The organism is Paenibacillus cineris, assembly GCF_018333335.1.
Lineage (GTDB): Bacteria > Bacillota > Bacilli > Paenibacillales > Paenibacillaceae > Paenibacillus_AQ > Paenibacillus_AQ favisporus.
Window position 1 is genome coordinate 1 of record NZ_BORU01000005.1, and the last position, 57,671, is coordinate 57,671.

The 57,671-nt window shown below is 54.6% G+C and carries 47 protein-coding genes, 14 tRNA genes, 1 rRNA gene and 1 pseudogene (1 of these 63 running past the window's edge); 48 read left to right on the forward strand and 15 right to left on the reverse strand.

Annotation, left to right across the window (positions count from 1 at the left end):
- Window positions 1–9: 9 nt before the first annotated feature.
- From rrf to KI379_RS29375, 18 genes are all read left to right on the forward strand, one after another.
- Window positions 10–126 (forward strand): 5S ribosomal RNA (gene rrf / locus KI379_RS29290).
- Window positions 127–204: 78 nt separating this feature from the next.
- Window positions 205–280 (forward strand) — tRNA-Asn (locus tag KI379_RS29295).
- Window positions 281–339: 59 nt separating this feature from the next.
- Window positions 340–411, forward strand: a tRNA-Glu gene (locus KI379_RS29300).
- A gap of 163 nt (window positions 412–574) precedes the next feature.
- Window positions 575–650: transfer RNA gene (locus KI379_RS29305), tRNA-Val, on the forward strand.
- A 66-nt stretch (window positions 651–716) separates the two neighbouring features.
- Window positions 717–790 (forward strand) — tRNA-Met (locus KI379_RS29310).
- A gap of 33 nt (window positions 791–823) precedes the next feature.
- Window positions 824–900 (forward strand) — tRNA-Asp (locus tag KI379_RS29315).
- Between the two features lie 198 nt (window positions 901–1,098).
- Window positions 1,099–1,171 (forward strand) — tRNA-Thr (locus tag KI379_RS29320).
- Window positions 1,172–1,179: 8 nt separating this feature from the next.
- Window positions 1,180–1,255: transfer RNA gene (locus KI379_RS29325), tRNA-His, on the forward strand.
- A gap of 8 nt (window positions 1,256–1,263) precedes the next feature.
- Window positions 1,264–1,338 (forward strand) — tRNA-Gln (locus tag KI379_RS29330).
- 4 nt (window positions 1,339–1,342) lie between these two features.
- A tRNA-Lys gene (locus KI379_RS29335) sits at window positions 1,343–1,418 on the forward strand.
- Between the two features lie 18 nt (window positions 1,419–1,436).
- A tRNA-Leu gene (locus tag KI379_RS29340) sits at window positions 1,437–1,520 on the forward strand.
- A gap of 11 nt (window positions 1,521–1,531) precedes the next feature.
- Window positions 1,532–1,606: transfer RNA gene (locus KI379_RS29345), tRNA-Gly, on the forward strand.
- Between the two features lie 3 nt (window positions 1,607–1,609).
- Window positions 1,610–1,686, forward strand: a tRNA-Arg gene (locus KI379_RS29350).
- Window positions 1,687–1,709: 23 nt separating this feature from the next.
- Window positions 1,710–1,783: transfer RNA gene (locus KI379_RS29355), tRNA-Pro, on the forward strand.
- 63 nt (window positions 1,784–1,846) lie between these two features.
- Window positions 1,847–1,920, forward strand: a tRNA-Gly gene (locus KI379_RS29360).
- Between the two features lie 756 nt (window positions 1,921–2,676).
- The gene (locus KI379_RS29365; protein WP_212985789.1) at window positions 2,677–3,339 is read left to right on the forward strand and encodes an S-layer homology domain-containing protein; all 663 of its coding nucleotides are present in this window, start codon (window positions 2,677–2,679) and stop codon (window positions 3,337–3,339) included.
- Between the two features lie 384 nt (window positions 3,340–3,723).
- On the forward strand, window positions 3,724–4,167 hold the full coding sequence (locus KI379_RS29370) for a MarR family winged helix-turn-helix transcriptional regulator (protein ID WP_076177067.1): 444 nt from the start codon (window positions 3,724–3,726) through the stop codon (window positions 4,165–4,167).
- Window positions 4,168–4,182: 15 nt separating this feature from the next.
- Window positions 4,183–5,811 (forward strand): MDR family MFS transporter, encoded by a 1,629-nt coding sequence (locus KI379_RS29375; protein WP_076177065.1) that lies wholly within the window; start codon window positions 4,183–4,185, stop codon window positions 5,809–5,811.
- Window positions 5,812–5,920: 109 nt separating this feature from the next.
- Here KI379_RS29375 and KI379_RS29380 read toward each other — a convergent pair whose 3' ends face one another.
- Window positions 5,921–7,072 carry a phosphodiester glycosidase family protein gene (locus tag KI379_RS29380; RefSeq protein ID WP_076177064.1) on the reverse strand — a complete coding sequence of 384 codons (1,152 nt, stop codon included), beginning with the start codon at window positions 7,070–7,072 and terminating at the stop codon, window positions 5,921–5,923.
- Window positions 7,073–7,301: 229 nt separating this feature from the next.
- Window positions 7,302–8,078 (reverse strand): ABC transporter ATP-binding protein, encoded by a 777-nt coding sequence (locus KI379_RS29385; RefSeq protein WP_076177063.1) that lies wholly within the window; start codon window positions 8,076–8,078, stop codon window positions 7,302–7,304.
- A 342-nt stretch (window positions 8,079–8,420) separates the two neighbouring features.
- On the opposite strand from KI379_RS29385, the gene KI379_RS29390 reads away from it, so the two are divergent.
- The gene (locus tag KI379_RS29390; RefSeq protein ID WP_076177062.1) at window positions 8,421–8,885 is read left to right on the forward strand and encodes an acyl-CoA thioesterase; all 465 of its coding nucleotides are present in this window, start codon (window positions 8,421–8,423) and stop codon (window positions 8,883–8,885) included.
- Window positions 8,886–8,956: 71 nt separating this feature from the next.
- Entirely contained in the window at window positions 8,957–9,625 is a 669-nt protein-coding gene (rnhA, locus tag KI379_RS29395; RefSeq protein WP_105445107.1) for a ribonuclease H, read from the forward strand.
- Window positions 9,626–9,914: 289 nt separating this feature from the next.
- Here the strand turns inward: rnhA and KI379_RS29400 are convergent, their stop codons facing one another.
- On the reverse strand, window positions 9,915–11,900 hold the full coding sequence (locus KI379_RS29400) for an alpha-amylase family protein (RefSeq protein ID WP_212985790.1): 1,986 nt from the start codon (window positions 11,898–11,900) through the stop codon (window positions 9,915–9,917).
- A gap of 221 nt (window positions 11,901–12,121) precedes the next feature.
- Here KI379_RS29400 and KI379_RS29405 point away from each other — a divergent pair, with 221 nt between their 5' ends.
- The 3 genes from KI379_RS29405 (at window position 12,122) to KI379_RS29415 (ending at window position 14,913) form a co-directional block, all read left to right on the forward strand.
- Entirely contained in the window at window positions 12,122–12,991 is an 870-nt protein-coding gene (locus KI379_RS29405) for an AraC family transcriptional regulator (protein ID WP_212985791.1), read from the forward strand.
- A gap of 136 nt (window positions 12,992–13,127) precedes the next feature.
- On the forward strand, window positions 13,128–13,838 hold the full coding sequence (thyX, locus tag KI379_RS29410) for an FAD-dependent thymidylate synthase (protein WP_212985792.1): 711 nt from the start codon (window positions 13,128–13,130) through the stop codon (window positions 13,836–13,838).
- A 94-nt stretch (window positions 13,839–13,932) separates the two neighbouring features.
- Entirely contained in the window at window positions 13,933–14,913 is a 981-nt protein-coding gene (locus tag KI379_RS29415) for a Gfo/Idh/MocA family protein (RefSeq protein WP_076177057.1), read from the forward strand.
- Between the two features lie 69 nt (window positions 14,914–14,982).
- On the opposite strand, the gene KI379_RS29420 is transcribed toward KI379_RS29415, so the two are convergent.
- Window positions 14,983–15,375, reverse strand: a complete 393-nt coding sequence (locus KI379_RS29420) for a hypothetical protein (RefSeq protein ID WP_212985793.1) — start codon at window positions 15,373–15,375, stop codon at window positions 14,983–14,985.
- A 199-nt stretch (window positions 15,376–15,574) separates the two neighbouring features.
- Between KI379_RS29420 and KI379_RS29425 the strand changes: the two genes are divergently transcribed.
- Together KI379_RS29425 and KI379_RS29430 are read left to right on the forward strand one after the other, a co-directional pair.
- Complete coding sequence (locus KI379_RS29425) at window positions 15,575–16,588, forward strand: helix-turn-helix transcriptional regulator (RefSeq protein ID WP_212985794.1); 1,014 nt, start codon at window positions 15,575–15,577, stop codon at window positions 16,586–16,588.
- A 184-nt stretch (window positions 16,589–16,772) separates the two neighbouring features.
- The gene (locus KI379_RS29430; protein WP_089548604.1) at window positions 16,773–17,567 is read left to right on the forward strand and encodes an SDR family NAD(P)-dependent oxidoreductase; all 795 of its coding nucleotides are present in this window, start codon (window positions 16,773–16,775) and stop codon (window positions 17,565–17,567) included.
- A gap of 114 nt (window positions 17,568–17,681) precedes the next feature.
- On the opposite strand, the gene KI379_RS29435 is transcribed toward KI379_RS29430, so the two are convergent.
- Window positions 17,682–18,347, reverse strand: a complete 666-nt coding sequence (locus tag KI379_RS29435; RefSeq protein WP_212985795.1) for a nitroreductase family protein — start codon at window positions 18,345–18,347, stop codon at window positions 17,682–17,684.
- A gap of 170 nt (window positions 18,348–18,517) precedes the next feature.
- Here KI379_RS29435 and KI379_RS29440 point away from each other — a divergent pair, with 170 nt between their 5' ends.
- Window positions 18,518–19,867 (forward strand): aminotransferase-like domain-containing protein, encoded by a 1,350-nt coding sequence (locus KI379_RS29440; protein ID WP_212985796.1) that lies wholly within the window; start codon window positions 18,518–18,520, stop codon window positions 19,865–19,867.
- A 96-nt stretch (window positions 19,868–19,963) separates the two neighbouring features.
- Here KI379_RS29440 and KI379_RS29445 read toward each other — a convergent pair whose 3' ends face one another.
- Entirely contained in the window at window positions 19,964–20,710 is a 747-nt protein-coding gene (locus KI379_RS29445; RefSeq protein WP_212985797.1) for a YqcI/YcgG family protein, read from the reverse strand.
- 192 nt (window positions 20,711–20,902) lie between these two features.
- On the opposite strand from KI379_RS29445, the gene KI379_RS29450 reads away from it, so the two are divergent.
- Window positions 20,903–21,718: an AraC family transcriptional regulator gene (locus tag KI379_RS29450; protein ID WP_200634931.1), complete on the forward strand. Its 816-nt coding sequence runs from the start codon at window positions 20,903–20,905 to the stop codon at window positions 21,716–21,718.
- A 105-nt stretch (window positions 21,719–21,823) separates the two neighbouring features.
- Here KI379_RS29450 and KI379_RS29455 read toward each other — a convergent pair whose 3' ends face one another.
- The 3 genes from KI379_RS29455 to KI379_RS29465 form a co-directional block, all read right to left on the reverse strand.
- A complete protein-coding gene (locus KI379_RS29455) occupies window positions 21,824–22,411 on the reverse strand; it encodes a histidine phosphatase family protein (protein WP_212985798.1) in 588 nt (195 codons plus the stop codon).
- Between the two features lie 62 nt (window positions 22,412–22,473).
- Window positions 22,474–23,886, reverse strand: a complete 1,413-nt coding sequence (locus KI379_RS29460; protein ID WP_212985799.1) for a hypothetical protein — start codon at window positions 23,884–23,886, stop codon at window positions 22,474–22,476.
- A 39-nt stretch (window positions 23,887–23,925) separates the two neighbouring features.
- The gene (locus KI379_RS29465; protein WP_212985800.1) at window positions 23,926–25,338 is read right to left on the reverse strand and encodes an FAD-dependent oxidoreductase; all 1,413 of its coding nucleotides are present in this window, start codon (window positions 25,336–25,338) and stop codon (window positions 23,926–23,928) included.
- A 361-nt stretch (window positions 25,339–25,699) separates the two neighbouring features.
- Between KI379_RS29465 and KI379_RS29470 the strand changes: the two genes are divergently transcribed.
- The 3 genes from KI379_RS29470 (at window position 25,700) to KI379_RS29480 (ending at window position 29,279) form a co-directional block, all read left to right on the forward strand.
- Entirely contained in the window at window positions 25,700–27,304 is a 1,605-nt protein-coding gene (locus KI379_RS29470; RefSeq protein WP_244879511.1) for an extracellular solute-binding protein, read from the forward strand.
- Between the two features lie 70 nt (window positions 27,305–27,374).
- On the forward strand, window positions 27,375–28,340 hold the full coding sequence (locus KI379_RS29475) for an ABC transporter permease (protein WP_212985801.1): 966 nt from the start codon (window positions 27,375–27,377) through the stop codon (window positions 28,338–28,340).
- Window positions 28,341–28,352: 12 nt separating this feature from the next.
- Window positions 28,353–29,279 carry a carbohydrate ABC transporter permease gene (locus tag KI379_RS29480; protein WP_212985802.1) on the forward strand — a complete coding sequence of 309 codons (927 nt, stop codon included), beginning with the start codon at window positions 28,353–28,355 and terminating at the stop codon, window positions 29,277–29,279.
- 133 nt (window positions 29,280–29,412) lie between these two features.
- Here KI379_RS29480 and KI379_RS29485 read toward each other — a convergent pair whose 3' ends face one another.
- On the reverse strand, window positions 29,413–30,333 hold the full coding sequence (locus tag KI379_RS29485) for a LysR family transcriptional regulator (RefSeq protein WP_212985803.1): 921 nt from the start codon (window positions 30,331–30,333) through the stop codon (window positions 29,413–29,415).
- A 174-nt stretch (window positions 30,334–30,507) separates the two neighbouring features.
- On the opposite strand from KI379_RS29485, the gene KI379_RS29490 reads away from it, so the two are divergent.
- Together KI379_RS29490 and KI379_RS29495 are read left to right on the forward strand one after the other, a co-directional pair.
- Window positions 30,508–31,146: an HD domain-containing protein gene (locus tag KI379_RS29490; protein WP_089548594.1), complete on the forward strand. Its 639-nt coding sequence runs from the start codon at window positions 30,508–30,510 to the stop codon at window positions 31,144–31,146.
- Window positions 31,147–31,302: 156 nt separating this feature from the next.
- Window positions 31,303–31,695: a hypothetical protein gene (locus KI379_RS29495; RefSeq protein WP_212985804.1), complete on the forward strand. Its 393-nt coding sequence runs from the start codon at window positions 31,303–31,305 to the stop codon at window positions 31,693–31,695.
- A gap of 47 nt (window positions 31,696–31,742) precedes the next feature.
- Here the strand turns inward: KI379_RS29495 and KI379_RS29500 are convergent, their stop codons facing one another.
- Window positions 31,743–32,879, reverse strand: a complete 1,137-nt coding sequence (locus KI379_RS29500; protein ID WP_212985805.1) for a S1C family serine protease — start codon at window positions 32,877–32,879, stop codon at window positions 31,743–31,745.
- Window positions 32,880–32,891: 12 nt separating this feature from the next.
- Window positions 32,892–34,070 carry an FxLYD domain-containing protein gene (locus KI379_RS29505; protein WP_212985806.1) on the reverse strand — a complete coding sequence of 393 codons (1,179 nt, stop codon included), beginning with the start codon at window positions 34,068–34,070 and terminating at the stop codon, window positions 32,892–32,894.
- Between the two features lie 404 nt (window positions 34,071–34,474).
- Here KI379_RS29505 and KI379_RS29510 point away from each other — a divergent pair, with 404 nt between their 5' ends.
- The 5 genes from KI379_RS29510 to KI379_RS29530 all read left to right on the forward strand — a co-directional run bounded on the left by KI379_RS29510 (window position 34,475) and on the right by KI379_RS29530 (window position 38,588).
- Window positions 34,475–34,957 carry an SRPBCC family protein gene (locus KI379_RS29510; protein ID WP_212985807.1) on the forward strand — a complete coding sequence of 161 codons (483 nt, stop codon included), beginning with the start codon at window positions 34,475–34,477 and terminating at the stop codon, window positions 34,955–34,957.
- Window positions 34,958–35,101: 144 nt separating this feature from the next.
- Complete coding sequence (locus KI379_RS29515) at window positions 35,102–35,899, forward strand: alpha/beta fold hydrolase (RefSeq protein ID WP_076173524.1); 798 nt, start codon at window positions 35,102–35,104, stop codon at window positions 35,897–35,899.
- A 23-nt stretch (window positions 35,900–35,922) separates the two neighbouring features.
- Window positions 35,923–36,378: a YdeI/OmpD-associated family protein gene (locus tag KI379_RS29520; protein WP_076173525.1), complete on the forward strand. Its 456-nt coding sequence runs from the start codon at window positions 35,923–35,925 to the stop codon at window positions 36,376–36,378.
- 27 nt (window positions 36,379–36,405) lie between these two features.
- Window positions 36,406–37,209, forward strand: a complete 804-nt coding sequence (locus tag KI379_RS29525; RefSeq protein ID WP_212985808.1) for a class I SAM-dependent methyltransferase — start codon at window positions 36,406–36,408, stop codon at window positions 37,207–37,209.
- Between the two features lie 362 nt (window positions 37,210–37,571).
- Window positions 37,572–38,588, forward strand: a complete 1,017-nt coding sequence (locus tag KI379_RS29530; RefSeq protein ID WP_212985809.1) for a phosphotransferase — start codon at window positions 37,572–37,574, stop codon at window positions 38,586–38,588.
- A 160-nt stretch (window positions 38,589–38,748) separates the two neighbouring features.
- On the opposite strand, the gene KI379_RS29535 is transcribed toward KI379_RS29530, so the two are convergent.
- Complete coding sequence (locus tag KI379_RS29535) at window positions 38,749–39,390, reverse strand: NADPH-dependent F420 reductase (RefSeq protein ID WP_076173528.1); 642 nt, start codon at window positions 39,388–39,390, stop codon at window positions 38,749–38,751.
- Between the two features lie 129 nt (window positions 39,391–39,519).
- Here KI379_RS29535 and KI379_RS29540 point away from each other — a divergent pair, with 129 nt between their 5' ends.
- The gene (locus tag KI379_RS29540) at window positions 39,520–39,861 is read left to right on the forward strand and encodes a winged helix-turn-helix transcriptional regulator (RefSeq protein WP_076173529.1); all 342 of its coding nucleotides are present in this window, start codon (window positions 39,520–39,522) and stop codon (window positions 39,859–39,861) included.
- 123 nt (window positions 39,862–39,984) lie between these two features.
- Here the strand turns inward: KI379_RS29540 and KI379_RS34190 are convergent, their stop codons facing one another.
- Window positions 39,985–40,425 (reverse strand): hypothetical protein, encoded by a 441-nt coding sequence (locus tag KI379_RS34190; protein ID WP_244879490.1) that lies wholly within the window; start codon window positions 40,423–40,425, stop codon window positions 39,985–39,987.
- A 652-nt stretch (window positions 40,426–41,077) separates the two neighbouring features.
- Here KI379_RS34190 and KI379_RS29550 point away from each other — a divergent pair.
- The 5 genes from KI379_RS29550 to KI379_RS29570 all read left to right on the forward strand — a co-directional run bounded on the left by KI379_RS29550 (window position 41,078) and on the right by KI379_RS29570 (window position 45,931).
- Window positions 41,078–41,557 (forward strand): DUF3995 domain-containing protein, encoded by a 480-nt coding sequence (locus KI379_RS29550; protein WP_244169366.1) that lies wholly within the window; start codon window positions 41,078–41,080, stop codon window positions 41,555–41,557.
- 164 nt (window positions 41,558–41,721) lie between these two features.
- Window positions 41,722–42,072 carry a DUF805 domain-containing protein gene (locus KI379_RS29555; RefSeq protein ID WP_280518789.1) on the forward strand — a complete coding sequence of 117 codons (351 nt, stop codon included), beginning with the start codon at window positions 41,722–41,724 and terminating at the stop codon, window positions 42,070–42,072.
- Window positions 42,073–42,380: 308 nt separating this feature from the next.
- The gene (locus tag KI379_RS29560) at window positions 42,381–43,349 is read left to right on the forward strand and encodes an ABC transporter permease (RefSeq protein WP_105444953.1); all 969 of its coding nucleotides are present in this window, start codon (window positions 42,381–42,383) and stop codon (window positions 43,347–43,349) included.
- Between the two features lie 15 nt (window positions 43,350–43,364).
- Complete coding sequence (locus KI379_RS29565) at window positions 43,365–44,273, forward strand: carbohydrate ABC transporter permease (protein ID WP_076173532.1); 909 nt, start codon at window positions 43,365–43,367, stop codon at window positions 44,271–44,273.
- Window positions 44,274–44,323: 50 nt separating this feature from the next.
- A complete protein-coding gene (locus KI379_RS29570; RefSeq protein ID WP_089548583.1) occupies window positions 44,324–45,931 on the forward strand; it encodes an ABC transporter substrate-binding protein in 1,608 nt (535 codons plus the stop codon).
- A gap of 126 nt (window positions 45,932–46,057) precedes the next feature.
- Here KI379_RS29570 and KI379_RS29575 read toward each other — a convergent pair whose 3' ends face one another.
- A complete protein-coding gene (locus KI379_RS29575; RefSeq protein WP_212985810.1) occupies window positions 46,058–48,358 on the reverse strand; it encodes a helix-turn-helix domain-containing protein in 2,301 nt (766 codons plus the stop codon).
- A gap of 186 nt (window positions 48,359–48,544) precedes the next feature.
- Between KI379_RS29575 and KI379_RS29580 the strand changes: the two genes are divergently transcribed.
- The 5 genes and pseudogenes from KI379_RS29580 to KI379_RS29600 all read left to right on the forward strand — a co-directional run.
- A complete protein-coding gene (locus KI379_RS29580) occupies window positions 48,545–49,933 on the forward strand; it encodes an alpha-L-fucosidase (protein ID WP_212985811.1) in 1,389 nt (462 codons plus the stop codon).
- An 83-nt stretch (window positions 49,934–50,016) separates the two neighbouring features.
- Window positions 50,017–51,303 carry an alpha-L-fucosidase gene (locus tag KI379_RS29585; protein ID WP_212985812.1) on the forward strand — a complete coding sequence of 429 codons (1,287 nt, stop codon included), beginning with the start codon at window positions 50,017–50,019 and terminating at the stop codon, window positions 51,301–51,303.
- A 183-nt stretch (window positions 51,304–51,486) separates the two neighbouring features.
- Complete coding sequence (locus KI379_RS29590; RefSeq protein ID WP_145163527.1) at window positions 51,487–52,806, forward strand: glycoside hydrolase family 125 protein; 1,320 nt, start codon at window positions 51,487–51,489, stop codon at window positions 52,804–52,806.
- Window positions 52,803–55,935: pseudogene (locus tag KI379_RS29595) on the forward strand (beta-galactosidase). Before KI379_RS29590 ends, KI379_RS29595 begins: the two are co-directional and overlap by 4 nt.
- 12 nt (window positions 55,936–55,947) lie before the next feature.
- Window positions 55,948–57,671 carry the 5' portion of an alpha-mannosidase gene (locus KI379_RS29600; protein WP_212985813.1) on the forward strand. The gene runs 1,033 nt beyond the window's last position, so the window shows 1,724 of its 2,757 coding nt (coding positions 1–1,724); the start codon lies at window positions 55,948–55,950; its stop codon lies beyond the right edge, outside the window.

The following is a 57,671-nucleotide window of genomic DNA, read 5'->3' on the forward strand; positions in this document are numbered from 1 at the left end:
AATGCTCCGTTTGGTGGCGATAGCGGAGGGGTTCCACGCGTACCCATCCCGAACACGACCGTTAAGCCCTCCAGCGCCGATGGTACTTGGACCGAAGGGTCCTGGGAGAGTAGGACGTTGCCAAGCGGAAAACCACTTTTGTGGTATTTTTTTTGGCCTTGATGGTCACCTACATATGACAAAACTGGTTAGTTGTAACAACGTTCCCTGATAGCTCAGTTGGTAGAGCACTCGACTGTTAATCGAGTTGTCACAGGTTCGAGTCCTGTTCGGGGAGCCACTTTAAAAAACGTCTAAGGATGTTTTGTTGCAGAAAACAGAATTAGACTTTATATATATGGCCCGTTGGTCAAGGGGTTAAGACACCTCCCTTTCACGGAGGTAACATGGGTTCGAATCCCATACGGGTCACTTTCTTATTAACATCAGGGATGAGAATCCCAAAAAGGGTTCGTCGGAGCGTGACTTCGGTAGCATCTGCATCGCAGTCTCGAACGAAGTGAGAGTATCCCATACGGGTCACTTTCTTATTAGCATCTGGGATGAGAATCCCCTATAAGTTTCAAAAGAATATGGAGGCTTAGCTCAGCTGGGAGAGCATCTGCCTTACAAGCAGAGGGTCGGGGGTTCGATCCCCTCAGCCTCCACCACTATACCTCAAAAAAGTTTATACCGATTACTTTTCGAGGGCCCAATATCAAATTACTTTTTAATGACGCGGGGTGGAGCAGTCCGGTAGCTCGTCGGGCTCATAACCCGAAGGTCGCAGGTTCAAATCCTGCCCCCGCAATTATCTCCTTAAGATGGAGATCCCAAAGGCCGTGGAACCGTGGTGTAGAGGCCTAACATGCCTGCCTGTCACGCAGGAGATCGCGGGTTCGAATCCCGTCGGTTCCGCCATTTTAAATTGCTTCAGGGATGAGAATCCGGATACGGGTTCGTCGAAGCATCTGTTTCGTTAGCGCTGCATCGCAGTCTCGAACGAAGAGAGAGTATCCCGTCGGTTCCGTCATTTTAAATTGCTTCAGACGGAATCCAAATGGTTATTTGCTTTCGCGATAGATGGTTATCGCTTTGAAATTATTCAAATATTTATGCGCCGGTGTAGCTCAATTGGTAGAGCAACTGACTTGTAATCAGTAGGTTGGGGGTTCAAGTCCTCTCGCCGGCATGTTTATGGCGGTCGTGGCGAAGGGGTTAACGCACCGGATTGTGGCTCCGGCATTCGTGGGTTCAAGTCCCATCGATCGCCCCATTAATTGTTGGGGATTAGCCAAGCGGTAAGGCAACGGACTTTGACTCCGTCATGCATAGGTTCGAATCCTATATCCCCAGCCAGTGAGAGCCATTAGCTCAGTTGGTAGAGCACCTGACTTTTAATCAGGGTGTCGAAGGTTCGAGTCCTTCATGGCTCACCAGTTTTATTTACAGGTTTTGCGCGTGTGGCGGAATTGGCAGACGCACTAGACTTAGGATCTAGCGTCTTTGACGTGGGGGTTCAAGTCCCTCCACGCGCACCACTTTGTTTGATGCGGACGTGGCTCAGCGGTAGAGCATCGCCTTGCCAAGGCGAGGGTCGCGGGTTCGATTCCCGTCGTCCGCTCCAAATGCGCCCTTAGCTCAGCTGGATAGAGCGTTTGACTACGAATCAAAAGGTCAGGAGTTCGAATCTCTTAGGGCGCGCCATTTAACTGTTTTACAATAGATATCGGGATGTAGCTCAGCTTGGTAGAGCACCTGGTTTGGGACCAGGGGGTCGCATGTTCGAATCGTGTCATCCCGATACGCATGCACGGCTTCGTGTAAGTCTTGATCTTTCTGCGCTCAAGGCTTGCACGGAGAATCTGCGGGTGTAGTTCAATGGTAGAACTTCAGCCTTCCAAGCTGATAGCGTGGGTTCGATTCCCATCACCCGCTCCATACATAAAACATAACGCCGAAAGGCGTTTTTTTGTTTAGAGCGGTTGTGTGGGAGAGAACCTACGCAGCGTGGGTACGACCGTCCGTGCAGGCTTCGCTGAAGGAACCCGCTCAGGACGCGCGTCAACATCCACCTCTGTGGCTGGCCAAAGGTCCGCTTTTTCATCGAGATGTTGAGTATTCCCATCACCCGCTCCATACATAAAACATAACGCCGAAAGGCGTTTTTTTGTTTAGAGCGGTTGTGTGGGAGAGAACCTACGCAGCGTGGGTACGACCGTCCGTGTCGGCGTCAATGAAGGAACCCGCTCAGGACGCGCGTCAACATCTACCTCTGCGGTGGGCCGAAGGTCCGCTTATTTAATCGAGATGTTGAGTATTCCCATCACCCGCTCCATACATAAAACATAACGCCGAAAGGCGTTTTTTTGTTTAGAGCGGTTGTGTGGGAGAGAACCTACGCAGCGTGGGTACGACCGTTCGTGCAGGCTTCGCTGAAGGAACCCGCTCAGGACGCGCGTCAACATCTACCTCTGTGGCTGGCCGAAGGTCCGCTTTTTCATCGAGATGTTGAGTATTCCCATTACCCGCTCCATACATAAAACATAACGCCGAAAGGCGTTTTTTGTTTAGAGCGGTAGTCTGATTTAAGCGGTTATAACTAATCCGAAGATTTTCCCATGGTGCAACCTTCCATATTTTCTTTGCGTCTGTAGGAAAGACAAGACCAAATTTTCCCGAAGAAGGTGTGGCTAGATGAAGAAGAAGCATGTTGTATCAGGAAGTGTTGCAGCCCTGGCGTTATCCCTGGCGATCGGCGGGTCCGTGTTCGCGGCAGGAGAGGGCTTTACGGATTTGGCGGGAGTCGCCGGTGCCGATAAAATCGCTGCGCTCCAGCAGCAGAAGCTGCTGAAGGGAGACAGTGATTCGGCCTTCCGGCCGCAGGCACAGCTGACAAACGCGGAAGGCGTTCAGCTGCTGGCAAACTTGCTTGCTGACGTGCCGGTCACGAAGGCAGCCGAGGGAAGCGAAACCGCAGCCCTGACAAACGTGAAGGCAGGCGCTTGGTTTGCTCCAGCTTTTCTTACGGTTACGAACCATGGCATCGCCCTTCCGGCTGATATTCAGCCAAGTGAAGGCATGACTCGTGAAGCTTTCACGCAATATTTGATCGAGACGGTGGAAAAGAAGGGCAACCTGCCGATGATCAATTTGGTACCTAAAGACATCGCGGATGACAGCAAAATGACGCCTGAGTATCAAGGGGCTATTCAGCGGGCGCTCGCCTGGGGGATTGCCGACCTGGACAGCAGCGGCAACTTCCGTCCCCAAGATCAAGTGACCCGGTCTGAAGCAGCGGTAATGGTGTACAACGCGCTTGAATTTTTAAAAACGCACAATTACCCTAAGCCGGAATAAAAGCGTCGAAAACGGTCACTGTTGTCAAACGGAAACGAGATCCGTCGATGAAGCACAGCCGAAAGGCACAACGAATATCGACAAAAAAGTCACCCTCGCAAAGGGTGGCTTTTTTTGTTGAGAAGACGCTTTTTAGAAAAATAGGAGGCGATCGAGAAAGGGGGAAACCTCTTTTTTCTGCTATAAAAAAAGGACAAGTCTCCCTAAAACCGCCTCTTGACTATCCGGCTGCGGAGGCGTAATATTACTTAAGTATTTAATGATTAAGTTACTAATTGATTAAAAATTTATCTATTAACAAATAATTAATTAGTGTCCTAATGCAACTGCGGCAATACGACGCGGATGGTCACAGATCCATACCACGCCAAGGAGGTCAACCGTTTGTCCAGAAATGAACAATTGTTTGAAGTGGCGGCGATGTTCCGGTCGCTGCTGAAAAGTATGTCCCATGAATGGAACAAAAACAGTGCCAAGCAGTATAATCTGACTTTTCCCCAGTTCCAGGTACTGTATGCATTGAAGCTCCGGGGCCCACAGAAGGTATCCGAACTGGCCGAATTGCTTGGCCTGACGTCTCCCGCCATAACGAGTTTGACGGATAAGCTCCTTGCTTCGGGTTATGTAAACCGGGAAAGGGCCGAGAACGACCGGAGGGTCGTGTATACCTCCATTACAGAGCAAGGGATGTCCACGATCGGGCAAATCGTTGAGGACCAGCAAGAAATCATTACGGTGTTCTTTGAAATGTTGTCCGAAGAGGATGTACAGCATTTGAGAAGGATCTTCTCATTAATGCTTTTGAATATAGATCATCATGAAGCATAGAGGTGAAAGAGGTACATGGAGCATTTAACGCTGAAGCGTAAAGTAACCATCATGATCGCGATTATGGCGGCGATGTTTTTTGCGGCCATTAACCAGACGATCACAAGCACGGCGATGCCGCGCATTATCGCGATCCTGGATGGTATGGATTACTATACATGGACGATTAATATTTATTTGTTAACTTCGACGATTGCGACGATTCTGGTCGGTAAATTGTCGGATATGTTTGGACGCAAGCCGTTTATCCTGATCGGCATCCTATTTTTCATGTTAGGCGCGTTCTTAACCGGTACTTCGGATAATGTGTACCAGTTCATCATTTATCGCGGGATTCAGGGGATTGGCGCCGGTATCATCCAATCGACGGCCTTTACGGCGGTAGGGGATTTGTTCCCTCCGCGCGAACGCGGCAAATGGATGGGCCTCATGACGGCGGTGTTCGGTTTCTCCAGTGTCCTGGGACCGACGCTTGGCGGTTATCTGGTGGATCATATCGACTGGCACTGGCTGTTCTGGATCTTCCTGCCGCTTGGCGTTGTCGCTTTTATTATGATTCTGACGCTTTTTCCAAAAGTGGACCGCAAGCACGGACAGAGCGTCGATTACGTAGGTTCTTTGTTCCTGACGACGACGATCGTTCCGCTGCTTCTTGCCTTTTCCTGGGCAGGTACCGAGTACGAGTGGGGCTCTTGGCAGATTCTTAGTCTCCTTGGAGCAACCGTTGTATCTGCACTCATTTTTATTTATGTGGAAACCTTGGTGAAGGAACCGATTCTCCCGCTGCATTTGTTTAAAAACGGCGTGGTGACGGTCTCGAACTTGATCGGCTTTATTATGAACTTTGGCCTGATGGGAGCCATGATTTATATTTCCTTCTACGTGCAGGGCGTGCTGGCTATTTCTCCGACTTATGCGGGTTACGTCACGATTCCGATGTCGCTGTGTATGGTCATCACGAGTGCCATTACCGGTCAATTGATTGCCAAAATCGGGAAATACAAGCGCTTTGCCCTGATCGGGATGCCGGTTATGATTATTGGCATGGGCCTGATGATCTTTATGGATAACATCGCGATGACGATCGTCAGCACGATCATTTTCGGTATTGGCCTGGGCCTCGGGATGCCAGTCTTCTCGCTGGCAACGCAAAATGCGGTGTCGCATAAGGAGCTCGGTGTCGTTACCGCATCGACGCAGCTGTTCCGTAACCTTGGCGGTACGATCGGTATCGCTGTGATGGGTACGGTTATGTCGAACAGTTTGACGAAACATTTGAAAGAAGCGCTGCAGTCGCCGAGCGCGCCGGACTTCAGTTCCCTGGATCCGAAGACGGCACAAGGCCTGCTCGCCTTCGCCAATCCGCAGACACTCATGAACAAGCCACTGGTCGAAAAGACGGAAGCGAGCCTGCCGGAGCAAGCCAGAGCACTGTTCGTGCAAATGATCGACAGCATCCGGCACGCGCTGGGTGATACGCTGTCCACCGTATTCCTTACAGGTACGCTGGTGCTTGTCGTGGCTCTGGTGCTCGTGTTCTTCTTGAAAGAACTGCCGCTTCGTTCCACCAACCAGACACCGGAAGCGAACGCCTCGTCGGGGAATGCGAACGTGAAGCCGGGCAAGGCAGTAACGGCCGAATAATTCCGTTATTGACGGTATCATAGATCGATAACACTGATGAATATGAAAAGCCTGGGCGAAAGGAATTCGCTCCAGGCTTTTTTCGATAGGCGGGGCAGGGGGCCCCGTCTTATTGAAATTTCACGACAAGCGCATTGCTGATTTTCCGGCCGGGAGTGGTCAGGTACTTGCCGTTATAGTACAAACCGCTGGAAGCCCCGCCATCCAGGTTCATGGCCTGGTAGGCTCCGGCCTTCTTCATGATTTCCGCCAGCTGGGGAATGGTAGCTCCCCCGGTGGTCAGCAGGATCAGCCGGTGATCCCGGGTCAGGCCGAGCGCGCTGCGGGCGCCTCCACCGGTAAGAATCTTTGGATCTTTAAAGCCTTCCTTCTTCACATTCAGCGAAACTTTGCCGTTCACCAGCAGCCGCGGCCCGGCCTGAAGTCCGCCATCGATCCATCCCTGCTCAAAGGCTTGGCCAAAATCGGGACCGGCGATGATCCGCGCCAAGTGGTTGGCGTCATAAGCGAAGATCGAACGCTTGTCGCCGGGGCTTGGCATCTTGACGGTGCCATGGCTCACGATATAGCCGTATGGAGCCTTGTAGGCGCCGCTGGTATAAGCGTCAAAAAAGGTGCCGTTGACGGCTACCTTTGCGCCGCTGCGCTTGGCGATGCTGGAGAGGTCTTCGACCTTGCCGGGGGTATTCCCGGCGAGTACGACATCCAGCTGAATTTTCGGATGCAGCAGGTCGATCGTCACCGTCTGGGCGGAAAACGATCTGCCGCCGACCTTATACGTTTGACGTGCGCTCACGATCGGGTTTTTCAGGGCTTGTCCGACGTTTCGGGTAACGTAGGGGAGATACTGTTCCACTCCTTCCCTGGTCAGCTTGACGGCTGCTTCGTCCTTCTGCCAGCTGGCTTCAACGCCGAGCTTGCTGACGATGAGCGACAGCGGTACATAAACCGAACCGTTCTCACGGAACGGGGCGGCGGCTAGAGCGAGGCTAGTGCCGTCGAAAGCGGCCGACTTCTGCGCGAGGTGAAGCGTCAGACGGTGGTTGCCCTGGAAAATGTCGAGCTGCTTGGCGGCGTCGTTCCACTGGGTGGTCACGCCTTCGAATTCGGTCAAGGAGCGGACCGGCAGGAAGGAATAGCCGGTTTTTGCATCGACAATCACGACGTTTTTGACGGCCGAAGCGGCGGAGGCAGGCGCGGATGGCGCAAGGCACACCCAGGTAAGGCACATGATGAGTACTGCGGTTAACCATTTTTTCATGCTGCAAAAATATCCCCTTTGTCTCGAAATATAAACCAATGTTCAGGAAATCATTTCCTTACTAGTATATCGGCTTACAGAGCGGGAACTTTGAGCCGGATGTCATAAGGTTTATTCGCTAAACTATGCTGGGCGAAGCCGGACAAGCTCTCGATGGTGCAAGCAGAAAAAAGGAGGAACTTCGATCAACGAAGCCCTCCTTTTGCAATCCGCTCTGTAATCGCAGCGCCTATTCCGCTACGCGCACGTATACCCGGTCTCCGTGACGGTCGACCTCCACCGGGGATTCGAACAGGTCGCTGAGCGTGTCCGCGGTCAGCACGTCCTCGGTCCGCCCGCTGCAGACCGCCTCGCCGCGTCTCATCAGCATCACGTGGCTAAACGCCGGCAAAATTTCCTCCGTGTGGTGCGTAACGTAAATGAGCGTCGGAGCTTCCGGCTGCAGGGTCAGCTCCCGGATGCTGTCCAGCAGCTTCTCCCGGGAAAACAGATCCAGCCCGTTGCACGGCTCGTCCAGAATCAGGATGCGTGGATTGGCCATCAGCGCGCGGGCAATGAGCAGCTTCTGCTTCTCGCCCTGTGAGCAGGTGCGGTATTCGCGGTCCCACAAATGGCCGCAGTTCATCGTTTCCATCAACTCGCGGGCACGGTCGAAGTCCTCATCGCTCGTTTTGTCGTACAGGCCCACTGTGGCGTGCTTGCCGCTGACGACGATGTTCTGGGTGCGATCCGATCCGTACAGACGCTCCTGAAAGGAGTTGCTGACCCAGCCGATCGATTTGCGCAGCTCGCGCAGGTCCACTTCCCCGAAGCGGTGCCCCAGCACACTGACCGAGCCTTCGGACGGCCAAATATAACCGTTGACGATGTTCAGCAGCGTCGTTTTGCCCGAGCCGTTCAGGCCCAGCAGCGCCCAATTCTCTCCGGGCTTCACCTGCCAGCTTACATTTTTCATTAACGTATGCTGCCCGCTTCTCCACGTAATGTTCTCGATATCGATGATCATCAGGTTCCCTCTCTCTCTTGATCCGCAGTCGGATACATGCTGTTCTTCACATGTTAAAACAAATCCCGGTCCTGTCAATACCTGAGCCGAAGAAACGGCAGAGGATAACGTCCCTGGGATGCTCTGATCACTGGCCCCGTCTGGCGATTTCCTTAAATCATACGACGCGGGGAAAAGGGCTGTCGCCGCGATAATTGCTGAACGGGGGAAGCATTTTTTGCTATAATGGGCATCAGACAGCCGGAAATCGGGCCTGATCCGGCCAAGCCGTCAAGCCGATGGGGAGCTCACGTGCTTATACGGCAGGCAGGAGAACAGCGGGTCCACAAAGGAGACATTTTCATGAAAAGGGAAAGCTTTATTCAGCCGGATGCTGCAGGCTGGCTGCAAAAGTTTCATTTTTCAATCCCGATCAAGGTGCGCTACTGCGAGACGGATATGCTTGGACATGTGAATAACGTCAGCTATTTTATGTATTTTGAACAGGGCAGAATCGAATACTTCGAGCAGCTCGGGCTGTTTGCCGACTTGTTCGGCGAGGAGAAAGTGATGGTGGTTGCCGACCTCGAGTGCCAGTATCTCGCCCAGATGTACCGCAGCGATCCGGTGCAGCTCCATGTGCGGGTGGCGTCGATCGGACGCTCCTCCCTGGACATTGAGTATGCCGTCGTCGCTTCAGGAGCACTGAAGGCGGCCGGACGCGGCGCGGTCGTGCTGATCGAAACGAAGAGCGGGAAGAGCACTCCGCTGCCGGAGGAAATCAAGGAAGCCATCCGGGCGTTCGAAGGAACGGGTCTGGCGCAATAGCCGTCTGCTTGGAAGAACGTCACTGTAGATGGGGAAAAAGATGCAGAAGCAGATAGGAGCAAATGCTAGTTATGGCAAAGCAAAAATTTTACGTCGTCTGGGAAGGGCATAAGCCGGGAATCTATACGTCTTGGCCCGAATGCCAGGCTCAGGTGAACGGGTATACGGACGCCAAATACAAGTCCTACGAATCGCGCGCGGAGGCGGAAGCGGCTTATGCGGGCGGATGGAAGAAAAACTGGGGCAAAGCCAAGGCGTCGGGCTCAGCCGGAGGTTATACGTCCAAAGCAGCCAAATCCGGCAAGCCGTCTGCGTCGGCATCCTCGATGGAAGAGATCGATTACGACAGCATCTCGGTGGATGTCGGTACGCGCGGCAATCCCGGCCCGGTCGAGTACAAAGGCGTCGATACGCGGACCGGGGAAATTTTGTTCTATGTCGGACCGGTTGAAAATGGAACGAACAACCTGGGCGAATTTATCGCGATCGTCCATGCGCTGGCGTATTTGAAGCAGAAGGGCAGCAAGAAGACCATTTACACCGACTCGAAGACGGCGCTGGCCTGGGTGCGCAACAAGAAACCGGCGACGACGCTGGCCCGTACCGAGAAAACGCGGAAGATTTGGGAGCTGACGGACCGCGCCGTGCAGTGGCTGCACGAGAACAAGTACGAGAACAAAATCGTGAAGTGGAAGACCGAGGAATGGGGCGAGATCAAGGCGGATTTCGGCCGGAAATAATACGGAAAAAGAGCCCGGAGCAGCTTGGAAGCGCTCCGGGCTCTTTGGTTTGCAGGAGAGTATGGGTTTAGGCGAAAGCATAAGCATGTATGTTCGCGACCGCTTGTATTTTTGCGTAAGTATGTGTTTATGCGTATCTGTACTGTGCTCTTTCGTCAGCATAGGGTTATGCGCAAGCTTGTATGTCCGAGTATGCGTGTGTGATTGCCAGTACGCTTGTGCTTGAGAGAAGCATGTGTTTATGAGATGGGGGCGTGTGTCTCGGGTAGAGACTGGCTGCCGCTGCTTGCTAGTTCCCTTCCGGCTGGCCGTAATCCAGAACGACCATTTGGTGGCACTGCCACTCCGGCAGCTCATACGTGACGAGGCCGTTCTGCTGCCGGAAGTCGATAGGCGTCATCTGCGGCGCCAGGTATACGCCGGTGACCGGCTCGGAAATCCGCAGTTCCGCGGTTGTTCCACGGATCGGCAGCAGGTCCTCGATCACTTCAATGTTACGACCGCGCTTCACCGGCGAGGCGTACAGCGAATGATGGACATAACGCTTCTGGGCCGGCTGATGCTGAACCGTTGTTACGCCCTGCGCGGGAAGGTTCGTACGCAGCGTCTTCTCCGGCAGCAGACGGTTCAACGCGTACAGGACGGTTTCCTTTAAAACGAGGCTTCCCTTGGAAGCATAATCTTCGAACACGTTCCAGGCGATATAAATTCCGTTCGCATGCTCCACCATGCCCGGCCCGCCGTACTCTCCGCTGTTCGGTGTATGCTGATGGGAGCAGAACGTGAACGCGTCGCGGTTAAAATACGGATTTTCCCGTTTGCCAAGCTCGGTTCCGCCCTCGGCAAGCGTCACTTTCTGCCCCTCCGAATAGAAAATAAACGCCGATTCCTGCAGACTTGCCAGCGGATGCTGCGGATGGTAGTAGTCCGGACGGAACGGATTGACGCCGGCGTGGCGAACGCCCAAGTCGATGGCAAATTCGCTGCCATCCGGCTTCAGGCCCGATTCGCCGGTAGCAAGGATGCGCCCGCCGCCGGCCAAAAAGCTGTCCAGCTTGGCCAGGATCGTATCGTTGACCCGGATCCGGTCGGGCAGGATCAGGACGGCATACGGGCTGAAGTCGGCTTCCAGGTCGACGACGTCGAACAGGATATGCCCTTCCAGCAGCATGCGCACCGCGCCGGCGTCCGGATCGCCGGTGAAGCTGTCGTGGCCGCCGGCCGCCTGATGGGTGCCGGCCGCTTCCACCGACAGCAGCGCTACGTCGGCGACGTTGACCGCGTCACGGCACCACGCTTCCTTGGCTTCGACTTCGGCATAGGCCGCGCCAATCAGCCGGTAGGTGGCTTCATCCATCGCGCCCAGCGGATGCAGCTGGTCCCCGATGGAGCAGGCGGCGCCGTTCGCCAGACTGAGCGCGGCTTCATAACGCAGGGCGTTCGGGTGCTTATAGCCGCCGAATTCGCCCCAGGTGGTATGAAACTTGCCGGTCATGCCAAGGAACGGCATGCCCAGCGTCTGGGCGTAGCGGGCGGACAGCGGGAAGTGGTCGTAGCCCCAGCCCCCGGTCGGCAGTGACTCTAGCTCGAGATGCGAGTTCATGTGTGCAAGGTCGCGGCGTCCGCGGCGGATGTGGCCGCCGTTATGGAAAATCGGCAGCCCGGGTTTGTGCCGGTGCACCGTTTCTTTAACGCGGCTGGTGTAATTGGCGTAAGTTTGCTCCCAGAGCGGGCGCATGGCGCTTTTGTCCCGCGGGTCGATCCCCTGTTCGCGGGCCGCCGCTACGCAGGTGGCGCAATAGCACTCCCGCACCCCGACGATGTCCAGAAAGATGCCGTCGGCATCATAACGCTGCGCGACCTCTTCAATCTGGGACAGCAGAATGTCCAGATAAGGCGTATTCAGGCAGAGCTGGTGGTATCCCGGCGTGAACAGGTCGCCTTCGCGGCTGAAGCGTTCACGGATCAGCCATTCGGGATGCCGCACGGCAAGCCTCTCGTCAAGGCCTGCGGACAGGTAGACAGGAGTTCGTACCCCGATTTCGTGGGCGGCTTCAATCATGGCACCGAGCAGGTCGAAGGACAGTCCCGGATGCGTGACGTTCGCCTCGGAGGGATGGTATGCCCATCCGTGATGGCATTTGGAAAACACGGTGATCGAATCCACATGGCCAAGCTTCAGCGCCTGCTGAAACTGTTCCTTGCTGAAGCGGGTGCCGATGGGATGAATCGCTTCGGACGTATGAAAGTCGAGATGAACTTGGCGCATACGCATGGCAGATGTTCCTCCATTCAATAAGCAGAGATTTGAAAACGGCTTTGCACATACCCCTAAGGTAAAGGAAAATGGATACCGCTTCCATGCGGAATAGCGACTTTGTTCTGTCCGATATCGACTTTTGAAAAATGACCGAAACAGCATATTATGCTAGGATGAATTTATTGATGAGAAAGATCTGCCACGATATCGACTTGTGCAGGAGGTAGAGGAAGCCCATGAAATGCCTCGAGCTGGCGATTCCGCCGCTGCCGTCGCTTCTGACCGTCGGGCGCGCCGTATGGGCACCTGGAAGCCGGCATCAGACCCGCAGCTTTGACGCCTACGATCTGATTCTGGTCAAAAAGGGCGCCATGTATATGCGGGAAGACGATACCGAATATGTCATTCAGGACGGCCAGCTGCTGCTGCTCGAGCCGGGACGTACCCATTCGGGCACTCAGGCTTGCTCGGAGCCGACGGCGGTGTATTGGGTGCACTTCCGGCACCCGGAGCCTCTGCGCCGGATGGAGGCGGAGGAAATTCCCTGGTCGGCGGTGCTCCCTCAAGGGCAGGACAGCGACGAGCATCCGGCAGAGCAAACGATGTATCTGCCGAAATTCGGCGATGCTCCTTTTCACCTGCTCCAGCCTTTGCTGGACCGGATGGTGGAACTGCATCGCGGTTTTGCCGTGGAGCAGTCCTTGAAGCTGCAGGTGCTGTTCTGCGACCTGCTGGAGCTGCTGCAGGCGGATTTGGGGCGCAGGCCGGGCTCGCGATCGGCTGCTCTCGCCCGGGAGACGGTCAGCTATCTGCAGCGCAGCTGGAATGAGCCTTTTCGCTCGGAGGAGCTTGAGGAGGCGCTGCATTTTCAATTCGACCATATTACCCGCTGCCTGAAAAAGTACACGGGCATGACGCCCCTTCAGTATGTGCAGCATTTGCGGATCAGCCAGGCGATGGTTCTGCTGGAGCAGACGTCGCTGACGGTGCAGGAAGTGGCAGAGCAGGTCGGCATTCCGAGCGCGAGCTTTTTCGGGAGGCTGTTCCGGGACCGTACGGGGATTTCCCCAGGGCAGTACCGCCAGCGCCGGCAGAGCCATTTATAGAGACTGGCGGTGGACAGGATTGGAGCCGGGAAGGCTTTCTTTGACCGCATGGCGAAATAGAAAAGCGGACCTCTTTTCGAACACACAACATCGAAAGAGTGCCGCACTGCTGTAGAATGAACTTAAGGAGGACGGTATGTCGACCATCGAAGTGCTGGATCAGGGCTATGTGCGTTTAGTGAATCATATGGGATCGGACTTAACCGTCGTTAATGCGGCCCGTGTCTCTTATGCCAAGCAGTCGCTGGAGTTGAACGAACGGGACGTGCGGCTTATCAAGTTCCTTGCCCGCGAAGGGCATACGTCGCCTTTTCGCCATGCCATCGTTCAGTTTGAGGTCTATGCTCCATTAATGGTGGCCAGACAATGGTGGAAATACGTGGTCGGGTCCGCCCATTATGAGGGGACCGGCGACAGCTTGGAGGCATGGAACGAATCAAGCCGGCGATACATAACAGAAGACCCTGCATTTTATATCCCAAAGGCAGGCGAGTGGAGGCTCCAACCGGAAAACTCCAAGCAGGGCAGCGGCGGAGAGGTGAATTGGGAGCTTGGCGTGAAGCATACCCAAGAGCTGATGGGTTATGTGGAGCTGGGCATTTCCAAGTACGAAGCCGCCCTGGCGGACGGCATTTGCGCGGAACAGGCCCGGTTGTTCCTTCCCGCTTACGGGATGTATGTACGCTGGTACTGGACGGCGTCGGTTCAATCCGTCGCGCACTTCCTGTCTCAACGGCTGGAGCATGATGCGCAAAAAGAAATCCAGGAGTACGCGAAAGCGGTGCTCGAGCTGATCAAACCGTTATTTCCCGTTTCGCTGGGGGAGCTCCTTGGGAATGAGGTATAGCCAGTTCGATGCAAACGGAAAACTGGAAAGTCATGAAATGACCCATGACTAATAGTCTAATATTCGTAATCTAACTTTGAGGAGGAATAATCACGTGCCGAAAACGATCCAATGGGGTATTTTGGGAACGGGCTGGATTGCGTCGCAGTTTACAAAAGATCTTGCTTTTGCGGAAAATGGGGTGGCAGCGGCCGTAGGCTCCAGAACGCTCGACAGTGCTTCGCGATTCGCCGCTGACTATGGAATCGGGAAAGCATACGGCAGCTACGAAGAGCTGGCAAACGATCCGGACATTGACGCGATCTATGTCGCGACGCCGCATCCTGCACATAAGGAAAACGTCCTGCTGTGTTTGAAGGCGGGCAAAGCGGTATTGTGCGAAAAGCCTTTTACGGTGAACGCGGGCGAGCTGGAAGAGGCCGTATCTTATGCCAAGGAGAACAAGGTTTTTCTGATGGAAGGAATGTGGACGAGATTTCTTCCGGTCATCCGCAAAGTGAGGGAATGGCTGGATGAAGGGCGGATTGGTGACGTTCAGCTCGTCAAAGCGGATTTTGGATTCCGTGCCGGCGTCAATCCGGAAAGCAGGCTGTTCAATCCGAGCCTTGGGGGCGGGGCACTGCTGGATGCCGGGATTTACCCCGTGTCTTTTGCATCGATGATCTTTGGGGCTGAACCGGAGGAAGTGTCGAGTACCGCTCAGATCGGCAGTACCGGCGTGGATGAGCAGTTCTCTCTCCTGCTGTCCTATGGCCCAGGCAAAACCGCACAGCTGAACGGGGCCATACGCCTGAATATGGACAATGAAGCATGCATTTACGGAACGGAAGGGTATATTCGAATTCCTTCCTTTTTGAACGCGACCAGAGCTGCGTTATATGTCAACGGCAGTGAAGAGATTTTTGAAGATGACCGGACATCGCTCGGGTATGCGTTTGAAGCCGAGGAAGTGGCAAGATGCCTGGCGGAGGGGCGGACCGAAAGCTCGGTCATTCCGCTTGAAGAGTCGGTGGCGATTATGAAGCTGCTCGACCGGATCCGAGGTCAATGGGGACTCCGTTATCCGTTTGAGTAATGTTCCGATATTTAAATTTCAAGGAGGCCTGCTGCCATCCAGGAGCAGGTCTTTTGGTGTTTACACTACTTAATCAACAACCTTTTTACGGTTCATTACGGCTGTAGCAAGGGAGAAAATACCGAGGGAGGAGACCAGAAACAATACGGTTGCATCCTGGATATAAACATAAATAGCCCCAACTAACGCTAACCCGGCTGCATTAAAAACAGCAAGTCTTGTTACAAGCGATCTTCTTGCGAATGCTGCCGCAGCGAAATGAAGAAAACTTACTACGGCATGAAATCCATACAATATCAAAAAGAAAAACACAAACACGACGAAATCCCCTGGGCCGCTAGCGTATGGGGTATCGGATACCAGCGAATGGTTGATATGGACGACAAGGGCACCGTTCAAAATGCTTAGAACAACGGAAAGCAGGCAGAGGTTGACCACCAATTCTTTTTTCGCGATATCCATGATATAACTCCTGAATTTGGCTTTTTCTATATCATAAACTATTCTTGGCTGGAAAGCCTAGACTGGGGCTTGTCGAAGATCTGTCACTTTTTGCTGGTTTCAGAGCGATAAGGACAGGTACTATAATAGCTGTACATCCATGACGAAGGTCGCCTATCCGATTACAATGAATGCGACTGCTTAAAGGAGGCCCGCAGCTATGAGTTCCTATATTTCTGAACGCATAAAAATTCCGCCGGGATTGTGGGCAGGATTCCGTCAACTCGGGATTGCCCCGCATGACGTTGTCCGCAGCGCAGGACTCCCGCTTACGATCATTGCAGAACCCGAGGTCACCTCGGCTCAATATTTCGCCATTTGGCAGGCTTATTCCGAGCTGGCCGGCGACGTCGCCCAAGGCATCATCCAGCTGGCGACCGTCTTTGAAACGGCGAAATACCCGCCGACCGTTTTGGCGACGTATCATGCCCGTGATTACCGTGACGCGCTGTACCGGATGGCCCGGTACAAGCAAATGTGTCCCCCCGAGAGCCTGCGCATCACCGAGGAGGGAGAGCACTGCACCATTGAGCTGGGCTGGCTGCATCCCGGGGAGTCCGGCCCGCCGGTGCTGGTTGGCATCACGCTGGCATGCCTCATGGAGCTTGGACGCCGGGGGACAGGGCAGCCTGTGCAAGCACGGTCCGTTGAATTTATGCAGCCAATGGGTGATATCCAGACCCTTGAAAGTTATTTCGGCTGCCGGATCCAGGTAGGTGCGACACGCAACCGGCTGACGCTGCACCGGAGAGATCTGGATCGGCCTTTTCTATCGTACAACGAAGAGCTGCTGGACATTCTGACTCCCGCGCTGGACCGGTCGCTTGATGAGCAGCAGCGCAGCCGCTCGTTCCCCGAGACGGTCAAATGGATTCTGAAGCGCAGCCTCACGGCAGGGCGCCCCGACATTCAGGCTGTCGCCAGAGAGCTCGGGATGAGCGACCGTACCTTGCAGCGCCGGCTTACAGAGGAGAACACCAGCTTCAAACACCTGCTGACGCAAGCCAGACATGAGCAGGCGCGGGAATATTTGGCGGACCCTTCGCTTGATATTAAAGAGGTCGCTTTCCTGGTTGGATACGAAGACCAGAATTCGTTCTACCGGGCCTTCCGGCTTTGGGAAGGAAATACGCCATCCCACTGGCGTGCCGAACATGTAAGTGCGAACTCGTGAGCCGAAGGACAGCGAGCAGAGCCCGATTTTCGATCGATTTCCAAACCTCGGCTTGCTTCGGCGTGTCAGGATATTTGTTATTTTATTGGCGTGTATAGCAAGAACGTTGGCGCTGCACACTAGTTACTGAACCCTCCTGGTCAGGTAATATGATCTCTATCCGGAGTAAAAGGAGTTTTTTGTTATGGATATGGGATTACACAATAAGACAGCGTTAGTTACAGGATCTACGAAAGGGATCGGAAAGGCCATTGCCATCGAGCTGGCCAAAGAAGGCGTTCATGTACTCATTAACGGCCGAAACGATGCAGAGGTAGAACAAACGGTGAATGAAATCAAGGCGAACTTCCCGGCGACCTCTCCGCAGAAGGCGACGGCCGATCTTGTAGATAAAGGGCAAAGAGAAGCTTTATTTGAAAAATTCCCCCAGGTTGATATTTTGGTGAACAATATGGGGATCTATGAGATCATGCCATATGAGAACGTTGACGACGAAGTATGGGAAACCTACTTCCGCACGAATGTTCTTGCCGCCAATGGGCTGACCAAATTTTATCTGCCTACCATGCTGAAGCAGGATTATGGGCGGGTTCTCTTTATTGCAAGCGAGGAAGCGTTGATGCCTTCGGGACAAATGCCTCAGTATGCCGTGACCAAGTCGATGCTGTTATCTCTGTCGAAGAGCTTGTCCAAATTGACGAAGGGCACCGAGGTTACCGTGAATACGATCATGCCGGGACCGACCCTCTCTGAAAATGTGCAGCAAATCATTGAGGGGATGTACGCTGACGAAGATCTGACCTTCTCGGAAAAAGAGAAGAGGTTTATGGCGGCAGGCCTGCCCCAATCCGAAATTCAGCGGTTTATCCGGCCGTTTGAAATCGGCAGATTGGCTGCTTTTGTATGCAGCCCTTATGCATCCGCCTTCAAAGGCGCTCCGATCCGTATGGATGGGGGAATGGTGCCGACAATTTTTTAATCGATGTTGTTGTGAAAAAGAACCTTGGGCGGAATCCCAAGGTTCTTTTTGGTATTTCGCCGTAAAGAGCAACACCAATTCCAAATTGTGGTATGATGGGGCTGCCTTACAGTATCAGGCGTTGCCAGGATCAAATCCGTTCCAGACGATCGTTTGCTCCACCGGGAAACGCTTGGTCGGCCTGGCTGGCTTGACGGCTTTCCCTATCGCGACGAGCAGGACCGGAATATAACGCGGCGGAACGTGAAACGTTTTGACGAATGCGTCGGCGTCGAAGCCGACCATCGGGCCGGAGTCCAGACCCATCGCTTTGGCGGCGAGCATCAGCTGCATGGCTGCCAGTGAAGCGTTGCGAATCGCTTCGTCGCGCCGGTAGGGTGAGGAGGCGTCCACTGCATAGGCCTTATCGATTTGATCAAACAGGATTCGGGATGAAGCATAGCCAGCGTAAGCATCTTCAGGCCCGCCTTCCATAACAGGTCCATAGACCGCTGCGGCATTCCGGTTAGCCTCGAGGTCGCCGAGCACAGCGACGGTCACGGATGCATCGACGACCTGCCGTTGGCCGTTCGCAGCGTGAAGGAGCTTGTGTTTGGCATCCATGTTGGTAAAGGCGACGAACTTCCAATGCTGCAGATTCCAGGACGAAGGAGCGCTGCCCGCAAGCTCCAGCAGCTGCTTGATTTCTTGTTCACTGATCATGTGTGAGGGATCGAAATATCGCACGGAATGGCGCTCATGGATGACGGTAAGAAAATCGGATTGAACAGTTGATGACATGAACGGGTCAACTCCCTTAATCTGTAGTCAGGATCTTGTTCGCGAACTTGCATCCTTTATACCGCCATGTTATGGCAACGGGCGGTCTGGAACAACCGCATTTTCAGCAAAATGTACCGTAACAGTTGCGCCGTCTTCTATACATAACGCTATTAGAGTGAGGAAACAAAATGAAAAAATATTTGGATATCCTTGCCGATATCGAACGTAAAATCAGCGAAGGGCAGTTCGAGTCGGGTCAAAAGCTGCCTTCCGTCCGCAATGCGGCGAAGATGTATGGCTGCAGCGTCAGCACGGTTACACGGGCATACACGGAGCTGGAGAGCCGTCACATGATTTACTCCATCTCCCAAAGCGGCTACTACGTTGTGGAGAAACCCTGCAAAGGGCCCGACGCTGCGGAGAGCTGGCAGATCGATTTCGCCTCGGCATCGCCCGATCCGTCGCTGTTTCCGTATTTGGATTTTCGGCACGCCTTGAACCAGGCCTTGGACACGTACCAGAGCCATCTGTTCACCTGCGGCGAAGCCGAAGGACTGAAGAGGCTCCGTCATACGCTCGTTTCCCATTTTGCGGAAGACCAGGTGTTTGCCCAAAAGGAGAGGATCATCGTTTCGGCGGGTGCGAACCAAGCGCTCGGAATATTAGCAAAAATGCCGTTCCCGAATGGGAAGTCCATCATCTTGGTAGAACAGCCCAGTTACGACATCTTTTTACGGTATCTTGAGACGGAGGGCATCCCGGTATGCGGAATTTCTCGGACGACCGCGGGAATTGATTTGCAGCAATTGGAGGAGAAGTTCAAACACGGCGGGATCAAATTCTTCTACACCATGTCCAGGTATCACAGCCCGCTAGGGACTTCATTCAGCCGGGAAGAAAGAAAGGCGATTGCCCGGCTGGCCGGCAAATACGACGTTTATGTCGTGGAGGACGATTACATGGCCGATCTGGGAGAAGAGCCGGGAACAGATCCCATTTATGCCTACAGCGGCATGTCACACGTCATATATTTGAAAAGTTTCTCAAAAATAATATTCCCGGGGCTACGGCTCGGGGCCGCCGTGCTGCCGGAGAAGCTGATGAAGGCGTTCTGCGAATACAAAAGATATGCCGACACATCGCAGCTGTCCCAGGCAGCGCTTGAAGTCTACATCAAAAGCGGTATGTATGAGCGGCACAAGCGAAAGATACGCAGCCAATATGCTGACCGGATCCGCGAACTGAATAAGGCGGTTTTGCGGCATAACGGTTCAGGCCTGATCGATATCCCCCCTGTGTCCTCGGGATTGTATGTTCCGTTCAAGCTGCCGAAAAAGGCCAATCTGGAACGCCTCGTTGAGCGGCTTGCCGCAAAGAAGATTCTCGTCGTTTCGAGCAAGCGGTTCTATTTATCGGACTATAGGGAGCAGGAGAAGTTTTTAAGAATCAGCATTGCTAGGGCGCAGCCGGAACGCATTGAGGAGGGAGTCCGGGAGATCATCGGAGAAGTAAGCCGGGAGCTCAAATGCCTGGTATGACATTAAGAAGGAGTGCATTAAGAGGGCATACGGCATTAAAAAAGCAGCAGGGCCGCCCGCATGGGCAGCTGCTGCTTGATCGAGAGCCAAACCGTTTTACTTCCCTGCCCGCTCCGTTATTGCCCGATGGAAGGGGCATCCGGCCGGCGAGGTGTCGTCATCCCGCAGAAAATACTGCTTGTATTCAAGATTCCCCTGCGATCCGTAAGGCTTTAATTCCGGATGGACCGGCGCGGTGTCGTATGCGGCAAGGCGTGCACGGATCCGGGGAGCGATCTCAGCCGCTTTTTCAGGATAGGCGTTCCACTGGTCCAACACCCAGCGCGGCGTCAAAGCCAGCATGAAATAGGGGAAGCTTCGGCTCTGACGGGACGTATGTGCCGGGGTGCCGCAGTAGACGAAATACCGCTCGCCATCGTAACAGAACTCCCACAGCGCCTGTTCCGGGTCTTCCGGAATGTCCTCCGGCCACGGCGTACGATCCAAACGGCTGACCTGGTTCAGTAAGTTCCAGAATGCATTTTCATACGCCAGAACCTCTCTAACGTTCTCCTCCGCCTCGAAAAAAACAACCAGGGAGGAGTAATCCCCGAAAGCACGCGAAGCTCTGCCATACTCGGCAATGATCTCTGCGAGCTCCGGCCCTGCCGAACCATCCCAAGGACTGGGCGCAAAACCGAAACGGAGATGACCAAGTGCAAACGCCCGTGTGGCCGGAATGCAGGGGAACCGGGCTTCCCGGTCCGTCATCTTGGCCGCAAACCGCCGGCAGGCGTCTTTCTTCCAGGCTTCCAGAGGAAGCTCTTCATTTTCGATGTCCGTATACTGCAGCAAAAGCGGCATGAACAGCCCTCCTTTTACCTACAGCATACGCCCAGGGGCAAAAGGGTGACTGTGCAGAAGCCCATGCTTTAGCCCCCGCCTATCATATTGGTCCCGGTCATGGTATGTTATCGGGCCAAAATAAAGATTGAACGCCCGGCTGCAATCCATTTACAATGAAACTATCTTCCAGGCCAAAGGAACGATGCATAGATGACGACAACAACCTTGTGGAATCAAACGCTGCATCTGGTTTCTCATGCATATTTCGAGCGTAAGGAAAGGTTTGAAATGGATGTGGATTGTTACTCCGTCTGGGTGCTGTTTGCCGTGGAATCGGGCAAATTTTATTACCGGATCGGGGAGGAACGAGGGGAGGCGGGGGCCGGAGACCTGGTGTACTGCCCGCCGGGGTTCACCTTTGAACGGGAGATGGTGTCTCCGCTTGCGCTTCACTACATCGGCTTTGAAATGGTGGGGGAAGAGCAGACGGGGCCCGTCCCGCCGCTGCCGACGTTTTTGTCGCGCCCGCTTGACAACAAACGCCTCGTTTCCAATTTTGCCTATTTGCGAAAGCTGCATTTAGCGACAGAACCGCGGCATGTGCTGCGCAAGGACATGATCATGAACGACATCTGGCAGCTCGCCTGCGAGGTGTGGGAAAGAGAGCATCTCCATGATGAGCAGCAGCTGCTGGCCGACTCGGACGATGTGCTGATGAATCGTGCGGCCGAATGGATCTACCAGAACGCGTACACCCCGTTCAGCATGAGGGAGCTGTCGGATTCGCTGAACCTCAGTCCCGTCCAATTTACGCGCCGGTTCCGGAAGTCGTTCCGGATCGCTCCTTCGGACTTTGTCCGGTCTTTGCGCATCAGTAAAGTGGCCGAGCTGCTGCTGGATACCGACATGACGCTGGACCAGATTGCCACCTGCTGCGGATATGAGAACGGCTTGTATCTAAGCCGGGTGTTCTCCAAAAATATGGGCATGAGCCCATCCAAATACCGCGAGCTGAACCGGCTGTAACGGTCCCTGGTGTCCTTTGTGGGGGAAGACAGAGCAAGGCGCCGGCGTCCGGTCAATTTCGCATGCCGGTGATGACAGGCGCCCCGCTGTCAGCGTCCCGGTCTGCTAGCCCTCGGTCACTTCCAAATGCTTGATGCAGTCGTAGAGCGAATAGGTCCAGGCAGTGTCATTCAGAACGATGGTCGTCACGGAAGTGTTGCGCAGCTTGACGCCCGTCGACTCATCCTGCATCAGTTCTTTTAAGGTTTGCCCCAGAAAATAGCCGTGCGTGACGGCGAGAATTTTTTGTCCCGGAAATCTGGCAGCCATCTCTTCCACAAAGCTTCGGCCGCGGGCCCGCATCATCTCATCCGTTTCCTGCTCCATGTCCAGCTCGTGCCAACGGGCTCCCCAGCGCTGGACCCTTTCCGCTTCGGTCGTATCGGCGATCTTGCCGCGGTCCATCTCGCGCAGGCGCACGTCGTAGAAATCGACCGGCTTCTTGATTTCGGCCGCGATGATGTCGGCCGTCTCCCGGGCGCGCCGCAGGTCGCTGGAAATAAACAGATCCCAATGCTCCCCGGCCAGCCGCTTGGCTACGAGCGCAGCCTGCATTCTTCCGGTTTCGTTCAGCGGATTTTGCTTATGCCCCTGCGCCCTGTTCTCGATATTATGATCGGTTATTCCATGCCTGACAAACGTAATTGATGTCAACGATTTGTCCTCCTAAGCTTTTCTCCGATTGTAATCCAGCCCTACCAGGAATGAATCTACACTTACCGGTTTACGCCGCTTGCCGCGGCTTCCAGAATGGAAGAGACCGGCACCGTTTCCCCTTTTACCGGAAAATACGGCTTTACGCCCCGGGTGTCCTGCGATACCGGGAACTGGCTGTGCAGCGTAATGACGGTTTTCGGCGCAATGCTGCCGATCAGGCTGGCGAGCGCCTCGGGATGGGCGTGTCCGCCATTGGACAGGGAATGGCCGGTAATCGCGTAGGCGTTCAGAAACTTGGATACGGCAGCATGCTCGATTTTGACGCTGTAGTCCGACTGAATAAAATGCGATTGACCCTGCAGGCCTCCCAGCGTCTCCAATTCAATCATATGCGCAAGGTCCGGAAATTTGAAGAAATACACTATTTCTGGCTTGCGCTCGGCGACTTCTTCCAAAGAGACGGCAGGGTACGGCACCTCAATGCCATCAGCCATGGTAGTATCGATGACTTGAACGGGAACGTCAAGCGCCGGATGTCCATGGAGCACCTGCAAGCCTTCCCGGTTCGCCGTATGCCAGACGGCGGCAAGCGACGCCTCCATCACGATGCTTTTTCCTTGGTCTGCGGCGATCGCGATCATGTCGGCCATCCGCTCTAAATCCCGCGGCGACATCTGCAGATACACCAGCCCTTCCGCTTCGCGAACGATCTCCGCGAACGAGGCAAGCAGCGCCTCCTCCGTGATCTGCAGCGGAACGGTGGAGGGGTCGGATGTAAGGCGCGTCCCTTCCGTAATGAGCACGTCGATCGGTTTGCTGTGGCACAGCCGGATGAAACGGTCGATCTTATCCGGATGCTTGCCCTGCCGGCGCCAGTCCCCCGTATACGCAATTCTATGGGTGCCGTCATCGATGATGATGCCGGATGCGCCGGTCGCATTGTGATCCATCTCGACGACCTGCATCGTGAACTCTCCGAAATCGACCACGGTCAGGTCGTCACAGGTTGTTATCTTGGCCCCGGTATCCTTGCTGTGCCGGCCCGCCACCATGCCGCGGAACAAGGAATACGAATCATGGCTCATATATACGGGGAGATCCGGATGGGCAAAGGGAAGCAGCGCCATATGGTCCGTATGCATATGTCCAATATAGAGATGAACCCGGTCGTAGTCCGGAAATTCCCGGTTTCCCCAGACCCGCCGAACCGCGGCCCAATCCAGGCCTTCCATCTGTTGAGCATCGTACAGCTCCGGCAGCGGGGCGGTCATGCCGCCCAGCAAAAACTGGCGCAGCTCGCGCCCGGGTGTCGCATTCACCGGTTCAAACAGCGTTACTTGGGTCGGAAACAGCAGACTGCTGTGCTCGACGCCAAAGTCGAACAACAGCCCCTGTTTTCCTTTGCCGTACAGAACCTGCACGCCTCCTGATTTGCCTACTCCGCCAAAAAAAGTCAATTGTGCCTCGTGCAACGTGATCGCCTCCTGTGTGGATATAAGCTCACTACATCATCAACTTGTCGTCCCGCTTGTCTCGCCAACGTCCTCCAGCGAAAGGATGGCGCCATGCTCCCTGAGCTTTTGCCGGATGATCCGGACATCGACATCCTCCGGAGGGATTTGCTGCTTCACAGCCAGAGCGGCGCCGATGCCCACGCCTTCGCCGACGGCCATGCAGGTGGGCATGACCCGGGAAGAGCCGAAGACGACGGGGTCGACGCTGATGCAGCGGCCGCTGAGCATCAGCCGTTTCACGTCCTTGGCGATCGTCGCCCCGTACGTGATGCCGTAAGGGCCGGCCAGCGACCGGATAACGGTCGAGTCGCCTGAACCGCTGTGAATGTCGATAATATACGAGCCGAGCGCGATCGTGTCATCCGGAATGATCCCGTTCACGGCCGCCTCTTCGCGGATCATCTGCTTGCCTATGATCCGCCTCGTTTCACGGATGCCCAGAAACGGGGCAATCGAGGACAAATAGATGTGCTCAAACCCCGGGATGTGCTCGCGCAGCATGTCGATCAGGGGAAGGATCTGCAGATGCGATTCGATCTCGCCCCGGCTTAGCTCCTCGACCTTTGTCCCATCAAAATTCAGGATGCGGATGCAGTTCAGGGCAATGTACCCCTCCCTAGGCAGATTGATATAGATGATCGTATCGCGGCTGATCGGGCATTTGCCTTCCTGCCTGAGCCTGGAAACCGTATTTTTCAAGCCGACGAACACGTGATTTTCGCTGGCCCGCAGAAACTCCGCCGTATAGCCTGGGCGGATCTTCATCGAAGATCCGTGCCGGAGCTCCTCCGGATGCTCCCCGAGGAAATCCATAAACCGTTCGAGATCAAAGCCGCCGACGGTAAACATAAGGGTAGGCGGCTGGGTTTCCCCGTTCGCGTACTGCCCTTTCTCAAACGAGGCGCCCGCCATATAAGCGACGTCGCCGTCCCCGGTCGCATCGATGAAGACATCGGCGAAGACCTCGATTTCCCGGCCTTTTCCCTTTAAGAGAACGGATTTCAGCTCACCATCCTCCACGTTTGTTCCGATGATTTCGCAGTGCAGCAGGGGCTGTACCCCGTACTGTTTGATTTTTTCAAAAATGACGATTTTCATCAAGCTGGGGTCGATGACCGTCGTCGAATTGTGCAGCGGGCATTCCCGGTGTCCGAAGGAACCGCCAAGCAGGGTCAAACGGTCGACGATTTCCTGCGGCAGGCCGCGGGTAACCTGGCGTCCCTGGGCATCCAGGAAGGCCAGCAAAGGCAGTCCGATCGTCATGTTTCCGCCCAGGAAGCCTTGCCGGTCCACAATCATGGTCTGCGCTCCCTCCCGTGCGGCTGCAATGGCTGCCCCGACGCCCCCGGCCCCGCCCCCAAGGACAAGCACCTGTGTTCTGATAACTTCGCGTTGCAATTGGCTTTCCATATAACCCCTACTTTCTCATTGAATCTCCGCGGATGGACACAGCCCACTAAGCCGTGCACCGCTTAAGAAGCGTGAATTGGTTTTCATTATACGAGGGGCAAAGATGCATGAACATGCAGTAATCCTTCATTGGGGATGCACTTTGTTTCAGGGGTGGGAAGGAAAGGTGACAACATTCGGGATGCTTCTCCAAAACTTGACGTTCCGCCAACAAGGCCCTGACTTTGCTGAAACAAAATACATGTACAGTAAAAGAGCGTGCATGGACTCATCCGAGCGGAGGTTGCTAACATGTGGGTGAAAGCTTTCCAACATGTTGTTCATGTCAAAACAAGCCTTGAGGAGGAATACGATCGTGAACATGCGTAACAAACGTGCAGGTTCCATGGCGGCCGTGTTAAGCGCCATCCTGCTGCTGGCGGGCTGTTCCGGGGGCGGCGATTCGAAGGGCTCGTCCGCGGGCTTTCATGAGACAGGGCTGCCGATTGTCGATAAGCCGATATCCCTGACCATTGCCGGTACTTATGATGAACGAACGGGAACGAATTGGAATGAGCTTGAGACGATGAAGGAAATCAACGAAGGGACCAATGTTCAGATTAAGTGGAACCTCAGCCCGGGTACCGATTGGGCGACAAAGCGCAACCTGATTATCGCCAGCGGCGATCTTCCCGACGTGCTGCTGGAGCTCAGCAGCTCGCAGGTCGTGACGGGAGGCGCAGACGGCATGTTTATTCCGCTGGAGGATCTCATCGGGAAATACGCGCCGAATTTGACGGATTTTCTGAACAAATACCCGGAAGTACGGCAGGCGATCACAGCTCCGGATGGGCATATTTACTCCCTGCCGATGGCCAACATGTCGGAGTATAAGCATGCCGACGGGAATACGCTGTGGGTGAACAAGGAATGGCTGAAGAAGGCCGGCTTGGAAATGCCGGAGACGACGGAGGAGCTCACGAAGGCACTCGAGGCATTCAAAACGATGGACATGGACGGAGACGGCAATCCGAATAACGAAATTCCGCTGACCGGCGTCTTCGGTGACTCGCAGTATGGGTTCGGCTACCTGTTCGGATCCTTCAATACGATCGATGAAACCTTTATCGTGCAGGATGACAAGGTAGTATTCGTCAGAGCGACGGAGGAGTTCAAAAATACGGTCAAGTACCTGCACTCGCTGTATGAAAAAGGGCTGATCGATCCGGACAGCATGACGCAAAACTCCACCCAGCTGATCGCCAAAGTATCCTCCGGCAAAAAAGCGTCTGTTGGAGCATTCTTCGCCTGGAGCGCCGACCAGATCACCAATGCGGACTACCGGTGGGATTACGGTTCGCCGATGATCCCGCTCGCCGGGCCGGACGGCTCCCAGATCACCCCGCGCAACAATTTGCAGATGACCCCGGGCATGTTCGTCATCACGAAGGTCAACCCGTACCCCGAGGCGACGATGAGATGGGTCGACCGGGCTTACGAACCGGAAATGTCCATGAAGCTTCGCGAAGGCCCGAACCGTCTGAAGAAGCTGGCTGACGGCACGTATGACACCATCCCGAATCCGGACAACTATACGGCCGGCGAATGGAAGGTCAAAGAGACGCCTTACAATGACTTCGTCTACGGCTTCTCGCAGGAAATGCGCGACAAGCAGATTCTGCCGAAAGCGGAGCCCGGGCAGCTGGATCCCGATTTTGACGAGTGGTACGAAGCTCTGGTACCTTACATGAAGCCTTGGGTGTACCCGAATATTATGTTCACGGACGCGCAGTACAAGAGCATCGAGCAGTATCAGACGGATATCAAAACGTATACGGACAAAATGGAAGCCCAATGGATCGCCAAAGGCGGCATCGACGAAGAGTGGAATACGTACCTGGAGACGCTGAACAAAATGGGGCTGAGCGATTATACGAAGGTGTACCAGGACGGTTACGATACGAATAAAGCGAACCTGGCCAAATAGAAAACTGCCCCTAACATCCGTTAGCGAGCTGGTTTCCGGCCCCGCGTAACGTAAAGGACGGTTGATAACGATGAACACCAAAATCGAAAGGACGGCGCTCGCACAGCTGGAGAAGCCCGCGAAACCGAAGGCTGCTTCGCTGTGGCAGCGGGTCATCCGCAACTGGCAGCTCTACGTGCTGCTGCTGCCGCTTTTGCTGCATTTCGCGATATTTCAGTACGCGCCCATGTACGGTCTTCAGATCGCTTTTAAAAATTTTCGCGCCATAGACGGGATTTGGGGGAGCCCCTGGGTGGGGTTCGAGCATTTCGAGCGTTTCTTCCGGTCCTATCAATTCTGGAATACGCTCAAAAATACGCTGCTGATCAATCTGTACGACCTGGTCTTTGCCTTTCCGATCGCGGTCGTGTTCGCGCTCCTGCTGAATCAGGTCGCCCGGCTCCGCTTCAAGAAATGGGTTCAGACCATTACTTACGCTCCGCACTTTATTTCGACCGTCGTTTTGGTCGGCATGCTGTACATTTTCTTGAATCCGCGCACGGGGATGATCAACCATTGGATCGACCTCTTCGGCGGGGAACGGATCAATTTTTTCGGCGAAGCGGCCTGGTTCAAACCGATGTACGTCATCTCGGAGATTTGGCAAACGACGGGCTGGAGCGCGATCATCTATTTGGCCGCCCTGACGTCTGTCGATCCGCAGCTTCATGAAGCTGCGATTATGGACGGGGCCAATAAATTCCAAAGGGTGCGCCATATCGACGTGCCTACGATCATGCCTGTCATTATGATCATGCTCATTCTCAAAATGGGGCACTTTGCTTCCCTGGGCTTCTCGAAAGTGCTGCTGATGCAGAACTCCTTGAATATCGATTCGTCGGAAGTGATTCAAACCTATGTGTACAAGACCGGCTTGGTCGGCGCGCAGTACAGCTACTCGGCGGCGATCGGCCTGTTTGACAACCTCATCAATTTTACCCTGCTGCTGACGATGAACCAGCTCGCCAAAAAATTGAAGCAGCAAAGCTTGTTCTAGGAGGGAGCGCTCATGGCTAAAACGGATGCATTCGACCATACCGCAAGGATTGCCCGTTCCCGTGCCGACAAAGTGTTTGACCTGTGCAACTATACGATACTGTCCGTTATTCTGCTGATTGTCCTGTATCCTTTGTATTTCATCGTCATTTCCTCGTTCAGCGAACCGACAGCCGTCAATTCCGGGAACGTCAGCCTTTGGCCCAAAGGGTTTACGCTGGAAGGCTATCGCATCATCCTCCAGAACCACGACGTATGGAGAGGTTACGCGAATACGTTCCTGTACACGGTGCTGGACGTCGTTTTAAGCTTAGCGATCATGATCCCGGGCGGCTACGCCTTGTCGCGCAAGGAGCTGGACGGGCGGAATGTGTTTATGGTGCTGATCGTCTTTACGATGTTTTTCAGCGGGGGCATGATCCCGACCTATATGGTGGTCAAAAATTTGGGCATGGTCGACACGATCTGGGCGCTGTTTGTGCCCACAGCCGCATCGGCGTATTACGTCATCGTGGTGCGGACGTTTTTCCAAAATACGCTGCCGGAAGAAATGCTGGAATCGGCCAAGGTCGACGGCTGCTCGACCTTCCGCTTCTTCTTCAGCATGGTCATTCCGCTGTCGGCGCCCATCATTGCGGTCATGGCGCTGTTTACCGCGGTCTCCCAGTGGAACTCCTTTTTCAGCGCGCTGATTTATCTGCACGATGCGAATCTGTATCCCCTGCAGTTAATCCTGCGCAGCATCCTGATTTCCAGCCAGATGTCGGCCCACGGAACCGATGCCGTCGTGGACCCGGAAACGATCGTGGAAGCCCAGCGGTACGCGGAACTCATCAAGTATGCTCTCATCATGGTCGCCAGCGTTCCGGTACTGGCACTCTATCCCTTCCTGCAGCGTTTCTTTGTGAAAGGGATGATGATCGGCTCGGTCAAAGGGTAAACCTAACAACGAACTGCCGCGAAGTTGAAGTGCACCTCCAATGGTTAGCCGATGTCGAACCAGTGGGGGTACCGTTCAAATGCGGCAGTTTTCGTGTTGGACGGGAAAAGATTAGCGCGATCACGAGCGGGATCTAGCTCTCCAACACCGCATGGGGGACCGGATTGCCTAACTTGTTATTTTCCACAAATTGCTGAAGAAGGGAAATAAACGCTCGGGCCGCGTGGCTTAAAAATTTATCCTTATTCATGATGATGACGATCTGCCGGTATAAGGTGGGATTGACGATAGGGATTGCGGATATCGCACCGTCACGGTTCAGATCGATCAGTGATTTGGATAAGATGCTGACGCCGGCACCCGATTTAACCAAATTGAAGATGGTGCTGATGGAATTGGTTTCAACGAAGGGGGTCATCTGTTTGCCGGTCATGCGGCAGGTCGCGTCCACTAGCTGGCGGCACTTGTGGTTCCCGGGAAGCAGGATCAACGGCAGCCGGTCCACTTCGGTAAAGCTAATCTCTTTTCGCTGGGCAAGCTCATGGCTGGAGGAGACGGTTAAATAAAACTGTTCGAAGTATAAAGGGATTTTGTCCAGCCGGTCATCGTCGACGGGCAGAATGGTCACGGCCGCATCGAGTTCATTATTCAGTACCTTCTCCGTAACGTTTCCGGATTCAACGATTTTGACCGTAACGTTCGGATATTTCTGGTTGAAATCAACCAGAAGCGAGGACACCAAATGATTTAACTCCCCGGGGGGAGAGCCGATGGCGAGCGTTCCACGATCTCCGCTTTGCAGCTCGTTCATTTGGTCCTTTGCACTTTGGAGTGCGTTGAAAATGACAGCCGTATGCGACTTCAGGATCTTCCCCGCCTCGGTCAACGCGATTTTCTTCCCGATTCGGTCAAAAAGAGGGGTGCCGATTTCGTCTTCAAGCGACTTGATCTGATGGCTCAGCGTAGGCTGGGTCACATTTAATTTATCTGCGGCCCGCGTAAAGTGAAGCTCCTCGCAAATCGCTTGGAAATATTCCAATTGCCGTATCTCCATGATTCGTTTCCTCCCGAGTTGTAGGATGGCATGATGAGTGTATGAATGCTATGAGTGTCCAAATGATGTGGTTTATCTATTATTATTATAGAAATCATAACATTGATCTATCGTATACTGCATTTTACAATGAGGGCATCAACAACACAATCCTTTTTTGCGAGGTGTATGACAATGTCCTTATCCATCGGTCATGTAAAAATCCCGGACAGCGCATTAGCCAGACAGGCTGCCGAGCTGCTTCGGGATCATGGGGATGATTTGCTGTGGAATCATTCTCATCGGGTATATCTGTTTGGTGCCGTACAGGGGGAGCAGGCTGGAATAACGTATGATGCCGAGCTGCTGTATATTAGTGCTTTGTTCCATGATTTGGGATTAACCAATCACTTCAGCAGTCCTGACAAGCGGTTTGAGGTTGACGGAGCCAATGCGGCAAGAAAGTTTTTGGAATCGCATCAGGTTCCGGAAGAGTCGATCCGGCGCGTCTGGGATGCCGTCGCCCTGCACACGACGATCGGCATTGCGCAGTATAAGGAGCCGGAAGTTGCGCTGATTTATTCAGGTGTCGGTTATGATGTCATGGGAGAAAATTTTGATGTGATTACGCCGGAGATTCGTGAGCAAATCGTAACGGCGTTCCCGCGGAACCAGTTTAAAAGCAAGATTCTGAACGCTTTTCTGGAAGGCTTCAAGCACAAGCCGGAAACGACATTCGGCAACATCAAATCGGATGTATGCGAGCGGCTGCTGCCAGGATACAAACGTCCGAACTTCTGTGATTTGGTTCTTCACTCGCATTGGGACGAGTAAGTGGACACATTGCCTTTCCGAAAATAAACCGATGCCCTGCGGCGTCGGTTTTTCATGCATTAGCCTTTTTCAGTTTAATTGAAGGTTTACGCCAACTACTCCGATTTTACCGCGTTCTATGTATATACTTCATTAGAATGGCGGGGAGGGATTTCAATGAAGAAGGTGCTCATTGGCTTATGGGTCATTACTCTTGCGATGTTATCCGGATGTCTAAGTCATCCTTCCGTGATTCAATTTACTGGCGAAAGTAAAACCTGGTCTGCAAGCTATACAATTACCAAAATGAATCGAGAAGATCATATGGAGCGGTTCCAAATCCGGTACAAAGGGAAAGACCCGGCTAACGTGGGGAGAGTGAAATATAAATTCACCGGCACAACGATGGGTGGGAGCGGGGAACAAAAATTGTCAGGGAACAGGGACATCGTTAGCGGATCCGGAGGCAACGGCGCTATTCCGCTGGAGGACTCAACCATTCAGGTTACCGTCGAGTGGAAAGGCCACAAGGAAGAGATGGAGCTTTCGACCGGCGCTTCCCGTAAATAATGAGCCCCTATCCACAAGGGACAGGAGCAGTTCCAGGGCGGAGAAACTTAAAGCTTCTCCCCTTTGCCGTGCAATATTTTCAATTCTCCGTTCTCATATCCGACCGAATAGCTCATCCGGTAACCTTGATAGACGGTGCCGCTCTTACGCCGCTCCTCAGCCGTAATATCCACGCTGACCAATGCGCCGTCGTCCTGCTCTTCAAGCGTCAAGGAGCCTAGCGTTATATCACCGGTATTCAAATATCCCGCCCGGAAATCCTCGTAACTGATCCCGCTCTGCCATTCGCTGCCGAGCAGGGAATACGCCGTGACGTAATCGCCGTTATTCAGGCTTTGATAGAAGAAAGCGACAATGTCCCGCTCGTCCGCGACCGTTCCGTCGCTGTCCGTACCGTACTCATCTCCGCCGTCCCCAGCCGGAAGCTCGGCCATCGGGGTCTTGGACCATTCCCTGGCCTGCTGAAGAATGCTGGAGATCGGAATGCTGAACCCGATTCCCGGTCCCTCGGACACAGCCGCCGAGTTGATACCCAGCACTTCACCCGTTTCTGCATTGACCAGCGGTCCGCCGCTGTTGCCGTGGGTAATCGGCGCAGAGATTTGGTACAGATTGCTGTAGGTGTACGGATCAATATCGAAGCTGCGGCCGAGTCCGCTGATAATCCCCGTCGTTACCGTATTTTCCAGACCCAAAGGGCTGCCGAGCGCGAGGATTTCGTCCCCGACCTCCGCCTTGTAGCCTTCGGCTACGGGAAACGGGGCGAGTTTCTTAAGCTCAGGCACGCGAACGACCGCAACATCCGTATCGGCTCCGATCCCGATGACGGTTCCTTTATATTCTTCGTGATTCAGCGTCCGCACCGTTACCTGCTGTGACCCGGTTACGACATGGGCGTTGGTTAACAGGTCACCTTGATCGTTATATAGAAATCCGGAGCCGAGTCCGTCTCCGCTTTCGATCGTGACGACCCGTATCTGGCTGTCCTCGATAATCTCCTTGCGCGTCTTTTTTTCTTTCGTCACGGCCGCTGCAGTGGCTGCATTGGCTGCCGTTTGCACCGCGAGCAGCGGCGCCCCGCCAAGCTCGTTCTCGGCCGTCCTGTGAATGAAATACGTCCCGCCGCCTCCCAAGCCGAGGATGATCAGGGAGGCCAGTGCGCTGATCCAAATGCCTTTACTCATATTCCCTGCCCCCTATTCCAAATACCAGGATGCGTTATCAACCGAGACTTCCGCTTGTTCGTAGACCCCATAGTAAGATGTCGAGAAGCTCCCTGATTCCCCTGGTTCCAGTCTGAACGGGGAAACGTTGGCATAAGCATCGCCTATGTAGGCACCGGAGAAGCTGCTGTAAATATGGAGGTAAACGCTGACCGAATAGATCGGGCGGGTCGCGGTATTCGTGACCGTCCCGGAAATGGTCAGATCGCCGTAATCGTCCAGCACGGCCGTAACGCCGGATACATCAACGGCCGCGGTCCGGTTGTTCAATTCTTCTTCAGCTGCCTTCTGCTGGGCCAGCTGAATACGCTTCGCTTCAGCCTCCTCAAACTCCCGCTTCGCTTCCGAAATCTGCTTCCGGTACGACGTCAGCTTCGGATTGTCCGCAGCGTAGGACAGCCCGTTGTCCACCGCTTCCAGCGCTCCGGCAAAATCCTTTTTCCGCAGCTTCTCTTCGGCTGACGAATAACTGATTCCGGCGATTTTGTTAATAATCTGCGCTTTGACGGCCGCCGCTTCCTGACCGCTGAGGCCGCGGACCGTATCAAGCTTGTCGGCCAGCGCATCGACTGTGGTCAGCTTGTCCAGCTGGCCTTTGATGCGAAGCACCGTCAGCATGACCTGATCCGCCGCCAGCGATTTCTGAAGCGGCGCGAACAGCGGCTCCTGCCGCTTGCCGATCATTTCCGCGATTTGCTTCAGCGCTTTTTCCCCTTCATCCAGCTTCTTGGCCTTAAGCTGTGCCGAAGCGCCGTCGAGTTGATTCTTGAGCTGAGCGGCCTTGGCCGCAAGCTCCCGGTCCCGGGTCAGTGCGGCGAAGCGCGGCCGTTGTTCTTCGGCCCGTTCCAGCAGCTGGACCGCCTCCGAATACCTTCCGGCCAACGCCTCTTTCTTGGCTTGCTGCTGAAGCGCCATCACTTCCTGGTTCACGGACTGCTCATACTTGTAATAGAGTGTAAGACCCAGGGCAACCACTCCGGCAAGCAGAAAAGGGATGATCCACTGGAATACCCGGCCGCTTCCCCCCTTGGTGACGGCCGCCTGTGCCGGGCGCTGATCATCTCCCGGCTTGCCTGCCGCAGCTTGAGGCAGCCGGATGGCCTCAGTGCCCGCGGCCACCTCAAGAACGGCCTGCCGTACTTCTTTCGTCAATAATCTTGCTCCGCACTTTCCGCATATTTTCTGTTCCGGAGCACACTTTGCCCCGCACTGATGACAATACACCCTGCTCCCCCCAGCGTTCTTGTATCGATCCGGCTGCGGTAATTGAAAGCCGGTTCCATCAAAATATCTAGGTCTTCAGCAAACCTTATGGTTCCATAGACCTAGATTACTAGTTTTTACTATACCATAATATGGATTGATGCGAGAAGAGGATTTTAATAGCTTGGAGTCAGCCCATCTTTTAACGGCTGCCGGGTGTCCGATTGCTTTTTTAGCTGGACGGGATAAAAGCAATTCGCAAGAAATAACAACCTGATAGTTGTGCTACGATGACGTTAGCAAAACATGTGGGCTGATAGATCCTTTTTTGTGAAATTGGAGGTTGGATACCCATGACCAATCATTCGAGTAACAAGCGAATCGACACTGCCTCGAGGACGATCCAAGCATCGCCGCAAACGATTTATAATGCGTTCGTGGACCCTGAGGCTTTAGTAATGTGGCTTCCTCCGGAGGGGATGAAGGGCCGGATTTTCGAGTTCAACCCCGTGGCGGGTGGAACTTACCGGATGTCGCTGACTTATTTAGAGAACGACGGCACAACGCAAGGGAAGACCTCTGAGGATACAGACGTCGTCCAAGGAACGTTCCTGGAGCTCGTCCCGGACGAGCGTATTGTACAGGCTGTTGTATTCGAGTCTGATGATCCTCATTTTGCCGGAGAGATGATCATGACATGGACTTTAGCAGCCGACCCGAAAGGCACGGTGGTTACGATCGTATGCGAGAACGTGCCGGCAGGGATCCGGAAAGAAGATCACGACGTCGGTTTAAGGTCCACTTTGGAGAACCTGGCATTATATACGGAACAATAGTTCGTTTCGTTGAACGAGTCAAAATCGGTTTGTTAAAAAATCTATAGAAAAAAATCCATAAAAGATCGTGTATTTGTCGATTATGGTGAGCCGCGTTCGTTGTATTGGTAGAGGACAAAAAACGAAGCAAGGAGGCTTTGCCTTATGAGAACGGTCACTTCGAAAGACGGCACGAGCATTGCTTACGACAAGGTTGGAAGCGGCCCGCCGCTCCTGCTGGTCGATGGTGCGCTGTGCAGCCGGGGGAATGGCCCGAGCAGTGCCTTGGCAGCTGCATTGCAGCAGGATTTTACCGTGTATACCTATGACCGTAGAGGGCGCGGTGAAAGTGGAGATCATGCTATTTATGGAGTGGATCGCGAGATTGAGGACCTTTCTGCTGTGATTGAAGAAGCAGGAGAGGATGTATTTGTATACGGCGTATCCTCGGGGGCAGCGCTTGCCCTTGAAGCGGCAAATCAGCTTTCGTCGATAAAAAAACTGGCGTTATACGAAGCGCCTTTTGTTACGGACGGTAGCCGTGAAGCTGTGCCGGATGAGTACGCTGCACAAATGGATGAACTGATTAGAGCCAATCGCCGGGGTGCAGCAGTCAAGCTGTTTATGAGAAAAGGAGTCGGACTGCCGGCCCCGGTCGTGGCCATGATGCCGATGATGCCTGCCTGGTCCAAGCTTAAGTCGGTCGCCCATACGCTTCCTTATGACACCATACTGACGATCGGGCAGCAGAAAGGGAGTAAGGAGACGTTGAAAAAATGGTCGAGCGTCTCTGTCCCCACGCTTGTTGCCGTTGGCGGCAAGAGCCCGGAATGGATGCGAAATTCCATGAAGGAGCTTGCACAGGTTTTGCCGAATGCAACCCATCAAGTGCTTCCCGGTCAAACGCATATCGTGAAACCGGCCGCATTGGTACCTGTATTGGTCGACTACTTGAAGGGGTAAAAAAATATTGAGGAGGTTGCGATATGGTAACATTTACTGCCGACCTGCAGCTGCACGGAAAGACCGCAACAGGAATTGAGGTGCCGGAGGAAGTAATCAGAAGCTTAGGCTCTGGAAAAAAGCCTGCGGTTCGTGTTACGATCCGGGGGTACGCGTACCGGACTACGATTGGAGTAATGGGCGGACGATTTTTGATTCCGGTCAGCACGGAGCATCGGAAGAAAGCAAAGGTTGCCGCCGGCGACAAACTGGAGGTTCAGTTGGAGCTGGATACGGAACCGCGTGAACTAGCCGTGCCGGATGATTTCTTGTCCGCATTGTCGCATAACGGGGTGGCGAAGGCCGCTTTTGAGAGCATGTCTTATAGTAATCGACGGCGCCTTGTTCTGAGCATTCAGGATGCCAAGACACCGGAAACCAGACAGCGGCGAATAGAGAAAGCTTTGAACGAGCTCAATGATTTCGAAAGTAAAAAGTGACAGAAGCAGCGTATTAAGGAGGCAATCATGCACGCTAGACATGATTATAAAACATTGCGTCAAACCTTTGAGCAGGCGGCAGACCTGTACCAGCAGGCGCGGCCGGAATACCCAGATGCACTGCTGAACGATCTGGTCCGTGCGGCTAATTTGCATCCGGGGGATCGTCTGCTGGAAATCGGTTGTGCGACAGGAAAGGCAACCCTCCCGTTAGCCAAACGTGGATTCAACATGACATGCGTGGAGCTTGGAACGGATCTTGCGGAAGCAGCCCGCCGCAACCTCACCGGAATGGATGCCGAAATTATAACGGGGGGCTTCGAGGAGTGGCAGCCCGAGGACTGGAAAAGATTCGATTTGGTATTTGCCGCCACCGCGTGGAACTGGATTGATCCGAAGGTTCGGTATTCCAAGGCATGGCAGGTCCTGCGTCCCGGCGGACATTTGGCTTTTTGGAACGCTACTCACGTTTTTCCGGACGACGGGGATCCGTTCTTCCGTGAAATCCAAGACGTATACGATGAATTGGGCGAGGGCAAACCGAAAGACACCGACTGGCCAAGGCCGGGGGAACTGCAGGAGCAGCGGGAAGAGATCGGGCAAAGCGGCCTGTTTGAGGTCGTTCATGTTCGGCATTTCGACTGGGAACGCATCTATCATGCGGAAGAATACATTAACCTTCTAAAAACGTTCTCCGACCACATTCTTATGGAGGAACGGAAGCGTGAGAAGCTCTTCAGCGAAATCCGGGTTCGCCTGAACAGCCGTCCGGACTCGTCGGTCCGCCGCCATTGGGGCGCTGTTCTTCATGTCGCCCGGCGTTTAGACTGAACGGGAAGATAAATTTAACAAGCGGAATAATTTAAATGACAAAGCTCCGATCGGATACTGGGTTCAACAGGCCAATCGGAGCTTATTGTTTTTTTATTATGATTTATCCGGGTCACAGCTGTTTGATTTAAATCCGGATTCGCAAGGATCAGGTTTGAACTCCCCGAAAGCGGGACAGTTTAGTTTGGTTATAGCCATTCCATACCTGAAGCTTATGGTAAAATTCAAGTATGAATGCGAGCCGACGGAGGGAGCCCATGTGGAATTACAGGAAATTAAGTTTTGAGGACGCTGAACTCATTAACGGGATGAACCCATCTGTTTTATAGTTTCCGAATACCCCCAAAAGGAGCTGTGCAAGCATGCATGAGAAATCGAGTATCTCCGAATTTCATAAATTGTGCCATGCGTTGAAGTTAGGCGAATTGCAATCGGACCCTGTACCGGTTACCGGTGGGCTGCTTCACAAAATGTACGCGTTGGAAACTGCGACAGGCAAATATGCCGTAAAGGCATTAAATCCGCAGATTATGACCAGACCAACTGCAGTGAACAACTACATCTTGTCTGAGCGGATTGCGAATTACGCGGCAAAATTCATTCCTGCGCTTCCCGCAAAGAAGTTTGACGGGGAGTCGCTGCAGCGATTAGAGGACAGGTATTATCTTGTTTTTGATTGGACCAGCGAAAACAGCCTGAAGCATGGTGAAATAGACACGACTCATTGCGAAAAAATGGGTGACATTCTAGCAAAGCTGCATCGGATCGACTTTTCTGCTCTAGGCATCGAAACTCCGCGATTCTCCAATTCTGCTCTAACGGATTGGAGCTTCTATTTGGAGAAAGGACAAGAAAACCATGCCGAGTGGACCGGTCAGCTGCTCGAAAGCATGGAACATTTACATCGGTGGAATGAAGCCGCCATCGAATCGGTGAACGGGCTTTCTTCTGAATGGGTGATTACGCATGGGGACTTGGACCCGAAAAACGTACTGTGGTCAGGTCATGAACCGATACTGATTGACTGGGAATCCGCCGGTTATAAAAATTCGTCGCTGGACTTACTGGAAACTGCGGTTTATTGGTCCGAAAGTGAGAAGGGTGAGATACAGAAGGAGAAGTTTTCAGCTTTTATACAAGGATATAAAACAGCTCAGGGGCGCATTTCATCCGATTGGAGGCTGATTCTGGCTGGTGGGTTATTGTCCAAACTGGAATGGCTGGAATATAGTCTGAAACGGTCTTTGTGGATCGAATGTACGGATGAAGAAGAACAGAAGACCGGAACAGAGCAGGTCTCCATAACCCTGGGTGCTATTAAGCATTATGCAGAATCCATCCCCAAGATGGAAGAATGGCTTGAATTGCAGAAGATATAGAGAAGCACAGGATATATTGATGCTGACTGGACAGCGGCTCGAGTTCGTTCCAATGCGCGTGCTGTCCAGTATTGGAGTCAAGTGATAAACGACATATCCTGTTGTTTTACCTGGATGCTCCGAACTTTCCACCATGTTTCCGAACGGATCGATGACGGATTTATCCACGTGTTAACAAGGCAAAAGCCGCACTCGGTGATGGCAGCTGCATTTCGCTGATGACGCAGGCAAGCATGATGGATTCCTGAAGGCGGCTTCGGCTGATATCCCCCAGATCAATAATCGTTGACCAGCCGAGGTCTTTCAACAGAGTCCTGACTTGCTCCTTGGACTCCAAGTTGTTGCCGGATATAAACATGACCGGTGAGCCTTCGCTAAAATGCGGGTGAACCATGATTTGATCGCTGACGATATTTAGTGTTTTAACGATAGAACTGTCAGGCAGCAGCTGTTGGACGATTTCCCCTGCAGATGTTTCGTTATGGAGCAAACGCGGCCCGCCGTCAAAGGATACGGCATTGCTGACGTCGATGACGGTTTTATTTTTTAAACAGGCAGGGTCGATGGATTCCAGCACGTCTTTCAAACCATTCCAGGGAAGCGCCAGAATCATCGTCTCTCCAAACCGGGCGGCTTCGTCAAAAGTGACCATTCCGACCGAACTACCGCTCTCTTTTTTCCAAGATGCGTGTTTCGGATGATCAGGTTCCCGGCTGCTCACGACAACGCGATGGCCCGACACCGCTAAACCTTTAGCTAACGCTTTACCTACATTTCCGGATCCCAAAATCCCGATTTTCATGTTCGCTTCCCCCCTCACGAGCCATTATAGAACTGGGTCCATGCCGGGAACAATAAGGAACTTTTTTGTATCCAGGCATGCGCACGCAGCTTGGTGTATAATGTTGGAAAAAAATAGGGAGGGAGTCCAATGCCTGTGCAGCTGAATGAGTGTCCGGTCGAGGTGGTCATATCCAGTCTAAGCGGGAGATGGAAGATACCGATATACCGGTATTTGTACAAAAACGACCAGCCCGTGCGTTACAGCGCATTGCAGCGCCATTTACCGTCCATCTCCAAGAAGGTACTGACGGAACAGCTCCGTGAGCTGGAGCGTGACAGCATTATTGAACGGAAATCATACCCGGAGCCCCGGCCCAGAGTGGAATATGCGCTGACTTCGGCGGGACGGTCTATGATTGAATTTCTGGATCAGATCAGCGAGTGGGGCGTGAAGCACATTCTATCAAAACAAGAAACTCAGCAAAGCTGATTTGGATCTTGATTGAAAACCGATGATCAAATATGCAACAAACGCCAAGAAATCGCTATGCTAGTAGCAAAGCGATTTCTTGCGCATATATTACTAATAATCTTGGAGCCGCCGCTAGGTTGTTTAGGCCGACGCCAATTTTTCAATGACGATCGAAGCGCTAGTCGTAGGCGTTCCGCCGCCTATGCTACCCTGAAGTGTTTGGGTACCCATATTATCGGTTCGGTTCAGAGTCAAGATGCCTCCCGCGGTTAATCGTGCTACGACTTGACCTTGATAAGGGTTATTGCCCGCACCGGAGCCATAATTACTGCAAGGAACCAGCGTGGCAGGCAGCGGTCCGGCGGCATCCGGATCGAAGAACAGGCCGAATGCGCTGTTTCCGGCAGTCGGGAATACTTCCCAGCTGATGTTATAGAAACCGGTTTCCAGGATATTGACGGTGGAAGGGCTGGTAAAAGAAGTGGCCGTTCCGTTAATGACGGAGTTATTAAAAGTGACGGCGCCGCCTTGGCCACCGGGAGTAGGGGCTGCGGCTACGGTTTGATCGACCGTGCTGCACAAGAATGCAAACGATGCGATGCCCCCGGCTGGACCGGCAGGACCTTGAGGACCGGCAGGGCCTTGTGCTCCTGCAGGACCTTGAGGACCGGTAGCACCCTGTAGTCCTGGAATGCCTTGTGCTCCAGGAAGACCTTGTGGTCCCGGGAGACCTTGTGCTCCTGCAGGACCTTGAGGACCGGCCGGAGCATTTACTTTAATTTTCGGTGGAGGACAGTTTACCTTTACGATCTTTTTAATGACGCGGTGTTTCTTATTTCTATGGTGGTGAAAAACAATTTTACCTCTGCAATGCTTTCTTGGACAATGCAATGATATACACCTCCTGTCGATTTGTCTACAGAGTATGGGTTTGCTTCACATTTGGCATGGACTGATAACTATCATTTGCTAGACTAACGGCTATATTTTGAGAAAACGGGCATATGCGGGGTATTTCTTGGGACAAGCGGTTTGTCTGCCAATCCATAGGAATAAATTGATAGATTGGTTTACATATTCGATATTTTCAGAAGGCGATGCTATTTTGACGCATTATTAAAAGATGGAGAGAGATAGACAATTGAGAGCACAAATGGGCAAAATGGATACTGCATAGCTCAAAAAGTGCCCGGACTTAGGCAGGAGTGCGATGACTATTAAGGGAAGGCAAAGGATGGGAATGATCCAACATAAAGAAGTGTATATCTTTACGGGGTTTATCTGGTGCCTTCTGTTTGCGATCATCAGCTTTTACTGGGCAGGCGGAGGCATGATTGGCGTAAATACATTAGGAGGGTTCATCTATAATCAAGCCATAGAAAGAGAAGCATCGTTCATAGCCATGGTCTGGCTTACTGGATTCGTGAAATTGTGCGGCGGTTTATTTTTGCTGCTGCTTCTAAGGCCATGGTCGAGCATGACGAACCGGGTTTTATATGTTTTAGGGCTACTAGCGGGGATTTTGCTATTCTTATACGGCCTGACCAACGTTGTTTCTCTTATTTTTGCCTGCATAGGGCTGCTGTCCCTGCAGATTGACGATTTTGCGCTCAGGTGGAGGCTCTTTTTTTGGGAGCCATTTTGGATGCTGGGAGGAGCGTTATTTATCCTTGCTGCACTCAAGTTTAAAAGGGAGGCCAAATCAAAATCATGATCCTTTTGTAAAGCAGCCGACTTCTCAGCAGTCGGCCGCTTTTTTTCATTTCTGAAATTTCATGGAAAAATTTGATAGTATCTGCTGTGTTCTATTTCATGCTAAACTCAATCGGATTCAATATAGGATAGGGGAAGTTTAGAATGGAATAGTATTTAAAAGCATTGAAAAATTACGCAGGATTTCAGGGGAGGGCGTCCAAAAAGGAATATTGGATGTTTATGCTGTATGAAGGAGTAATCTACATCGTGCTTTCCGTCGTCGAGGAAATCGTGGGGCTGTCTTACATATTATCCGGGATCTATTTTGCAGCTACCTTCTTGCCGGCTTTGGCGGTTGCATGCCGCAGACTCCACGATACGGGAAGAAGCGGTTGGTGGAACTTGATCGCCCTGATACCGATCGTGGGTATCGTTATTTTTGTTGTGCAAACCTGTCAGGCAAGTCAGGAGACGGATAACCAATATGGCCCCCCAGCCCGTGAAGTAATGTTTGGGAAGGCGGGCGAGACATAAGGATCACATCACAAGAGGAAGGCTGCCGGCCGATTGAGCCGGGAGTCTTTTTTGCTCGGTTGGTCAATTTTGATATGCCGCCCATATCACGCCGGATCACTCAAAAATGACACATTGTCCGCTTGTCCAAGCCGCTTGTCATCAGGCCGCAGGCACCTTGTCACCGGGGGTTAGGGGCAGCAGCTAAAATGACATATTTACGAGCACCGCTCCCCTGGGCTATCGTAAAAATGTAAGCGTTAGCACACCTGACATACTGTGGCAACGATGGGTGGAGCACAAACCATTTATCAGGAAGGGGTGATCCTATGCAGGAAACCAATACGGCGTTTGCCGGCCGCCCGGCGGCGGCCATGCCGACAAAGAGAAAAGGCAAAGGTTTATGGAAGCGCATCATTATGAACTGGGAGCTGTACCTGTTTATTGCGCCGGCCTTTTTGTACTTTCTTATTTTCTGTTACGGGCCGATGTACGGCATCCAGATCGCGTTCAAGAACTTCATTCCGACAAAAGGAATCACGGGAAGCCCGTGGGTCGGCTTCGACCACTTCGTCCGCTTCTTTCATTCCTACTACTTCTGGGATCTACTCTGGAACACGCTGAGCATCAGCTTGTACTCGCTGGCCATCGGGTTTCCGATCCCGATCATTCTGGCACTGGCCTTCAACGAAGTCCGAAACGGCTTCTTCAAGAAGCTGTCCCAGACGGTGACGTACGCGCCGCACTTCATTTCCATGGTCGTTATGGCGGGGATGATTATCACGTTCCTTTCGCCGTCGACGGGGATCGTCACCCACATGATCGAGGGGCTGGGACTGAAAGCGCCGGACTTCCTCACCGACCCGCGCTGGTTTAAGACGATGTACGTCTTCTCGGACGTGTGGCAGAGCGCCGGCTGGGGCACGATCATCTATCTCGCCGCGCTCTCGGGCGTTGATCCGGGGCTGCATGAGGCGGCGATTATCGACGGGGCCTCGCGCTTCCAGCGCTTGCGGCACATCAACATCCCGGTGCTGGTCCCGACGATGACCATCCTGCTCATCCTGAATATGGGCAGCCTGCTCGGGGTCGGCTTTGAGAAAATCCTGCTGCTGCAAAACCCGCTCAACATGAGCTCGTCGGACGTCATTTCCACCTTCGTCTACCGCTCGGGTCTGGTGGATGCGCAGTACAGCTTCTCGACCGCCATCGGCCTGTTCAACTCGGTCATCAATGCGGTATTGCTCATCGTCGTCAATCAGATCGTCCGCCGTACGAGCGAGAACAGTTTGTGGTAGAGAGGAGGGGCTTCGATGTTATCCGGAGTCAGAGAAACCCGGCGGGATAAAGTTTTTCTCGCCTTCAATTACCTGTATGTGTTTCTGGCGTTTCTAATCGTGTTCTACCCGCTGGTGTACATGGTCAGCGCCTCCATCAGCGACCCGAAAGCGGTCGGGTCGGGGGAGATGTGGCTGTGGCCGAAAGGCATTACGTTTGACGGCTACAAGCGGGTGTTCGAGAACACAAGCATCTGGACGGGGTATGGCAACACAATTCTGTACACCGTGGTCGGGACCGCGATCAACCTGCTCGTGACGCTGCCGGCGGCGTATGCGCTGAGCCGCAAGGACTTTGTCGGCCGCAACTTCTTTATGGGCATGTTCATGGTCACGATGTTTTTCGGGGGCGGCCTGGTGCCGACGTACCTCCTGGTGAAGCAGCTGGGCATGGTCAACACGATGTGGGCGATCGTCATTCCGTCGGCCGCGTCGATCTGGAACATCATCGTCTCACGGACGTTCTTCCAGAGCTCGATTCCGAAGGAGCTGCAGGAAGCGGCGCAGATCGACGGGTGTACGAACATGCGGCTGTTCGTGAAGATTATCCTGCCGCTGTCGATGCCAATCATCGCGGTCATGGCCCTGTTCTACGGGGTGGGCAACTGGAACAGCTACTTCTCGGCGCTCATTTACCTGAACGACTCGGCGAAATACCCGCTGCAGCTGGTGCTGCGCCAGATTCTGGTGCTGCAGGAAATGGCCGCGCAGGGCGGAGGAGCGATCGACGCCTCCACGGCAGCCGCGATGAACAACAAGGCGGAAATCGCCGCTCTGGTGAAGTATTCCGTGATTATCGTCGCCACGATTCCGGTGATTGTCATTTATCCATTTCTCCAGCGTTACTTTGTGCAAGGTGTTATGATTGGTTCCGTAAAGGGCTGATCCTGCCTGCTTAGAATCGACATCAAGTCAAAAAGGGGAGTTTATAAAACATGAAAAAGCTTCGCAAGGCGTCATCCATTCTGCTCTGCCTCACCGTATCCGCCAGCCTGCTGGCAGCCTGCGGTTCCAACGGCGACGGGGGTTCCTCCTCAGCTGCCGGATCTGCGGCCGAAGGGGTTAAAAAAGAAGGCTTTCCGATCGTGGACAAGCCGCTCACGCTAAAAGTGATGTCCCAGGACGCGGGCGTGGCCGACTGGAACAAAATGCCCGTACTGCAAGAGATGGAGAAATTGACGGGCATCCACCTGGAATACCAGCTTTCGCCGATCGACAGCTTTGAAACGAAAAAGAACCTCGTATTCGCGAGCGGAGACTTGCCGGATATATTTTATGCGGCGGATTTGAAACCGGCGGAGCAGGTGACATACGGCAGTCAGGGCGTTCTGATCCCGCTCGAAAAGTATATCGATGAAGGCTATGCGCCGAACATCAAGAAAATTTTCGACGAGCATCCGGATATCCGCAAGTCGTTTACGACGCCTGACGGGCATATCTACGCGCTCCCGAACATCGATCTGTCGGCGGTATGGTACCGCAGCCCGATGTGGTATAACGGCAAGTTCCTGAAGGCGCTGAACGTAACCGAGCTGCCGAAGACAACCGACGAGCTGTACACGCTGCTGAAACGCTTCAAAGACGAAGATCCGAACGGCAACGGCAAAAAGGATGAAATTCCGCTGACCTCGGTCAAGCTGGACGACCTGCGCATGTATTTCCTCGGCTTCTGGGGCATCTATGACGAAGTCATTTACGCCGACAAGGACGGAAAAGTGCACTATACGCCGCAAGAAGAGGGTTATAAGGGCTACCTGACCTTCATGAATAAACTGTGGAAGGAAGACCTTCTGGATCACGAGACGTTCTCGCAGACGCCGGATCAGAAGAAGGCCAAGGGGCAAAACAACCAGATCGGCGTGTTCAACGACTATTTCCCTTACTTCACGCTGGGCGGCGAGCCAAGCTCGGACAACCCGCTCATGACGCCGGTCGCCAGCGAAATTCCGGGAACGCCAGTCTACGGCAAGCATCCGGGCATTTCGGCCAACGGCACGTTTGCGATTACGAGCAAGGACCCGAATCCGGAAGCGACGATGCGCTGGATCGATTACCAATACGGTTATGACGGAGCGACGCTGTTCAGTCAGGGACCGGAAAATACGCTCTGGAAATACAAAGATAAAGAAGCTCATGAGAAAGAATGGCTGCCGGTACCGGGCGGCGGCGACCGTGAGGAATATCGCGGCACACTGACGCCGAACTACGGCATTCTCGCACCGGGCATGAATTCCGCGGAATTGACCAAAGGGCTGAAGAGCGACTTCGACCGCTTCATCGACAAGGAAAACGCGGAGAAGCTGACGCCGATCGGCAAAACGCCGTTCCCGAACGTCTATTTGACCAATGAAGAGCAGACGGAAGCAACGGCACTGTTGTCCGACCTGAACACCTATGTCAAGCAGATGGAAGCGAAGTTTGTGACCGGCCAGGAACCGCTCTCGAACTGGGACAAGTATGCAGCGCAAATCAAAAAAATGGGAGGCGACCGGATCGCCGAGCTGTACCAGGGCGCTTACGACCGCTGGAACTCGGGCAAGTAACCGGATCATCCGCACCATGCAAAAGCAAATAGCCAACATCGCCCTGCTGCGCAAGCGGCAGGGGAGTTGGCTATTGCTTTAAGAAGAAGCGGGAAGAAGCGGGAAGAAGCGGGAAGAAGCGCAGCCTTATTCGTCGTCCGGATCGGAAGAAGCGGGAGGCTGGCCGGTTTCGGAGAACAGCTTCCGGTACTGCCCCGGCGTGTAGCCGGTCTCCTTCTTGAACTTCCGCGTGAAGTTCGGGGTGTCCTGGTAGCCGACCCGCAGAATGATGTCCTTGAGCGGATCGCTGGTCGTCCGCAGCTGATGAATCACTTCTTCGAGGCGTTTCTGCCAGACATACTGGATGAAGTTCAGCCCCATCTTTTCCTTGAACGACCGGCTGACGTGAGACGGCGAGATGTCGAATTCAAAAGCGACGCTCTCCAGGCTCAGCGTATGGTCGGTGTAATGCCCGTCGATGTAAGCGACGATCCGATCGATCATCGACTGCTCTTCCTTCTGGTTATTCCGCTCGACCTGGCTGCAGACCCGGGAAGCGAGGCTGAGCAGGCCGCGTTCGACTTCCTCGAGCGAGCTGCTGTACACCATGCCTGGAGGCACGTCCTGCAGCACGCTGTGGATACCGAGCTCGGATGCGGTCTTGAGGATCGTGTTGAGCAGGTCGAAGCAGACGCAGCGCATCAGCATCGCCGATACCTCGGCCGCCTGCAGGTCCTGCACCGACAAGGAGATAATTTGGGCGGCAACGTCGTAGCTGCCCTGCTTCAAGCTCTGGGACAGCTTCATCAGCGTGTTATTCGGCACCCAGGCCGTATGGTCCGGCGTGTAGGACAGCTTCTCGAAATACGTGACGCTGCCTTGGCCGGTGGTCGCCCGCAGCTCGAAAGCCGAGCAGGCTTCGATGAAGGACTGGTTCAGCTGGTCCGGGCTCGGATAGCTGGTGCCGACGCCGATCATCGGAAAGACGTCGAAGGATTCGAGCAGACAGCCGCGGACCGCCTCAACGATCTGGTGCATCCGGTTGAACTCCTCGGCGCCTTCTTCCGGATCGTAGCAGATGATGAGCCCCAGCTGGTCCAGCTGCGGAAGCTCCACGCCATAGCCGAGAGCTGCCAGCTCAGGGAATTCGATCTGGGTCAGCAGCCGGATCATTTCGGTGCGGTCCTGCCGGTCGCTTTTCTCCTGCTCTGCCGGCTCCGACCCGATGACCATCACAAAGTACCGTGACCGGTCAAAATGAAGGTCGAACGCCTCCCGCAGCTCCGGCGACAGGCTCTGGGCGCTGCCGTACTTCAGCAGCATCGACAGGAAGTGGTTGCGGGCGAACGGCTCCTGCAAATCGATCCGCGAGCTGTATTCCTGAAGCGCGGTGCGGATCCGGTCCAGCTCGTTGCCGGACGGCGTCTTGCCGCTCTGCGGCCGCTTGGCCGGGGAGTTGGTGGAGGCAAACTCAACGAGCATCGAGATCGGCTGGTACTGCATGCGGGCAAGGAGCAGCGCGATGGCCGCGCCGACTAGGACGACAATGATGAACAGCAGGATGATAAAGCTCCGCACATGCAGAACGCTGCTGAAAAATTGCGAGCTCGGCATGGCGGTAACGTAGGTCCAGCCGTTATTATCGGATTTGACCGAGACGATGGAATGCGCCTTGCCGTTAATGGTCCGTTCGTGAATGCCAGGGGACAGATTGATCAGCGACTTGGCCTCACTTCCGGTGAGCGCTTCGCCTTGACGGTTGTCCACCAGAATGCGGCCTTCGTTATCAAGAATATACGTCAACCCCTGATAGCTGCCGAGAATGGAATCGATCAGGCTGGTAAGCTCAGATTCCCGGATCAAATACATGACCGTTCCGTGCGGCGTCGGACTGTTGGGTGTAATCGGAATTAGGTACGCGAGCATCGTTTCTTTTAAACCGGAAGCGTTGCTGACCGTATCGGCGGGACGCATCTCCGGATATTGCCCCTCATTGAGATCCTTGAACATCCGGCTCTTGTCCCAGCTCTGAAAGCTGAACTTTTTGGCGAATACATCAAGATTGTACAGGCCGTTGCTGGAATAGATTTTCTCATCTTTATGAAAATAGAGGAAAATTTCGCCGATGATCGAGCTGGTTGCCTTGTACTGATCCAGTGCCTGAATGGCGTCTCCGCTCGTCAGCGGGTCATGGACCCGGTATTTCGTCAGCCTCTCGTCATAGGAGACACGGGAAGCGATTTCGCTGAGCTCCTTCATCCGCCCGTCAATGATCACTTTAGTCTGGGTCAGCTGATCCAGCCGGGAGTGCTCGATCTCGGAGCGGAGATTCGTCACAGCGTTTTCATAAATAAAGATCGTCATGAGGATCAAGGGAATCAACAAGATAAACAAATAGGACCAGATATATTTCAAAAACAGCTTGGACTTGAAGTAATTTTTCTTCAACAATTCTGCCTCCCGTTAACCGTAATGCGTCTGATCAAGTTCCATGATACCAATATTTCGGGCTTTTGGACATAGAGAGTAAAACGAAAGAAGTCGAAATATGGAGAATTTTGTTGATAGGAAGGCGCGGTTTAGCGGCGGGCAGCTCAATCTATGGTAAAAATCCGAATTAATGGAGGGTGTACGATGAGCGAAATCAAGCAGGTCCAGGAAGAACAGGAATCCATCGTCGTGGAAGGCGTCCACAATTACAGCAGTGAAGAACATTGGGTGAAACCAGAGGACCCGCTGCTGCTGGAGCGTCTGGAGTGGTTCAAGGACCAGAAACTGGGCCTGATGATGCACTGGGGGCCTTATTCCCAGCTCGGATTGGTGGAATCCTGGGCGCTGAGCGACGTGGATGAGGAATGGTCCAGAAACGAAATCGACTGGGACATCGATGCGGAGGAACTGAAACGCGAGTATTTTGCCTTGAACAAAACGTTCAATCCGCTCCGTTTCCAGCCGGAGCTGTGGGCGGATCTGGCCGCCGAGAACGGCTTTAAATATTTAAACTTTACGACCAAGCACCATGACGGGTTCTGCATGTGGGACACGAAGACGACCGACTACCGTATCACCGGGCCGGACTGCCCGTTCCATACGCACAAATACGCGGATATCACCAAGCAGCTGTTTAACGCTTTCCGGGAAAAGGGGCTCGGCATCTCCGCCTACTTCTCCAAGGCGGACTGGCACACCCCGTATTACTGGGCTCCCGGGATGAAGCCGGGTACAACGACATCCCGCGGGCCGACCTACGATCCGAAGGAATATCCGTGGCTGTGGGAGCAGTTCGTCCAGTTCACCCATGAACAGATCATGGAGCTCATGACGAATTATGGAAAGATCGACGTGCTGTGGCTGGATGCCGGCTGGGTCAACGACTATCGGGATCAGAACATCCGTCTGGGCGAAGTGGTTGAGCGGGCGCGGAAAATTCAGCCTTGGCTGCTGTCGGCGGACCGCACGGTAGGCGGACCTTACGAAAACTTGATCACGCCGGAACAGACGCTGCCCGAACGCGCGCTGAGCGTACCTTGGGAGAGCTGCATCACGATGGGATCGGCCTTCTCCTTCCGCTATGAGGACGACTACAAGACGGTCCGCCAGCTGATCCATCTGCTGGTTGAAATTGTTGCTAAGGGCGGCAATTTGGCGCTGAATGTGGGACCGCAGCCTGACGGACGCATCTCCAAAACGGCCATCTCCCGCATCAAGGGCATGGGCGCATGGTTGAAGGTTCACGGCGAAGCCATTTATGGCACGCGGATTTGCGAGCCGTATTCGGTCGGCCGGGTGCAGTTCACCCAAAAAGGCGACACGACCTACGCCTTTTACCTGTACCGGGACGAACACGAAGCGGTTCCAGCGGAGCTGCATCTGCCGCTGCAGCAGCCGTTCAGCCGGATCGATCTCGTCGGCGGAGCAGACAATCTGGAATTCCGGCGCACGGATGACGGCGTTGCCATCCGCCTTCCGGAGAAGGAACGCGAAGGGCTGGCGCCGATCGCGCACGTGTTCCGTATCCGCTAAGACAGCGGGCAGACGCGGCATAAGAGTATAGATCCAAACACCGGCTATAAACAACCGAATACAACGCGAAAGGTGCGACCGATATGCAACCATGGTTTGAAAACGCAAAGCTGGGGATTTTTATCCACTACGGCATTTATGCCGTCGACGGAGTGGCTGAATCCTGGTCATTTTACAACGGACACATTCCCTATGAACAATACATGAAGCAGCTGGACGGATTTACGGCGTCGAAATTCGATGCTGAAGCGTGGGCCGACTTGATCGAAAAGTCCGGCGCCAAATATGCGGTGCTGACAACGAAGCACCATGACGGGGTAGCGCTCTGGGACACGAAGTACAGCGATCTGAACGTCATTCAGAAAACGCCGGCCAAGCGGGATATCGTTAAGGAGTACGCGGAGGCCATCCAGAAGCGCGGGATCCATCTGGGCATGTACTATTCCTTGATCGACTGGTCCCATCCCGACTATCCGAGTGTCTATGAAGGGGGCAAGGTGCCGGAGGATTTGAGCACGGCCAACCGCTTCTCCAGTCCTCAAGACGGCATTCAGGACGAAGAGCGCTGGCAGAAGTTCCTCGAGTTTAACAACAACCAGCTGCGGGAAATTTTGACGAATTACGGCAAGGTCGATCTGCTCTGGTTCGACGGGGACTGGGAGCGCAGCGCCGAGCAGTGGAACCTGCCGGCCTTTAAGGAATATTTGCACACGCTGAATCCGGACATCATTATCAATTCCCGCCTGCAGGGCCACGGCGATTACAAAACGCCGGAGCAGGGCATTCCGATCACGAGACCGGAGGGGCCATGGGAGTTCTGCACGACGATCAACACGTCCTGGGGCTACGTGCCGACAGATAACAAATACAAGTCGCTGAACCAGATCATCCGCATGTTCTGTGACTGCATTTCGATGGGCGGCAACATGCTCCTCGATATCGGACCGCGGGAAGACGGCACGATCGACAAGCGGCAGGAAGATATTTTGCTCGGATTGGGCGATTGGATCCGCACTCACGAAGAGGCGGTGTTCGGCACGGAAGAAGGCATCATGACCCGTTATTACCTCGGAGGCAGCACGGTGTCCAAGGACCGCAAGACGCTGTACCTGTTTGTCTATGACGATCCGAAGGAAAACGTCTGCCTCAAAGGGCTGTGCAACCCGATCAAAAAGATCACCGTGCTCCACTCGGGCAAAGAGCTCTCGCATGAAATTCACGGCGGGGTGCCGTGGTTCAACATCCCGGGAACGACTTGGATTCACATGACCCCGGAGGACACCCATGAGCAGGTAACGGTGCTGAAGCTGGAGTTCGACGAAGAGCTGGAAATGTACGGCGGATCCGGCGCAGTCGTGACCCATAACTGACGGATGGACGGGACGCTATAAGCGGACGATCACGGGGAGGAACGCCTTGCATTTTTCACGGCGGGGCCTCCCCCTCTTTCGGGTAAACGGACAGGATTCGGGGCCAAAGGTAATCATGGCTTAGCCGCATCGTCTTAGGATCAGCCCGGAGCATATGACCATGTATACAAAAGGAGATCAAGAATGGAACAATTCAGATTGCCACAAATCAACATGCCGCGGATGGAACTTCCGGCTTCCATTCAGAACGTGCTGACCGAAGCGGAAGAGAAGCTGGCGCACCGGCCCAAGCTGCTGCAGCTGTTCAAGAACTGTTTTCCGAACACGCTGGAAACGACCACGAAGCTGATGGATGACGGAACCACCTTTGTCATTACCGGGGATATTCCCGCGTCCTGGCTCCGTGATTCCGTGGAACAGGTCATGCATTACGTGCCTTTCGCGAAAGAGGATGCCGCGCTGCAGCGGATGATCGGCGGGCTGGTCAAGCGGCATATCCAGTACATACATATCGACCCGTACGCGAACGCGTTTAACGAGTCGGCAAACGACTGGCACTGGAACAAAGCCGACGTGACCGATATGGGCCCTTGGGTGTGGGAGCGCAAGTTCGAGATCGACTCCCTGTGCTTCTCCATGCGGCTCGCCTATGCGTACTGGAAGGAAACCGGGCTGACGGACATTTTCGACGCCGGATTCAAATCGGCGATGCGGATCATTTACGAGCTGTTCCGGACCGAGCAGCGTCATATGGAACAGTCGCCGTACCGTTTTATGCGCAATAACGGCATCCGGCAGGATACGCTGGCAAACGGAGGGCTCGGCATGCCGGTCAACTATACGGGCATGGTCTGGTCCGGCTTCCGCTCCAGCGACGACGCGTGCGACTTTCATTACAACATTCCGGGCAACATGTTCGCCGTGGTTGCGCTGCGCCACATGCAGGAGTTTGCCGAATGGGTGTTCCGCGATACGGGCTTCCTGCAGGAGCTGAAGGCGCTTGAGGAAGATATCCATCACGGCATCCAGCTCTACGGCATCTACCGCCATCCGGAATTCGGACCGATTTACGCGTACGAGACCGACGGGTTCGGCAACTACTGTCTGATGGATGACGCGGGTACTCCGGGACTGCTGTCCATTCCTTATCTGGGCTATGTCACTGCCGATGATCCGATCTATCAAAACACAAGACGCTTTGCGTTGTCTAAAGCCAATCCGTTCTACTTCGAAGGCCGGGCGGCAAAGGGCATCGGCAGCCCGCATACGCCGGAAGGCTACGTGTGGCATATGGCTTTGTCCATGCAGGGACTGACAGCGGTCACGAAGGAAGAAAAGCTGGAGATGATCGCGACGCTGGAGGCGACGGACGCGGGAACGGGCTATATGCATGAGGGATTCCTTGCCGACGATCCAGCCGTATATACGAGATCGTGGTTTGCCTGGTCGAACAGCCTCTTCTCGCAGCTGGTCTATCAAGCGATGAAAGAAGGGATTCTATGAGCCGGCCGGTCATCATTTTCTATGATTCGGCGTTTCCGGGGACATCGCTTCCACCGGCCGCGCAGCTTGAAGAGCTGCGGCAGATCGGTAAAGTGGTCGATGCCAAAGGTCTTGCCGAAGCGCTGCGGACAGCCGAGGAAGGATGCTTCGTAAACCTGCATGCGCCGTATTTTCCGAAAGACGCATGGGCGGACATTGCGGCGTTTCTAAAACGCGGCGGAGGGCTCGTCAGCGTCGGCGGGGCTCCGTTCCGCCGGCCGGTCCGGCTTGAGGAAGGGGCATGGAAGGCGGAGGCGGAGCAGACCGCTTACCACCGAGAGCTGTACATTCATGAAACGCTGCATGTGGACGCCGGACCAGTCGCGAGTCTGCGGGCTTCGGAACAAATCCCGCTTCTGGCCGGACAGGAGCAGCTGTTTGGCATCAGCGACACGCTGAACCTGGTGCCGCACACGACCCGGAACGCCGATCTGCCGCACCAGATGGGCTCCGCGGGTACGATGAGCACGCAGGTGCATGCGCTGCTGACCGGCATATCCGCCGACGGCCGCGAGGTAGCCGCCCCGGTAGTGCTGTGGGAGAACTCGCGCGGTGATTTTGCCGGTTCACGCTGGCTGTTCGTGAATGTGCCGCTCACCTCCGCGTTCTGGAATCAGGGCGGAGCAGAGGCGCTGGGCACCTGGGCAGAGTTTACCTCGCGTCCGGTCACCGAGCTGTCGCTAAAGACCAATTACGCTGCTTATGAGCCGGACGATCACGCGGTCTTGACGCTGCAAACGCAGCGGATCTTTCCGAAGCGGACCGCGATTCGGGATGCCGAGCGATGGACGTTTGTCCTTACGGTAGAGGAGGACGAAGGGGATCAGAAGTGGGAGCATCGGTTCACAACGGGCGTTACGGGCGAGCTGGACTTCGTCCGGATTTCCGTACCGCTTGCGCTTCGCGCCGGGCTGTACCGGGTGGAATGCACCGCTGCGTCGGAAGACGGCGAAGTACGGGTACTGCGTCAAGGCTTCTGGGGGCATGACGCACAGCTGCTTCAGGAAGGAAGCCTCCTGACCCGCGGGCGGGACTATTTTCTCAAGGACGGACGGCCGCTGCCGATTGTCGGCATGACGTATATGGCGTCCGATGTGGCCCGGAAGTTCCTGTTCCTGCCGAACAGCGACGTGTGGGACCGGGACATGGCCCAAATGGCGGCGGCCGGCATCAATTGGATCCGTACCGGGGTGTGGACCGCCTACCGCAACATCATGCAGGTCGACGGCCATGCCTCGGAGGAGGTGCTTCGAGCGATCGACGCCTTTATCCTGACGGCGAAGAAGCATGGACTTCACGTCACGTTCACCTTCTTCTCCTTCACGCCGGAGACGTGGGAAGGGGTTAATCCTTATCTGGATCCGCAGAGCGTGGAGGCCCAGAAGCGGTATATCCGCTCCATCGTCTCCCGTCACCGTCACACGACGAACGTGGACTGGGACCTGATCAACGAACCGTCGATGTTTGACCCGGCGCGTATTTTCTCGGCCGGGCCGCGCTCTTCGCATGACCGCTATGAACGGGCGGCCTTTGCGGAGTGGCTGGAGCGGCGCCACGGCCAAATCGGGCAGCTGCAGGAGCGGTGGAGTATGACGCCGGAGCAGCTGCCGAGCTTTGCGGCCGCCGCGATTCCGGAGCCGCAGGAGATCAACTTCGACGTGCAGGATATGCATTCAGGCAAGAAGGGGACGCGCTGGCTGGATTACTGCCTGTTCTCCATGGACATGCATAACCGCTGGGCCCTGCAGCTGTATGACACGATCAAGGAGCTGTGTCCGGATCAGCTGGTCACTGTCGGCCAGGACGAGGCGCTCGGCTCGCAGCGGCCGTCGCCGTTCTTTTACCGCGAGGCAGCAGACTATACGACGGTGCATTCATGGTGGCAGAACGACGATCTGGTCTGGGACGGGATTTTTGCCAAGACGGCCGACAAGCCGAATGTCGTTCAGGAGACGGGGATCATGTACGTCGAGACGGCCGAAGGGCTGGCCAAGCGGAGCGAGCGGGAGCTGCGCAGCATGCTGGAGCGCAAGTACGCTTATGCGTTCTCGACGGGCGGTGCGGGAGCGACCCACTGGATCTGGAACACGAACTTCTATATGGATAATGCGAACGAATCGCATATCGGTGCCCTGCGGGCCGACGGTACGGAGAAGCCGGAGGCGGACGTCTCGTACGAGTTCGGCCGGTTTATGGCGGGGATCCGCGACCTGTTCCGGGACCGTGAACTGGAGGATATCGCGGCGGTGTTCCCATACTCGAACGACTTCTCGAACCGGAAGTTTGCGAATGAGGCGACGCGCCTGATGACGCGCGTGCTGTCCTATCAGCTGAAGCTGCCGCTGCGGGCCGTGTCCGAATACGACCTGGAGCCGCTGGCGGAGCATCCGGCCAAGCTGATTCTGCTGCCAAGCCCGCACAATATCGAGGACGCGGCTTGGGCGAGGCTGCTTGAGATCGTCCGGAGCACGGGAGCGGTGCTGCTCGTGACCGGGCCGCTCTCGATCGACGCGTACTGGCGGCGGACGGAGCGGGCGGCGGCTAGGCGCTACGGAGATCCGCAACGTACGGCGCGAGGAGACGCTGAGCCTTCAGGGCAAGCGGCTGCCGGTTTCCTTCGGGAAGCGGCGCATCGCTGAGGTGAACAAAGAGGTGCTGGCGTCGGGCGACGGCCAGGCCGGTTCGGGAACGCCTGCTGCCGACGCGGTGACCGACATCCCGCTGGGCGCGGGCAGATTGATCTGGAGCCCGCTGCCGGTTGAGCTGAACGAACGGATTGACACCACGGCCGAGCTGTACCGTTATGCGGCGGAGGCGGCCGGCTGCGCCAGCGGCCTGACCTGGCTGCAGGGCGGGGACAACCCGGGGATTTACGGGCGCAGACTGCGGTTTTTCGAAGGCTTTTTATACATTTTCGTATCGGAATATGCGTGGAATGCCCAGATTGAAGTGCAGGACGACGATACCGGAGCCGTCTATGCGTTCGAGCTGGAGCAGGAGCGGTCGGTGCTGTTTGCGGCCGATGCGGAAGGACGAATACAGGCGGTGTACCGCCCGCACGAGGTTCAGATTCAAGTCAAGAAAAGCTAGGAGGAAGAACACATGCCAAACCGCAAAACGGCTCATATCGTATCCCACACCCATTGGGACCGGGAATGGTATCTGCCCTATGAGAAGCATCATGTCCGTCTGATAAAACTGATGGATGCGCTGCTGGACAAGCTGGATGAGGATCCGGAATACCGCAGCTTTTTCCTGGACGGCCAGACGATCATTCTGGAGGATTACCTGCAGGTCCGGCCGCAGCAGCAGGCGCGGCTTGAGAAGCATATTTCGGACGGCCGCATCCTGATCGGCCCCTGGTACATCCTGCAGGACGCGTTTCTGACGAGCAGCGAGGCCAATGTGCGCAACATGCTGATCGGGCACAAGGACGCCAAGCGCTACGGCCAGCCGGCCAAAATAGGCTACTTTCCCGACACCTTCGGGCTTGCCGGACAAACGCCCCAGCTGATGCGGCAGTCCGGCATCCATAACGCCTTCTTCGGGCGGGGCGTGAAGCCTACTGGTTTTAACAACACGGTCGCCGACGGCGATTACGAATCCTCCTTCTCCGAGCTGGAGTGGGAGGGGCCGGACGGCTCCAAGGTGCTCGGCATCCTGTTCGCCAACTGGTATTCGAACGGGAATGAGGTGCCTGCGGATCCGGGCGAGGCGAAAGAATACTGGCAGCGCAAGCTGGCGGACGCCGCCAAGTATGCTTCCACCGGGGAGCTGCTGTTCATGAACGGCTGTGACCACCAGCCGATCCAGCTCGATCTGCCGGAGGCGATCCGCACGGCGCGCGAACTGTTCCCGGATACGGACTTCGTCCATTCCAATTTCATCGATTATTTGGCGGCCCTCGAATCCTCGCTGGACCGTGAATTGTCCTCCGTCCGGGGCGAGCTGCGCAGCCAGCGGACGGACGGCTGGGGGACGCTCGTCAATACGGCTTCCTCCCGCGTCTACCTGAAGCAGTTGAATCAGCGGGGCCAGGCGATGCTCGAGAAGGTGGCCGAGCCGCTTGCAGCTTATGCCAGCCTGCTCGGTGCGGCGTATCCGCATGATCTCCTGCAGTACGCCTGGAAGACGCTGATGCAGAACCATCCGCATGACAGCATCTGCGGCTGCAGCGTGGACGAAGTGCACCGCGAGATGGTCACCCGCTTCGAGAAAAGCCGGCACGTCGCCGAAGCGGTTGCGGACGACAGCCTGCAGTCTATTGCGGAACATATCGACACTACCGGCTTTGCGGCGTTCGGGCCGGATGCGGTTCCGTTCACCGTCTTCAATACGACCGGCGGCACGCGGACCGGCACGGTCAGCGTCGAAGTCGACGTGCTCCGTCATTATTTCCGGGAAGGCATTCCGTTCGGTGAAATGAAATCGCGGGTCAAGCAGCTCGAGCTGGCGGACTGGATCGTGGTGGACAGCAAGGGACGGGAGGTGGACTGCACGATCACCGACCTCGGGCTGCAGTTCGGATACGATCTGCCTGACGACAAGTTCCGGCAGCCTTATTTTGCCCGAAAGGTCCGGGTGGAGCTGGAGGCGACGGACGTTCCCGCGAACGGCTTCAGCACCTACGCGGTCGTCCGCTCGGCTTCCCAATCCGCTGCATCGGCGGAACGGTCCACGCTTGTTACCGGGGACCGAACCATGGAAAACGAATACGTGTCGATTAGCATTGAAAACGACGGGTCGGTGACGCTGACGGACAAAGCGAGTGGCAAGATTTACTCTAATTTGTGCGTTTACGAGGACAGCGGGGACATCGGCAATGA

Excerpts from the sequence above, each read along its gene's own strand:
- KI379_RS29570 (WP_089548583.1), top strand. The coding sequence starts at position 44,324 with ATGAAAAAGCTTCGCAAGGCGTCATCCATTCTGCTCTGCCTCACCGTA.
- KI379_RS29435 (WP_212985795.1), bottom strand. The coding sequence starts at position 18,347 with ATGTCATCAACTGTTCAATCCGATTTTCTTACCGTCATCCATGAGCGC.
- KI379_RS29400 (WP_212985790.1), bottom strand. The coding sequence starts at position 11,900 with ATGCGTATGCGCCAAGTTCATCTCGACTTTCATACGTCCGAAGCGATT.
- KI379_RS29365 (WP_212985789.1), top strand. The coding sequence starts at position 2,677 with ATGAAGAAGAAGCATGTTGTATCAGGAAGTGTTGCAGCCCTGGCGTTA.
- KI379_RS29465 (WP_212985800.1), bottom strand. The coding sequence starts at position 25,338 with ATGGAAAGCCAATTGCAACGCGAAGTTATCAGAACACAGGTGCTTGTC.
- KI379_RS29560 (WP_105444953.1), top strand. The coding sequence starts at position 42,381 with ATGCAGGAAACCAATACGGCGTTTGCCGGCCGCCCGGCGGCGGCCATG.
- KI379_RS29475 (WP_212985801.1), top strand. The coding sequence starts at position 27,375 with ATGAACACCAAAATCGAAAGGACGGCGCTCGCACAGCTGGAGAAGCCC.
- KI379_RS29405 (WP_212985791.1), top strand. The coding sequence starts at position 12,122 with ATGAAATGCCTCGAGCTGGCGATTCCGCCGCTGCCGTCGCTTCTGACC.
- KI379_RS29380 (WP_076177064.1), bottom strand. The coding sequence starts at position 7,072 with ATGAAAAAATGGTTAACCGCAGTACTCATCATGTGCCTTACCTGGGTG.
- KI379_RS29515 (WP_076173524.1), top strand. The coding sequence starts at position 35,102 with ATGAGAACGGTCACTTCGAAAGACGGCACGAGCATTGCTTACGACAAG.
- KI379_RS29390 (WP_076177062.1), top strand. The coding sequence starts at position 8,421 with ATGAAAAGGGAAAGCTTTATTCAGCCGGATGCTGCAGGCTGGCTGCAA.
- KI379_RS29425 (WP_212985794.1), top strand. The coding sequence starts at position 15,575 with ATGAGTTCCTATATTTCTGAACGCATAAAAATTCCGCCGGGATTGTGG.
- KI379_RS29430 (WP_089548604.1), top strand. The coding sequence starts at position 16,773 with ATGGATATGGGATTACACAATAAGACAGCGTTAGTTACAGGATCTACG.
- KI379_RS29490 (WP_089548594.1), top strand. The coding sequence starts at position 30,508 with ATGTCCTTATCCATCGGTCATGTAAAAATCCCGGACAGCGCATTAGCC.
- KI379_RS29440 (WP_212985796.1), top strand. The coding sequence starts at position 18,518 with ATGAAAAAATATTTGGATATCCTTGCCGATATCGAACGTAAAATCAGC.
- KI379_RS29565 (WP_076173532.1), top strand. The coding sequence starts at position 43,365 with ATGTTATCCGGAGTCAGAGAAACCCGGCGGGATAAAGTTTTTCTCGCC.
- KI379_RS29375 (WP_076177065.1), top strand. The coding sequence starts at position 4,183 with ATGGAGCATTTAACGCTGAAGCGTAAAGTAACCATCATGATCGCGATT.
- KI379_RS29420 (WP_212985793.1), bottom strand. The coding sequence starts at position 15,375 with ATGGATATCGCGAAAAAAGAATTGGTGGTCAACCTCTGCCTGCTTTCC.
- KI379_RS29485 (WP_212985803.1), bottom strand. The coding sequence starts at position 30,333 with ATGGAGATACGGCAATTGGAATATTTCCAAGCGATTTGCGAGGAGCTT.
- KI379_RS29480 (WP_212985802.1), top strand. The coding sequence starts at position 28,353 with ATGGCTAAAACGGATGCATTCGACCATACCGCAAGGATTGCCCGTTCC.
- KI379_RS29520 (WP_076173525.1), top strand. The coding sequence starts at position 35,923 with ATGGTAACATTTACTGCCGACCTGCAGCTGCACGGAAAGACCGCAACA.
- KI379_RS29445 (WP_212985797.1), bottom strand. The coding sequence starts at position 20,710 with ATGCCGCTTTTGCTGCAGTATACGGACATCGAAAATGAAGAGCTTCCT.
- KI379_RS29500 (WP_212985805.1), bottom strand. The coding sequence starts at position 32,879 with ATGAGTAAAGGCATTTGGATCAGCGCACTGGCCTCCCTGATCATCCTC.
- KI379_RS29535 (WP_076173528.1), bottom strand. The coding sequence starts at position 39,390 with ATGAAAATCGGGATTTTGGGATCCGGAAATGTAGGTAAAGCGTTAGCT.
- KI379_RS29385 (WP_076177063.1), bottom strand. The coding sequence starts at position 8,078 with ATGATCATCGATATCGAGAACATTACGTGGAGAAGCGGGCAGCATACG.
- KI379_RS29550 (WP_244169366.1), top strand. The coding sequence starts at position 41,078 with ATGGGAATGATCCAACATAAAGAAGTGTATATCTTTACGGGGTTTATC.
- KI379_RS29540 (WP_076173529.1), top strand. The coding sequence starts at position 39,520 with ATGCCTGTGCAGCTGAATGAGTGTCCGGTCGAGGTGGTCATATCCAGT.
- KI379_RS29495 (WP_212985804.1), top strand. The coding sequence starts at position 31,303 with ATGAAGAAGGTGCTCATTGGCTTATGGGTCATTACTCTTGCGATGTTA.
- KI379_RS29590 (WP_145163527.1), top strand. The coding sequence starts at position 51,487 with ATGGAACAATTCAGATTGCCACAAATCAACATGCCGCGGATGGAACTT.
- KI379_RS29585 (WP_212985812.1), top strand. The coding sequence starts at position 50,017 with ATGCAACCATGGTTTGAAAACGCAAAGCTGGGGATTTTTATCCACTAC.
- KI379_RS29580 (WP_212985811.1), top strand. The coding sequence starts at position 48,545 with ATGAGCGAAATCAAGCAGGTCCAGGAAGAACAGGAATCCATCGTCGTG.
- KI379_RS29530 (WP_212985809.1), top strand. The coding sequence starts at position 37,572 with ATGCATGAGAAATCGAGTATCTCCGAATTTCATAAATTGTGCCATGCG.
- KI379_RS29510 (WP_212985807.1), top strand. The coding sequence starts at position 34,475 with ATGACCAATCATTCGAGTAACAAGCGAATCGACACTGCCTCGAGGACG.
- KI379_RS29525 (WP_212985808.1), top strand. The coding sequence starts at position 36,406 with ATGCACGCTAGACATGATTATAAAACATTGCGTCAAACCTTTGAGCAG.
- KI379_RS29450 (WP_200634931.1), top strand. The coding sequence starts at position 20,903 with ATGACGACAACAACCTTGTGGAATCAAACGCTGCATCTGGTTTCTCAT.
- rnhA (WP_105445107.1), top strand. The coding sequence starts at position 8,957 with ATGGCAAAGCAAAAATTTTACGTCGTCTGGGAAGGGCATAAGCCGGGA.
- thyX (WP_212985792.1), top strand. The coding sequence starts at position 13,128 with ATGTCGACCATCGAAGTGCTGGATCAGGGCTATGTGCGTTTAGTGAAT.
- KI379_RS29470 (WP_244879511.1), top strand. The coding sequence starts at position 25,700 with ATGCGTAACAAACGTGCAGGTTCCATGGCGGCCGTGTTAAGCGCCATC.